The sequence below is a fragment of the Microbacterium sp. NPDC055683 genome, assembly GCF_053617895.1.
On the sequence record NZ_JBSHGQ010000003.1, the window covers coordinates 114,141 to 155,903 of the forward strand.

45 protein-coding genes (1 of these 45 cut by a window edge) are annotated in these 41,763 nt (G+C 73.1%); 38 read left to right on the forward strand and 7 right to left on the reverse strand.

The genetic code is table 11. From position 1 onward, the window contains the following. Window positions 1-552 carry the 3' portion of an FHA domain-containing protein gene (locus tag ACWGPF_RS02470; protein ID WP_452331310.1) on the forward strand. Its footprint begins 168 nt before the window's first position, so 552 of the gene's 720 nt are visible here — the last part of the coding sequence; its start codon lies off the left edge, out of view; it ends in the stop codon at window positions 550-552. A 400-nt stretch (window positions 553-952) separates the two neighbouring features. Here the strand turns inward: ACWGPF_RS02470 and ACWGPF_RS02475 are convergent, their stop codons facing one another. After that, a complete protein-coding gene (locus tag ACWGPF_RS02475; RefSeq protein ID WP_452331311.1) occupies window positions 953-1,930 on the reverse strand; it encodes a hypothetical protein in 978 nt (325 codons plus the stop codon). Window positions 1,931-2,464: 534 nt separating this feature from the next. On the opposite strand from ACWGPF_RS02475, the gene ACWGPF_RS02480 reads away from it, so the two are divergent. From ACWGPF_RS02480 to ACWGPF_RS02515, 8 genes are read left to right on the forward strand one after another with little or no spacing between them, the layout of a single operon-like run. Then, window positions 2,465-2,758 carry a WXG100 family type VII secretion target gene (locus ACWGPF_RS02480; RefSeq protein ID WP_271172613.1) on the forward strand — a complete coding sequence of 98 codons (294 nt, stop codon included), beginning with the start codon at window positions 2,465-2,467 and terminating at the stop codon, window positions 2,756-2,758. 54 nt (window positions 2,759-2,812) lie between these two features. Continuing rightward, window positions 2,813-3,784, forward strand: coding sequence for a WXG100 family type VII secretion target (locus ACWGPF_RS02485; protein WP_452331312.1), 972 nt, complete (start codon window positions 2,813-2,815; stop codon window positions 3,782-3,784). Further along, the gene (locus ACWGPF_RS02490; protein WP_452331313.1) at window positions 3,781-4,092 is read left to right on the forward strand and encodes a WXG100 family type VII secretion target; all 312 of its coding nucleotides are present in this window, start codon (window positions 3,781-3,783) and stop codon (window positions 4,090-4,092) included. The genes ACWGPF_RS02485 and ACWGPF_RS02490 overlap by 4 nt, the downstream gene beginning before the upstream one ends. Next, entirely contained in the window at window positions 4,089-8,765 is a 4,677-nt protein-coding gene (locus tag ACWGPF_RS02495; RefSeq protein WP_452331314.1) for a glycohydrolase toxin TNT-related protein, read from the forward strand. The genes ACWGPF_RS02490 and ACWGPF_RS02495 overlap by 4 nt, the downstream gene beginning before the upstream one ends. Window positions 8,766-8,814: 49 nt before the next feature. Next, complete coding sequence (locus ACWGPF_RS02500) at window positions 8,815-9,450, forward strand: hypothetical protein (protein WP_452331315.1); 636 nt, start codon at window positions 8,815-8,817, stop codon at window positions 9,448-9,450. Beyond that, a complete protein-coding gene (locus ACWGPF_RS02505) occupies window positions 9,447-10,103 on the forward strand; it encodes a hypothetical protein (protein ID WP_452331316.1) in 657 nt (218 codons plus the stop codon). The genes ACWGPF_RS02500 and ACWGPF_RS02505 overlap by 4 nt, the downstream gene beginning before the upstream one ends. Window positions 10,104-10,141: 38 nt before the next feature. Beyond that, entirely contained in the window at window positions 10,142-10,432 is a 291-nt protein-coding gene (locus ACWGPF_RS02510) for a hypothetical protein (RefSeq protein WP_452331317.1), read from the forward strand. After that, complete coding sequence (locus ACWGPF_RS02515) at window positions 10,429-11,001, forward strand: hypothetical protein (RefSeq protein ID WP_452331318.1); 573 nt, start codon at window positions 10,429-10,431, stop codon at window positions 10,999-11,001. Before ACWGPF_RS02510 ends, ACWGPF_RS02515 begins: the two co-directional genes overlap by 4 nt. Window positions 11,002-11,004: 3 nt before the next feature. On the opposite strand, the gene ACWGPF_RS02520 is transcribed toward ACWGPF_RS02515, so the two are convergent. Next, window positions 11,005-11,640, reverse strand: coding sequence for a TNT domain-containing protein (locus ACWGPF_RS02520; protein ID WP_452331319.1), 636 nt, complete (start codon window positions 11,638-11,640; stop codon window positions 11,005-11,007). A 217-nt stretch (window positions 11,641-11,857) separates the two neighbouring features. Between ACWGPF_RS02520 and ACWGPF_RS02525 the strand changes: the two genes are divergently transcribed. From ACWGPF_RS02525 to ACWGPF_RS02540, 4 genes are read left to right on the forward strand one after another with little or no spacing between them, the layout of a single operon-like run. After that, window positions 11,858-12,196, forward strand: coding sequence for a hypothetical protein (locus ACWGPF_RS02525; RefSeq protein ID WP_452331320.1), 339 nt, complete (start codon window positions 11,858-11,860; stop codon window positions 12,194-12,196). A gap of 2 nt (window positions 12,197-12,198) precedes the next feature. Next, window positions 12,199-12,831: a hypothetical protein gene (locus ACWGPF_RS02530; protein ID WP_452331321.1), complete on the forward strand. Its 633-nt coding sequence runs from the start codon at window positions 12,199-12,201 to the stop codon at window positions 12,829-12,831. A gap of 3 nt (window positions 12,832-12,834) precedes the next feature. Further along, window positions 12,835-13,938, forward strand: a complete 1,104-nt coding sequence (locus ACWGPF_RS02535; protein WP_452331322.1) for an RDD family protein — start codon at window positions 12,835-12,837, stop codon at window positions 13,936-13,938. After that, on the forward strand, window positions 13,931-14,704 hold the full coding sequence (locus tag ACWGPF_RS02540; RefSeq protein ID WP_345437523.1) for an FHA domain-containing protein: 774 nt from the start codon (window positions 13,931-13,933) through the stop codon (window positions 14,702-14,704). Before ACWGPF_RS02535 ends, ACWGPF_RS02540 begins: the two co-directional genes overlap by 8 nt. A 100-nt stretch (window positions 14,705-14,804) precedes the next feature. Here the strand turns inward: ACWGPF_RS02540 and ACWGPF_RS02545 are convergent, their stop codons facing one another. After that, window positions 14,805-15,692, reverse strand: a complete 888-nt coding sequence (locus tag ACWGPF_RS02545; RefSeq protein ID WP_452331323.1) for an NAD(P)/FAD-dependent oxidoreductase — start codon at window positions 15,690-15,692, stop codon at window positions 14,805-14,807. Between the two features lie 59 nt (window positions 15,693-15,751). On the opposite strand from ACWGPF_RS02545, the gene ACWGPF_RS02550 reads away from it, so the two are divergent. Further along, entirely contained in the window at window positions 15,752-16,207 is a 456-nt protein-coding gene (locus ACWGPF_RS02550; RefSeq protein WP_452331324.1) for a MerR family transcriptional regulator, read from the forward strand. 7 nt (window positions 16,208-16,214) lie between these two features. Here ACWGPF_RS02550 and purB read toward each other — a convergent pair whose 3' ends face one another. Continuing rightward, a complete protein-coding gene (gene purB, locus ACWGPF_RS02555; RefSeq protein ID WP_452331325.1) occupies window positions 16,215-17,597 on the reverse strand; it encodes an adenylosuccinate lyase in 1,383 nt (460 codons plus the stop codon). A gap of 198 nt (window positions 17,598-17,795) precedes the next feature. On the opposite strand from purB, the gene ACWGPF_RS02560 reads away from it, so the two are divergent. Continuing rightward, window positions 17,796-18,056, forward strand: a complete 261-nt coding sequence (locus tag ACWGPF_RS02560) for a hypothetical protein (RefSeq protein ID WP_452331326.1) — start codon at window positions 17,796-17,798, stop codon at window positions 18,054-18,056. Then, the gene (locus tag ACWGPF_RS02565) at window positions 18,056-19,372 is read left to right on the forward strand and encodes a hypothetical protein (protein WP_452331327.1); all 1,317 of its coding nucleotides are present in this window, start codon (window positions 18,056-18,058) and stop codon (window positions 19,370-19,372) included. Before ACWGPF_RS02560 ends, ACWGPF_RS02565 begins: the two co-directional genes overlap by 1 nt. Here the strand turns inward: ACWGPF_RS02565 and ACWGPF_RS02570 are convergent. Together ACWGPF_RS02570 and ACWGPF_RS02575 are read right to left on the reverse strand one after the other, a co-directional pair. Next, entirely contained in the window at window positions 19,338-19,736 is a 399-nt protein-coding gene (locus tag ACWGPF_RS02570) for a phage holin family protein (RefSeq protein ID WP_345437510.1), read from the reverse strand. The genes ACWGPF_RS02565 and ACWGPF_RS02570 overlap by 35 nt on opposite strands. A 76-nt stretch (window positions 19,737-19,812) precedes the next feature. Next, window positions 19,813-20,529, reverse strand: coding sequence for an AraC family transcriptional regulator (locus ACWGPF_RS02575; RefSeq protein ID WP_452331328.1), 717 nt, complete (start codon window positions 20,527-20,529; stop codon window positions 19,813-19,815). Window positions 20,530-20,720: 191 nt separating this feature from the next. Here ACWGPF_RS02575 and fepB point away from each other — a divergent pair, with 191 nt between their 5' ends. From fepB to ACWGPF_RS02630, 11 genes are all read left to right on the forward strand, one after another. Continuing rightward, window positions 20,721-21,713 carry a Fe2+-enterobactin ABC transporter substrate-binding protein gene (gene fepB, locus ACWGPF_RS02580; protein WP_452331329.1) on the forward strand — a complete coding sequence of 331 codons (993 nt, stop codon included), beginning with the start codon at window positions 20,721-20,723 and terminating at the stop codon, window positions 21,711-21,713. Window positions 21,714-21,802: 89 nt separating this feature from the next. Beyond that, window positions 21,803-22,750, forward strand: a complete 948-nt coding sequence (locus ACWGPF_RS02585; protein ID WP_452331330.1) for a FecCD family ABC transporter permease — start codon at window positions 21,803-21,805, stop codon at window positions 22,748-22,750. Continuing rightward, window positions 22,747-23,790, forward strand: coding sequence for a FecCD family ABC transporter permease (locus tag ACWGPF_RS02590; protein ID WP_452331331.1), 1,044 nt, complete (start codon window positions 22,747-22,749; stop codon window positions 23,788-23,790). The genes ACWGPF_RS02585 and ACWGPF_RS02590 overlap by 4 nt, the downstream gene beginning before the upstream one ends. Beyond that, complete coding sequence (locus ACWGPF_RS02595; protein ID WP_452331332.1) at window positions 23,787-24,602, forward strand: ABC transporter ATP-binding protein; 816 nt, start codon at window positions 23,787-23,789, stop codon at window positions 24,600-24,602. The genes ACWGPF_RS02590 and ACWGPF_RS02595 overlap by 4 nt, the downstream gene beginning before the upstream one ends. Next, window positions 24,599-25,801: an enterochelin esterase domain-containing protein gene (locus ACWGPF_RS02600; RefSeq protein WP_452331333.1), complete on the forward strand. Its 1,203-nt coding sequence runs from the start codon at window positions 24,599-24,601 to the stop codon at window positions 25,799-25,801. The genes ACWGPF_RS02595 and ACWGPF_RS02600 overlap by 4 nt, the downstream gene beginning before the upstream one ends. Further along, window positions 25,798-26,862: a histidinol-phosphate transaminase gene (locus ACWGPF_RS02605; RefSeq protein WP_452331334.1), complete on the forward strand. Its 1,065-nt coding sequence runs from the start codon at window positions 25,798-25,800 to the stop codon at window positions 26,860-26,862. Before ACWGPF_RS02600 ends, ACWGPF_RS02605 begins: the two co-directional genes overlap by 4 nt. Before the next feature lie 116 nt (window positions 26,863-26,978). Continuing rightward, entirely contained in the window at window positions 26,979-28,118 is a 1,140-nt protein-coding gene (locus ACWGPF_RS02610) for a thiamine pyrophosphate-dependent enzyme (RefSeq protein WP_452331335.1), read from the forward strand. After that, the gene (locus tag ACWGPF_RS02615; RefSeq protein WP_452331336.1) at window positions 28,115-29,095 is read left to right on the forward strand and encodes an alpha-ketoacid dehydrogenase subunit beta; all 981 of its coding nucleotides are present in this window, start codon (window positions 28,115-28,117) and stop codon (window positions 29,093-29,095) included. Before ACWGPF_RS02610 ends, ACWGPF_RS02615 begins: the two co-directional genes overlap by 4 nt. Window positions 29,096-29,107: 12 nt before the next feature. Further along, window positions 29,108-30,403: a dihydrolipoamide acetyltransferase family protein gene (locus tag ACWGPF_RS02620; protein ID WP_452331337.1), complete on the forward strand. Its 1,296-nt coding sequence runs from the start codon at window positions 29,108-29,110 to the stop codon at window positions 30,401-30,403. Between the two features lie 104 nt (window positions 30,404-30,507). Further along, the gene (locus tag ACWGPF_RS02625; RefSeq protein WP_452331338.1) at window positions 30,508-30,792 is read left to right on the forward strand and encodes a helix-turn-helix domain-containing protein; all 285 of its coding nucleotides are present in this window, start codon (window positions 30,508-30,510) and stop codon (window positions 30,790-30,792) included. Between the two features lie 62 nt (window positions 30,793-30,854). Beyond that, complete coding sequence (locus ACWGPF_RS02630; protein ID WP_452331339.1) at window positions 30,855-31,496, forward strand: GntR family transcriptional regulator; 642 nt, start codon at window positions 30,855-30,857, stop codon at window positions 31,494-31,496. A gap of 9 nt (window positions 31,497-31,505) precedes the next feature. On the opposite strand, the gene ACWGPF_RS02635 is transcribed toward ACWGPF_RS02630, so the two are convergent. Beyond that, window positions 31,506-32,525 carry a GTP-binding protein gene (locus tag ACWGPF_RS02635; RefSeq protein WP_452331340.1) on the reverse strand — a complete coding sequence of 340 codons (1,020 nt, stop codon included), beginning with the start codon at window positions 32,523-32,525 and terminating at the stop codon, window positions 31,506-31,508. A gap of 77 nt (window positions 32,526-32,602) precedes the next feature. Here ACWGPF_RS02635 and ykgO point away from each other — a divergent pair, with 77 nt between their 5' ends. From ykgO to ACWGPF_RS02690, 11 genes are all read left to right on the forward strand, one after another. Then, entirely contained in the window at window positions 32,603-32,725 is a 123-nt protein-coding gene (gene ykgO / locus ACWGPF_RS02640; protein WP_067949122.1) for a type B 50S ribosomal protein L36, read from the forward strand. Between the two features lie 53 nt (window positions 32,726-32,778). Next, window positions 32,779-33,747 (forward strand): metal ABC transporter solute-binding protein, Zn/Mn family, encoded by a 969-nt coding sequence (locus tag ACWGPF_RS02645; protein ID WP_452331341.1) that lies wholly within the window; start codon window positions 32,779-32,781, stop codon window positions 33,745-33,747. 67 nt (window positions 33,748-33,814) lie between these two features. Beyond that, entirely contained in the window at window positions 33,815-34,645 is an 831-nt protein-coding gene (locus ACWGPF_RS02650; protein WP_452331342.1) for a metal ABC transporter ATP-binding protein, read from the forward strand. Then, window positions 34,642-35,544, forward strand: a complete 903-nt coding sequence (locus tag ACWGPF_RS02655) for a metal ABC transporter permease (RefSeq protein ID WP_452331343.1) — start codon at window positions 34,642-34,644, stop codon at window positions 35,542-35,544. Before ACWGPF_RS02650 ends, ACWGPF_RS02655 begins: the two co-directional genes overlap by 4 nt. Window positions 35,545-35,567: 23 nt before the next feature. Further along, on the forward strand, window positions 35,568-35,972 hold the full coding sequence (locus tag ACWGPF_RS02660) for a Fur family transcriptional regulator (RefSeq protein WP_452331344.1): 405 nt from the start codon (window positions 35,568-35,570) through the stop codon (window positions 35,970-35,972). Then, window positions 35,969-36,988, forward strand: coding sequence for a permease (locus tag ACWGPF_RS02665; RefSeq protein WP_452331345.1), 1,020 nt, complete (start codon window positions 35,969-35,971; stop codon window positions 36,986-36,988). The genes ACWGPF_RS02660 and ACWGPF_RS02665 overlap by 4 nt, the downstream gene beginning before the upstream one ends. Window positions 36,989-36,995: 7 nt before the next feature. After that, the gene (locus ACWGPF_RS02670; protein WP_452331346.1) at window positions 36,996-37,787 is read left to right on the forward strand and encodes a TIGR03943 family putative permease subunit; all 792 of its coding nucleotides are present in this window, start codon (window positions 36,996-36,998) and stop codon (window positions 37,785-37,787) included. Then, on the forward strand, window positions 37,777-39,360 hold the full coding sequence (locus ACWGPF_RS02675) for a hypothetical protein (RefSeq protein WP_452331347.1): 1,584 nt from the start codon (window positions 37,777-37,779) through the stop codon (window positions 39,358-39,360). Before ACWGPF_RS02670 ends, ACWGPF_RS02675 begins: the two co-directional genes overlap by 11 nt. After that, the gene (locus ACWGPF_RS02680; protein ID WP_452331348.1) at window positions 39,357-40,016 is read left to right on the forward strand and encodes a DNA-3-methyladenine glycosylase; all 660 of its coding nucleotides are present in this window, start codon (window positions 39,357-39,359) and stop codon (window positions 40,014-40,016) included. The genes ACWGPF_RS02675 and ACWGPF_RS02680 overlap by 4 nt, the downstream gene beginning before the upstream one ends. 75 nt (window positions 40,017-40,091) lie before the next feature. Next, window positions 40,092-40,676, forward strand: a complete 585-nt coding sequence (locus tag ACWGPF_RS02685) for a TetR/AcrR family transcriptional regulator (RefSeq protein ID WP_452331349.1) — start codon at window positions 40,092-40,094, stop codon at window positions 40,674-40,676. Window positions 40,677-40,719: 43 nt separating this feature from the next. After that, a complete protein-coding gene (locus tag ACWGPF_RS02690; protein WP_452331350.1) occupies window positions 40,720-41,697 on the forward strand; it encodes a zinc-binding dehydrogenase in 978 nt (325 codons plus the stop codon). Window positions 41,698-41,763: the final 66 nt, after the last annotated feature.

A 41,763-nucleotide genomic window follows, 5' to 3' on the forward strand; every position in this document is an offset into this window, starting at 1 on the left:
GGTGGGGGTGTTGCGGGTGGTGCTGCGGGTGGTGCTGCGGCGGCGGGTGGTGCTGTTGCGGGTGGTGCGCCTGCGGGAGCGGCGTCTGCGGGGGCGGCGTCTGCGGGGGCGGCGTCTGCGGTGCCGGCGGACGCCGTGCCGGGGGATGCGGGATCCGTGGGCGCGGGGCCATCCGCCCCGCTGTCCCGGGCGGCGGCGCGTTCGCGGACGACGTGGGGCGAGCGCGTGCGGCTGCGTTTCTCGACGGGTGAGGACGTCGTCATCGCGGGCGACGCGGTGGTGGGGCGCAAGCCAGAGCAGACGGCGGCGACGCTCGGAGCCCAGGCGGTCGAGATCGCCGATGCGACGCGCTCGATGTCGCGCGTGCACCTCTATCTGCACCTCGACGAGCGCGGCGCGCTGCGGGCAGCGGATGCCGGATCGGGCAACGGCTCGTCGGTGCTGCGCGGCGAGCGGACGATCCCGCTGCCCGCCGATGGCGACCGGTTCGACCTGCAGCCCGGCGACGTCGTGCGCATCGGCGACGTGCTCGTGACGCCGTCCGCCGCCTGAGTCGGCCGGCCGGGGCGTCGGCACGGTTCTCTCCCCGCCCGCGTCTCTCTCCCCGCCCGCGTCGCAGTTCGCGTCCTCTGCGGCGGGTTTGGGGGCGGGAGATGCGACCTGGGTGGGGGCGCTTCTCCTCTGGGTTGCGGTTCGCGTCCTCCGCGGGCGGTTTGGGGGCGGGAGTTGCGACCTGGGTGGGGTGTCTTCCCCTCGGGGTTGCAGTTGGCGTCCTGTACGGGGGGTTTCGGGGCGGGAGGTGCGACCTGGGTGTGGTGTCTTCCCCTCGGGGTTGCAGTTGGCGTCCTGTACGGCGGGTTTCGGGGCGGGAGTTGCGACCTGGGTGGGGTGTCGTCTCCCCGGGGTTGCAGTTGGCGTCGTTTACGGCGGGTTTGGGGCGGGATGGCCGGTGTCAGACGCGGGCGCGGAGCGCGGCGCGGACGCGGCGGACGAGCTCGCGCGGCTCGGCGAACAGCGGCGCGGTGACCTCGATGACGATCCAGCCCGCCGCCCGGAGAGCCGCGATGCGCTCGACGTCGGCCGCCCATGCCGCACCGTGGACCATCCCGAGATACTCGACCGCGACGCGCTGAGCGCGGTAGGCCATGTCGACGCAACCGAGGAAGCGTCCGGTGTCGTCGAACACGTCGACATTGAGCTCGGGCTCAGGAAGACCTCGCGAGACGAGCTCGAAGCGGACGATCGACTCCCGCGGCGACCAGGCGTCCAGGCGGATCCACCCGATCGCCTCGCGCAGGCCGACGATCCCCCTCCAGCGCCCGGAATCCATGGCGCTTCGCAGCTGGGCGATCGTCGCGAGGGGCGCACGACCCGCGTCGGGACGCCCGACGCCCTCGCGCCACACGCGGCAGAAGTAGTCGCCGAGGGCGATGAGATCGGGCATCCGCAAGGTGCCGAGGCTCGCCCATGTCGTCGCGGGCGATGTGAGCAGGAGCCCGTCGTGCTCGCGCAGCTGCGTCATCTCGGCCTGCATCCGATGTCGGATGACGCCCGCCGCCCGCGGGAGCGCATCCGGTTCGATCGCTCCGACGTGCACGCCGAGGTCGCGCTCCTGCGCGACGCGGCCATCCGGCGTGAATCCGACGGGAAGCGGGCCGCCCCAGGCCGACGCCGCCGTCTCCCGGCAGAAGAAGTGGCCGGGTTTCAGCCGGGGGACGTAGGCGCGGGCCATCCGCACCCGCTCTATGCGCTGGCGCTCATACGGGTCTTCGACCGCGACGGGCTCGCTGGGCCTCCTGCGGACCCCGCGGAACGGCCGCTCGAGGTCGGCGGCGCGGAGACGCTTCTCGCCGACCCCCGCCGCCACCGCATCGCGCACCGCGAACGCGTCGCCGAGATGGATGGGGATGTCGCTCCGTCGTCGCGTCATGCCGACACCGTGGCACGTCCGCGCGACGCGCCTCGGAAATTGTCCACAGGCCGCTGTCGTCGCCCGCGACGCCCGCCTCCAGGTGTCGATTTCCGGCCTGAATCGGCCGACACGGGCCGCGAACTGCGACCTGGGTGAGAGTGGCTGTTCTCCAGGTGTCGATTTCCGGCCTGAACTGGCCGACACGGGCCGCGAACGGCGACCTGGGTGAGAGTGGCTGTTCTCCAGGTGTCGATTTCCGGCCTGAACTGGCCGACACGGGCCGCGAACGGCGACCTGGGCGAGAGTGGCCGATCTCCGGGTGGCGGTTTCGGGCCTGAACTGGCCGACACGGGCCGCGAACTGCGACCTGCGCGAGAAGGGATGAGGGCGGTAAGGGATGAAAGTGAGGGCGGGAAGGACGAGAGGAAGACGGATGGCGGCGGGCCGCCGGTTGGGCACTCCTCCCCACAGACGGATCGGACTCCCGTGGTTACCGTGAAGGAGGCCCGCGCACCGGGCCGGGGGATCATCGTCTTCACCGGGAGGAACGAAATGGCAGAGATCAAGGTCACATCCGAGTCGCTCGCCAGCGTCGCGGGGCAGCTCTCGAGCGGATCGCAGTCGATCGAGTCGCAGCTGTCGAACCTCAAGTCGCTCGTCGAGGGGCTCATCGCGGGCGACTGGAACGGCCAGGCGTCGCAGAGCTTCAACGAGCTGTACTCGCAGTGGGATCAGGCGGGCATCCAGTTGAAGGAGTCGCTGCAGGGCATCAGCGACCTCCTCAACCAGGCCGCCCTGTCGTACGAGGACAGCGAGTCGGCCATCGCGGCGACCTTCAACGGCTGACCCGTCGCGGTCGGCGGCTCTGCGCTGCCGACCGCGCCTGCGGAGGGGGACCACATGGTGCAGTTCAGGGTTCGGGCCGAGTCGCTCGCCGAAGTGGCGGGGCTGCTCGGCTCCGTCATCGCGACGTTCGACGGGCACGTGTCGGGCGCGGATGCCCAGGTGCAGAACGCTCTGCAGAACTGGAAGGGCGCCGACGCCGACTCGTTCCAGCAGAACTGGACGCGGTTCGTCGCACTCTCGGAGCAGGTGCGCCTCGCGCTCACCGGGCTGCAGGGCGGGCTCGTCGCGGCGGGCGCCGGCTACGACACCACCGAGGCGGGCCTGCGCAAGGCCATGACCCAGACCATCCCCACCATGCAGGGACTGCGCAAGCACGCCGTCCAGTTCGAGGAGGGCGTCGCCCGGGGCGAAGCCCGAGCCGAGGACATGGCCGAGTTCTTCGGACGCGACTACGCGGGCGACGACGAGGTCGAGCGGTTCGGCGGCGGAGCCGTCACGGGCTCCAAGGGCCGCTACAGCGGCGGGGGAGCGGGCGACACCGACGGCGACGGCGACGACGACGGGATCGGCACGACGCCGTTCCTGTCGGACGAGTCGGTCGGGGAGCTGACGGGCGACGACTCCTCCGGCGACGGCTTCACCGAGACAGACGACGGCGTCGTCCAGGCTCCGGACGACGCCACGGATGGCGCGGCACCGGACGGCGCGGCACCGGACGGCGCGGCGCCGGAGGTGCCCGCCGCGGTCGTCGACTCGCTTCCGGCGGAGGCGCCGCCCGCGCCCGACTCGTCGATCCACGAGGCGCGGATCGAGGCGACACCCGCCGCGTTCGAGCCGCAGCCGTCGGGCGAGACCGCGTATGCCGCGCACGACATGCGTGGAGACCATGCGGGCGGGATCGACTTCGGTCCGCAGCCGGCGACGGCCGAGGGCACGGTGCCCGCCGATCTCCGCGCAGGTGACGCGCCCGTGTTCGAGTTCAGCGTCGACGCGATGGACGCGTCAGACGGCGAGGGGGACCGATGACCGACCAGCAGGCCGATGTGGCGGAGCTGCAGGCGCTCGAGCAGGCGATGACCGCGCTCGTGGGCTACTGCGACGCGCTCCGCAGCGGTGCGTCCGGCTTCGCGTACATGCTCCCGAACGACTGGCAGGGCCCCGCCATGCAGGCGTTCCTCGGTGCGTTCAACGCGTGGGCGCTGGGCGCCGAGGCGATGCGGATGAGCGCCGAGGGGCTGCAGCAGCAGGTCCATTCTGCGAAGACGTCGTACGAGGGCGCCATCGCCTCGCTCGACCAGTACGCGACCTCGATCGAGCAGGCGATGTCGGCATGAGCGGCACCCAGGTCAAGATCACCGCGGCGACGATCGAAGCGGACGCGATCTCGTACCGCACGGCGGCGACGCAGCTCGAGGGGGCCATCGCAGCCGCCCGCAGCACCCTCTCCGCCAATCAGGGGATGGCCGGCGACGACAACGCCGCCGAGGACTTCGCCCAGGGCGACGACGGCTACGACGTCTGCGCGACCGCGACGCTGCAGTCGGCCCAGTCGATCGCCAACGCGTACTACATCCTCGCCGCGATGCTCGAGAACGTGTCGCGCACCTACGTGGCGGCGGAGGGCGCCGGTGCGGGCGAGACGCGCGCGATCGTGCAGTCGACCGCGCCGGAGGTCGTCGAGGGCGACGCCCCCGACGCGCCCACGGCGCTCGGCGCGGGATGGCCGGGGCCGCTCGGCGAGTTCCAGGAGATCATCGAGTGGGGGCTCCAGCAGGTCGGGGTCGTCATCCCGACCGGAGACGAAGACAAGCTCCGCGGCGGGGCGGAAGCGTGGGACGCGCTCGCCGACGCGGTGAGCACGGCGCACACGACGGCGTCGAGCGGCACCGATTGGATGGCCGGGATGTCGATCCCGCAGGTCGCGAGCATCCAGAACGCGCACTCGAGCATCCAGATCTCCGCGCTGCAGCTGCAGACGTCGGCCGGCGACATGGCCGGGTGGGTGCGCGACTACATCACCGAGCTCGGCAAGATGCGCGAGCGCCTGAAGGACTTCCTCCAGCAGCTCGCGATCGAGATCGCCGCCGACATCGCGCTCTCCGGCCTGCTGGGGGCCCTCTCGTTCGGTCTCGGCGCGCTCGCCGGGGCGGCGAAGGCCATGGCGACCGTCGTGAAGTGGTGCAACCGAATCAAAGACCTCATCGACAACCTGCGCGACATGCTCCGCGCGCTGCGCGCTGCGCGCGGGGGCCGGGCGATGTTCAAGCGCGCGCTCATCCAGGGTGCGCAGGGCGGCGTCGCGAGCGCGATCTCGACGGCCACGATGAACGTCATGCACGCGGAGCCCGACGGCGTATACCAGCAGCAGAATGTGCTGGACGCGTTCATCTCGGCGAGCGTCGGCGGCATGGTGGCGAGCCCGATCGCGAACCGCATCGGAGGGCCGGGTGGCCCGGGGTTCCGCGCGGGTGCGCGCGAGGTCGGCGGCGAGACGGTCGCTGGTGCCGCGGAAGGCATCGTCGACGCGACCTACCAGACGGCCGTCAACGGCCAGGAGTTCAACCCGCTCAGCGCGGCCGTCGGGGGCGCCCTGCTGGGGGCGGGCCTTTCCACGGGGATGCGCGGCGGGTCGTCGGCGCTCAACCTCGGCGGCAGGGCGCTCGGGATCGACACGCGCTCGGTGCTGCCGAACGCCGCGGGAGATCAGAGCGGCACGGCGTCGCCGACCCAGAACGCGGGATCGACGACGTCTCTGCCGGACGGTCCCGCCCCGGCTGCCGGAGGCGTCGGGGGGACGTCGTCGGGTGGCGGCGGCGCATCCGTGGGCGACTACGACGGTCCGACTCCGGGCGGCGTCGGCAGCGGTGGCTCGTCCTCGGGCGGCGGCGGTGCGGGCACCTCGGACTACGACGGTCCGACACCGGGCGGTGCCGACGCGGGCAGCGGCGGCGGTGCCGACGGCGGCTCGGTCGAGATCCCGACCGACGCGACGCCCGACACTCCGACCGAGCTGCCGTCGGATGGCACGCCGTCGGATGGCACGCCTGCGGATGGCACGCCTGCGGATGGCACGCCTGCGGATGCGGCGCCCGTGGACGCGACTCCGGCGGATGCGACTCCGGCGGATGGGACGCCGGCGGATGCGACTCCGGCGGATGGGACGCCGGCGGATGCGACTCCTGCGGATGGGACTCCGGCGGACCCGACGCCTGCGGACGCGACGCCGGCGGATGCGACTCCGGCGGACCAGACTCCTGCGGACCCGACTCCTGCGGACGCGACTCCGGCGGATGCGACTCCGGCGGACCCGACTCCGGCGGACCCGACTCCTGCGGACGCGACGCTTGCGGACGCGACTCCGGCGGACTCGACTCCTGCGGATGCGACTCCTGCGGACGCGATGCCCGCGGATGCGACTCCGGCGGACCCGACTCCGACGGACCCGACTCCGGCGGACGCGACCCCCGCGGATGCGACTCCTGCGGATGCGACTCCTGCGGATGCGGCGCCTGCGGATGCGGCGCCTGCGGATGCGGCGCCTGCGGATGCGACTCCTGCGGATGCGACTCCGGCGGACGCGACCCCCGGTGACGCCGCGCCAGCCGACACCGCGCCGGCGGGCGCGGCCGGCCACGCGGCACCTGCGCACCACCCCGACGAGTCCGCGTCCGTCGACGAGGGCCCGACGGGCACGGACACCGCGCCGGAGGAGACCACCCCCGAGCAGCCCGCGCCGGAGGAGAACGCCCCCGACGCACCCGCGGACGACGCGGAAGCCGACCCCGACGCGGAAGCCGATGCCGACGCGGAAGCCGATGCCGACGCCGAGGACGCGGCGGCCGCCGCAGCGGCGACCGCCGCGGGCGCGGGCGTCCTCGCCGCGCCGGGCCTCGCGCCCGCGACTCCCCGAGGAACCACGGCCGGGACGGGCACGCCCGCGTCGCCGACGGGGCCCTCCTCGCCGGCGCACACGGACCATCCGATGGACTCGGACGCGCAGTTCGGCGACGGCTGGGAGCGAGCGGAGAGCCCCGCCTCCGCGAACCCGATCGACCCCGCGTACGGCCTGCCGCGCGCACCGGGGACGAGCGGTCACCTCACCCCGCCGTACGGCCATCCGGGAACGGTGCGCCCGGAGATCGCCCACCTCATCAGCGACCCCTCCGCACCGTTCGGGCGCGACGAGAACGGTGTGCCGCTGCCCGATCAGGCGGCGTGGGAGGCCCGGTACACCGATGCGAACGGCTATCCCGTCTACCCCGGCAACGCGGGCGGCGAGCCGGGGTCGTTCCGTCGCATCACCGACATCGACGTCTTCCACACCCACTTCGGCGACCAGATCGACCGGATGGGTCCGCCGAAGGGCGACTACTTCTCCCTCCCCGGGACGTCGTTCGAAGGGCGCGCCCTGCCGCTCGGCAGCCTGAACGCCGACTACACGATCCGCGATCTCGTGAGCCTCCCGCCCGGCGGCAGCATCGAGATCTCGCGGATTGCGCCCGCATTCGGGCGGGACGGCGGCGGACTGCAGATCCGCATCCTCGACTCCGATGGCAACCCGCAGTCGCAGGCGCAGCTCGAGCACGACGGCCACCTCGCGGACCCCGCCCCGCCGGCAACCCCCGACGACGCGACGGCGCAGCCGGCGCCGCTCGAGTCGCCGGCCCCGCACCACACGCCGGAGCAGATCCAGGACGCGCTCGACCAGGCCCTGCAGCAGTCGAACACGGGCTACGACCCGTACGACCTCTCGAACGGCTACGCCGAGAACTGCGGCACGGTCGCGGCCAACATGCACGACTTCCTGAACGGGCATCCGCTGCAGGACGCCGGAACGGGAACGCTCGACATCGCGGGCATGGAGGCGCGCACGGGCCTGCCGCAGACGCCCGTCACACCCGCGCAGATCGAGGCGTCCCTGCGCGCGCAGGGACCGGGCGCTCACTGCGTCGTCGGCATCGACCGCGCAGGAGACGCCGACGGACACTGGTTCAACGCCGTCCACGACGGCGAGCAGGTGTGGGTGGTCGACGGCCAGGACGGAACGCGATCGCCGTGGCCGCCGGATGAGCCGGACGCCGTCACCTGGGACGCCTCGATCGACCCCGCCGACGTCGTCGATCCGCCAGCGGCCGACGGCACCCCCGCCGACCCTGCGCCGGCTGACGGCGTACCGATGGACAGTGCGCCCGTCGACGGCGATCCCGGTGCCCGCGGTGCGGGCCCGGCCCCGCGACCGACGGTCGCCCATCCCGGGACGTTCACGTCCGCCGCGGCCACGCCCACCGTCTCGGTGACGGAGTCGGGGCGGTCGTACACGCAGGCAGACGTGCAGGCGGCCCTCGACCGCGCACCGCAGGACGACGCCGGGCGGCCCGTCGACCACCGCGACGGCACGCCGCTCGCGCTCGAGAACGCCGACGGCGGACGCGGTTGGCACATGCGCTGGGACGAGGCAGGTCAGACCTGGGTCGCCGAGAACCCCGGGTCGGGCGACGGCGCCTCGGGGTCGAGCACGCGTCTCGACGACGGCCGTCGACCCGACGACCTCGACGACGCCGAGTGGCGCGACCAGCTGTCGCAGCTCGACGACCGCCGGCTGGCGGAGCTGCTGCGATCCCGGACACCCGACCAGGCCCTGCGCGACGCCGTGCAGGGACCGGTCGGGGACGACGGCCTCCAGCCCGACCCGCTGTACCCCGACGAGCAGGACCTGCGGCGCGAGCGGCTCGAGGCCGACCACATCATCCCGCTCCGTCGGATCGTCGAGATGGCGGGCTTCCGCGATCTCACGTGGGCGCAGATGGTCGAGATCGTGAACCTGCCCGCGAACTTCATGGGCCTCTCCGACCGCGTGAACGCGTCGAAGGGCGACCGGATGCCGAGCGAGTGGGACGGGCACACGGAGTTCGGTGAGCTCTCCGCCGAGCGCCGGCGCTGGCTGCTGAGCGAGCAGAGGCGCGCCTGGGATGCGCTCGTCGACAGGATCGACGAGCTCCTGCCGTGACGTCGGCGGCGACCCATACGATGGCAGGCGAGGGGAAGGATCTGACGCGATGAGCGATGTCCCGGTGACGACCATCACGTCGAGCGCGGGTGGCGCGACCATCCGCGCCACGGCGTCGGTCGAGCTCGAGGCGCTCGCGCAGGGAGTGATCAGCACGTTCGAGGAGCGCTCGGCAGACTGGCGCGACGGCTACAGCATCGGGTTCGGGTGGGGGCCCCTCTTCCTGCGGGAGGAGGATGGCGGCTACCGTGTCGTCGCCCCCGACTTCGCCGTCGACCCGCGCGGAGGAACGACCGACGATCTCACGCTCTCGATCTGGCTCATGGTCGCGCTGAACGCGCTGCCGACGGCGGCGGGCGTCGATGCGGCCGACATCGCCTATGACGACGACGTCATCTGCGTGAAGGGATGGCAGGAGCGGGGGATGCTGTCGCTCACCCGCATCGCGACGACGACCCCGCACGATTCGGGCTGGTTCGTGGAGCCGTTCCCGCCGGAGTCGGCGGAGCCGTGGCGCGCCGACCAGCTGGTCCGGCTCCCAGCCTGGCAGGTGCTGCGCGCGAGGCGAGCCGTCGCGCGCTGCCTCGCTCTGCCGGTCGGCGTCACGGCGATCGTCGAGGGCGATGTCGTGCGCACCCTCGTGCGCGACAGCGACCGCGAGGTGCTGGCGGGAGGACCGCTGTGATCGGACCCGCCGGCGCTCCTCCGGAGTGGAACGGCGAGGTCGTCGAGCGGATCGCCGAGCTGCCGGGGGAGGCTGTCGTGTTCCGCGCCCATGCATCGGCGCAGCGTGAACTGGACGCGCTCATCGACGACATCGCGCGTTCGGGCTCGGTTGCGGCGGATGGCGTCGAGATCGACCTCGGATGGGATCGCGTCCGGTTCGAAGACCGTGACGGCGTGCTCGTCGCGACGACGAAGGACGGCAGATCGACCCGGCCGCGGGTGCGGGTCGACGACGTGACGCAGCTGCTGTGGGTGCGCGCCGAATGGGAGCGCGTCGCGCACGCGGCCGGGATCGACGAGATCGTGCCCTCGCACTGGCGCGATTCCCTCCTCATGACGGTCGACGTGCTGAAGGGAGACGGCCCTCTCGAGTGCCGGCGGATCGATGTCGGCGCGGAGACGCAGTGGTTCATCGGCGCACGACCGTTCGACGACGCCCTCGTCGAACGGCTCCGGGGCGATATCGCCTACTGCGTCGAGCTCTTCGCCCGCCGACCGGAGGCGGTGGCGGCCCTGGGCCTGCCCGTGGGGTACTCCGCTGTCGTCGAGCACGGGCGGGGTGTCGTCGAGGTGCGCGATCCGCAGGGTGCGATCGTGCGGATCACGGCATGAGCGCCGTGCCGGGCGACGAGGCAGGGGAGGATACGAGCATGGACAGCACGTCAGACGGGGCGCGGACGCCGGCCCAGCAGCGGCTCATCGAGGTGGGCGTCGGCTACTGGCGCCGGATGGTCCCGGCCGACGCGCCGCTCGGCGTCCAGCTCCTCCCCGAGGACGACGCGGTCGTCGTGTCGCACGCGGTCCGCGGAGGCGGGCGCATCTACGTGGCCTCGGACGAGAGCGTGCTCTTCGCGGCGTCGTCGGCGCCCCCGCACGAGGCGCTCGAGGTGTTCCGCTCCGGCCGGCGGACGCCCCCCGAGCAGTTCCGCCCGCGCGCATGACGAGCTTCGCCGCGGCGCGGCAGCCCGGCGCCGACGCGCCCCTCGTCGACGAGTCGGCGCTCGCCGTGTGGGGCGACGGCGCCATCCGCCGGGCGGCCTGGGCGCGCGACGTGCTGCAGCGCGAGGCGCCGGGCGACGTGCCGTACCGCCGCGCCGACGTGCGCTACGCCGTCACGCGGGGCCCCGACGAGCTCGCCGCCGTCTGGGCGGCGACGACCGTGCTCGTCGCGCCCGACGAGTCCGTCCTGCGCGTGCCGACGGGATGGCCCGCTCCCGAGGCGTACGACGCGTTCCTCCGGGGAGAGCGCACGCCGTCCGCCCCGGATGCCGGCGTCGACGATCTCGCGGGCCGGATCGCGGAGGAGGTCCTCCGTGCGGGCGCGGACGTTCTGCGCCCGACCCCGGCCGAGCTCGTCGCGGTGGGCGACGGCGAGCTGCGCTGGACCGTCCGCCGGGAGGACGGCGATCTCGTCACCTACCGCATCGAGCGCGGCATGCACCGGGAGCTGGCGCGATCCGCCGACCCGGCGTCGGCCCTCACGGCGCTCGTCGCCGCGATCGGCGGATGACGGTCAGGCCTCGACGCGGATGCGCTCGAGCGCTCCCGCCGCGACGAGATCGCGCACGCCGACGAAGTCGTCGGCGAGGGTGAGACGCAGTCCCCCGCCCCGCTGCCCGAACCAGGGGGCGGCGACCTCCACGCGCACGAGGATGTCCGCGTGCGTGAGGAACGCGTGCCGTGCGGAGCCGGGTGCCAGCACGCCCACGGGGGGCAGCGAACGGGCCTCGTAGGCCGTCCCGTACGGGAACAGCATGGTGCCGTCGAGGGCGCCGATGCGGTCGAGCGGCACCTCCGCCGGAAGCGTGGCGAGGAGCGGCTCCCCGCTCGCACGGTCGTGCAGATCCGAGAGGTGCGATGTCACGGCGTCGACGGCCGCCTCGATCTCGTGCGCCTCGGGTGCACGCGGTTCCGGGAGCGGTCTGTCGAGGTAGGCGAGCAGCATGGCCGAGGCGCCGTCGGCGTCGTGCGCCGCGCCGAGCGGGAACGGACGGCCGTAGTCGACCGTCTCGAGCGACCATCCGCCGCGTGCGTCGTCGGCGCGCAGCCGCAGGGCGCCCTCCTGTGCGGGACCGGAGTCTCCCGGGAGGATGACCGCCGTCGCGGCGATCTGACGACGGGCGAGCTCGTGCCTCAGGGAGTCGAACATGGCTCGAGCCTATCCAGGGGCCGCCGCGCGGGTCCGCGCGCGCATGGGCCGAACTCCCCGTCGCGGCGTCGTGCCCGCCGGATGGGTTGAACTCCCCATGTCCCATCGGGGGAGCGAAACCGGTGTCCACCTAGCATGGGAGCTTCACGGTGTGCTCCCGCGTCGATCGCGTTCGCGCGCGGCCTCCGGAGCACGACTCGGCGAGCGGAGCAGGACGGTGCCCACGAAAGCGGAAGCCCTGGCGGAGCGCTGCGAGCGCCTGCGCGAGCCCGTGACACGACTGGCCGCCGTCAGCCTGGGCGCGGCCGTCAGCCCGACGGGCGCCGCCGACGCCTTGGCCGCCGCGCGCGAGGTCCGCGCGATCCTCGACGAGGACGCCTCCGGCATCGCCCCTGGCGCGTTCACCGACTGGCTGCCGACGCTGCGCGCGACCGTGGCGGAGATGATCGCCGCTCTCGAACGCCGCGACACCGCGGAGTCGTACCGCCTCTTCACCGACCAGGCCACCGGTTTCTACCGCCTCGCGCTGGGCTGCGCGGGCTTCCCGGGGTGGTGACCGTGGCGAAGCTGCAGGAGATCGAGAAGGGGTATCTGGCCGCGCGGCCGGAGCAGTTCGAGCGCCGCGCCTCGCGTCGCAAGCGCACCGCATACCTCGCCGGTGCGGGCGTCTTCGGCGCCGCGGCGCTCGTCTTCACGATCGTCGCGCCGGGCTGGATCGCGGGACTGCAGCAGCAGATCGCCGACGGCTACGAGCCGCTGCGCCCTTCGCGAGGACCTGCCGTCGCCATCGTCGGCGTGGTCGTGTGGACGGCGGCGCTCTGGGTCCTCGCCGTCATGGCGCTCGTCGGCGCCTCCCGTCGAGCGCACGAATGGGTGGATCGCTCGACGGGCGGCGTGCTGCGGACGGGGCGCATCGAGCGCTTCCGCGAGCTGTCCGACTTCGACGCGCTCGCCGCACGGCTGCAGTCGGGGGCGCTCACGGCGTTCCCGACGGGCGGAACGGGGCACACGGGCGGCAAGACGGTCGTGCAGACCGTCGAGGACGTCGCGGCGGGCCGCGTGCACGTCTGGATCGAGGACGAGTCAGGACGGTCGACGGCCGCCGTGATCTCCGGACCTGCTGCCGCGGCATGGGGACGGTCCGGGTTCGCTCCGGCGTCGAGCGCCGTGCGGCGCGTGGACGGCCGCTGACGCATGAGCGGATGGGCGATCATCGACGCGCGGGAGGCGGCGCCTGAGCCGACTCCCGTGAGCGCCGCGCGCGCCGCGCAGCTCGGTCTGCGGCCAGCGCCCACCGGCCGGCGGATGGCCGCGGCGCTCGTCGACGCCCTGCCGGCGCTCGTCTTCGCGGCGCCCGTCGCGATCGCGCCCCGCGCCATCCTCGACGGCGAGCTGCTGTGGATCCTCGTCGCCGCGATCGGCGCGCTCCTCCTCGTCGTGTACGGCCTCGTGCAGCTCGGCTCGCACGGCCGTCGTGGCCAGACCTTCGGCAAGCAGCTGCTGCGGATCCGCACGGTGCGCGCCGACACGCTGAGGGCGATCGGCTTCTGGCGGGCGGTGGAGAAGGCGGCGCTCGTCGCGGCGTCGGGTGTCGTGCCCGTCGTCGGCACCGTCGTGCTGCTCCTCTCCCCGCTGTGGGATCGCGAGAAGCGCGGGCGCGGATGGCACGACCGCGCCGCGCGGGCCTGGCTGATCGACCTGCGCGCCGTCGACCCGTTCGACGCCGTCGCCTTCGAGGCCGCGCGCGGCCGCGCTCGCGCCCGCGTGACGGCCTCGCCGAGCACGCCGGCGAGGCCGGCGGCGCCCGCCCCGGCGGCCCCGGCCGGCCGTGACCGGCAGGGTCTCATCGACTCGGTCCCCGGAGGCGCCGGGCCGTCATCCGCGCCGTCCGGTCCCGCGCCGTCCGCACCCGCTCACGCTGCGCCGTCCGCGCCCGTCCTCGCTCCCGAGGCGCCGGATCCCTTCCCTCCCGCGCGCATCCGCGTGCGCCTCGACACGGGCGAGGAGTACCTCCTCGCGGGGCGCTGCCTCATCGGGCGCCTGCCGGTCGCCGAGCCCGGCGAGACGGTCGCCTACGCCCTGCCCGTGCAGGATGGCGCCCGCTCGGTCTCCAAGACCCACTTCGTCCTCGACGTCCGAACCGCGGGGATGACGGTCACCGACCGCCGCTCCGGCAACGGCACGTCGATCATCCGATCCGGCGTCGAGCATCCCGCTGTCGCCGACATCCCCTTCCCCGTCTATCCCGGCGACCGCATTCGCTTCGGCGACCGCACGATGGAGGTCCTCCATGGCTGACAATCCCCTCTCGACAGGAGAGATCCCCACCGACACCGTGCCAGGCGCCGAGAGGCCGCTGCGCGTCGAGTTCGCGGGCGAGTGGTTCACCGTGAGCCCCCGCGGGCGGTTCACGATCGGCCGAGAGGGCGACCTCGAGGTCGACGACAACCAGTACCTCCACCGGCACTTCCTGGAGCTGTCGTTCCACGACGGACTGTGGTGGCTCGCCAACGTCGGCTCCCGGCTCGCCGCGACCGTGTCGAGCGCGGGCGGTGCCGTGCAGTCGTGGCTCTCGCCGGGTGCGCGCATGCCGGTCGTCTTCGCGCAGAGCGTCATCGTGTTCACGGCAGGGCCGACCACCTACGAGATCGCGCTGCACACCGAGGAGGCGCACTACGCCGTCTCGGGCCAGGTGCAGGCCTCGATGAGCGGCGAGGCCACCGTCATGCCGGTGAGCTTCACGCCCCTGCAGCGCGTGCTCATCGTGGCGCTCGCCGAGCCGATGCTGCGCCGCGAAGGCGTCAGCGTCAGCGAGCTGCCCTCGTCGAGCGCGGCCGCCGCGCGCCTGGGCTGGACCATGAGCAAGTTCAACCGCAAGCTCGACAACGTCTGCGACAAGCTCGACCGGATGGGCGTGCAGGGCCTTCGCGGCGGTCCGGGGAAGCTCGCGACGAACCGCCGCGCGCGCCTCGTCGAGTACGCCGTGTCGTCGCAGCTCGTCACGCGCGCCGACCTGCCGCTCCTCGACGACGAGGCCGTGCGCAACGCCGTCGAAGACGACTGACGTCGCTGTCGCCGCCGCCCGTCAGGCGCGTGTCGCGCTCGAGTCGGCGCATCTGCACCCCGCGCTCGCGACGCCCTGAGCCGGCTCAGCACCGACCCGCTCAGCTCGCGAGCGCCTCGGCGACGAGATCCTGCACGCAGGCCACGCCGGCGAGCTGCCCCGATGCGATCGCCGCGGCGACCGCGTGTATCGGCCCCGGCATCCCCGCCGGCTGCGCGATGTCGCCCGCGGCGTAGACGCCAGGGCGGCTCGTGCGGCCGAACGCGTCCACGTGGACGCCTCCGACCTCGCTGACCTCGAGCGCCAACTCCGCCGCGAACGGCGCGGCCTGGCGCCAGGCCGTCGCGGTGAACAGTCCGGCGAACCGCTCCCGAGTGCCGTCTGCGAACCGCACCTCGACGCCGTCGTCGGCCTCGGCCATCCGCTCGATGCGACCGGGGCGCACCGAGGTCGTCGCCTCGGACGCATCGCCGTCGCCGGGCAGGATGACCACCTCGGACGCGATGGGGGCGAGCATGGCGGCGAGGCGCGGGCCGTGATCGCCCGCCCCGACGATGCCGACGCGGCGTCCGGAGAACTCGTGGCCGTGGCAGAACGGGCAGTGCGCGACGAGATCGCCGAACAGCTCCGCGAGCCCGGGGACGGCCGGGAGCGCGTCGGCGACGCCCGTCGCGAGGACGAGGCGGCCCGCCTCGACGGCGCGTCCGTCGTCGAGGGCGAGCGAGAAGGCGCCGAGCTCGCCCGAGACGCGCGCGACCCGTGCACCGATCACCTGCACGGTCGCGTAGGCGTCGAGGTCGCGGCGAGCGGCTGCGCGCAGGTCGGCGGGCGCCTGCCCGTCGTGCGCGATGAGGTTGTGGAGGGCGCTCGTGGGGTCGTTGCGGTATGCGCCCGAGTCGATGAGGGCGACGGTCCGGTGCATGCGGCCGAGCGTGAGCGCGGCCTGGAGGCCGGCGGGCCCTCCTCCGATGATCGCGACGTCGTGCATGTGCGGGCTCCTTCCGGTCGGGGTTGCGGGAGGAGGCCAGTGTGTGACTTCATGTCGACATGAAGTCAAACGGCTGGACGATCGGCGAGCTCGCGGAGCGGTTCGGGCTCGCGACGCACGTGCTGCGGCACTGGGAGGACCGGGGGCTGCTCTCTCCCGAACGCGACGGCGCCGGGCGCCGCCGCTACGCGGAGGCGGACGCGTATCGGGTCGCGGTCGTCCTCGCGAGCAAGGCCGCGGGGATGGGCCTGGAGCAGATCCGCGCCCTCGTGGACGGCGGAGCCGCGGGGCGCCACGAGGTGCTCGAACGCCGCCTCGCCGAGATCGACGAGAGCATCGCGGCGCTCGAGCGCTCGCGGGCGATGGCGCGCCACGCGCTGGAGTGCCGATCGCACGACATCTCGACCTGCCCGGGCTTCCGGGCGAACGTCGCCGACATCGTCGCCGGCACGCGACGGGGGATGGCCTTCGGCGCCCACGGGCGAGGGCCCGCGGGCGCCGGGGCCGGCGCCTGACCTCGACTCAGAGGTACGTGCGCGTGAGCTGCTCCGCGAGACCCGTGTAGGTCGCGGGCGTGAGGGCCAGAAGGCGCTCCTTGGCCTCGTCGCCGATCTCGAGGCCGTTCACGAACTCGGCGAGCTCGGCCGCGCCGACGCGGCGACCGCGCGTGAGCTCCTTGAGCAGCGCGTACGGATCGGTGATCGTGGACCTGCCGGCGACGACCTCCGCGCGCACGGCGGTCTGGATGGCCTCGCCGAGCACCTCCCAGTTGACATCGAGGTCGGCGAGCAGAACGTCGCGCGAGAGCGAGATCTCGCCGAGCCCGCGGCGCAGGTTGTCGAGCGCGAGCAGCGAGTGCCCGAATGCGACGCCGATGTTGCGCTGCGTGGTCGAGTCGGTGAGGTCGCGCTGGAGTCGCGACGTCACGAGCGTCTGCGCGAGCGTCGCGAAGACGCCTCCCGCGAGCTCGAGGTTGGCCTCGGCGTTCTCGAAGCGGATCGGGTTGATCTTGTGGGGCATGGTCGACGAGCCCGTGGCGCCCGCGACGGGGATCTGCGCGAAGTATCCCAGCGAGATGTAGGTCCAGATGTCGCTCGCGAGGTTGTGGAGGATGCCGCCGGCGTGCTTCGCGCGGTCGTACAGCTCCACCTGCCAGTCGTGCGACTCGATCTGCGTCGTGACGGGGTTGAAGGTGAGGCCGAGCGACTCCACGAAGCCGCGCGCGATGTTCGGCCAGGCCACGTGCGGCGCCGCCGCGAGGTGGGCCGACCAGGTGCCCGTGGCGCCGGAGAACTTCCCGAGGTACTCCGTCGCCTCGAGCTGCGCGATGACGCGCTCGAGACGCCAGACGAACACGCCGAGCTCCTTGCCCATGGTCGTGGGCGTCGCGGGCTGGCCGTGCGTGCGCGACAGCATCGCGGCGTCGGCATGCTCGAGCGACAGCGCGCGCAGCGTCTCGACGACCGACTTCAGGGCGGGAAGCCACACATCGCCGACGGCGCGCTTGACGGTGAGGGCATAGGCGAGCGAGTTGATGTCCTCGCTCGTGCATCCGAAGTGGGTGAGCTCGGCGATGGCGTCGAGGCCGAGCTGGGAGAGGCGGTCGCGCACGAGGTACTCGACGGCCTTGACGTCGTGGCGCGTGACGGCCTCGCGCTCGGCGAGCCAGTCGATCTCCTCCTGCCCGAACGTCAGGTAGAGGGCGCGCAGCCGCGCCTTCTCGTCCTGCGTGAGAGGCGTCGCGCCGAACAGGGAGTTGTTCGCGAGGGTGATGATCCACTCGACCTCGACCTCGACGCGGGCGCGGTTGAGGCCGGCCTCCGAGAGGTACTCGCCCAGCGGCGACACGACGCCCTGGTATCGGCCGTCGAGGGGGCTCAGGGGCTGGATGGGGAAAGCGGTCACTTCGGCCTCCGGATCGAGACGGTCGCGCGCCCGTGCGGATGGCCGAGGCCGGATCCACCGGACGGGCAGCGGCGCGGCTGGCCCTCCGATCATACTGGGGGCGCGGTGCTCCGTGCCCAGCCCGACGACACGCGGCGACTCGTCCACAGATCCCCGCAGCCCCGCCCGCCGCCGCTTCCGCGGCGTCACGCTGGGAGCATGTTCACAGACGATGACGCGCAGGCGGCGATCGCCGCGGCGCAGGCGGGTGCCGCGACGGCCGCACAGGAGCTGCGCACGGCGGCCGCGGCGCTCGGCGCCGTCGCGGACGGTGCGGCGTGGGTCTCTGAGGCGGCCGCGCTGTTCCGCGAGACGGCCAGGGAACGGGCGCTCGCACTGTACTCGGTCGCCGACCGGATCGAGGGGGAGGGCTCGGCGCTCGACACCACTCCGCTCGCGCTCCTGCACCCGATCGGCTGATGGACGTCGGGTCGGGAGGGGCGGTGTCGGTCGATCCGGCCGACCTGCGGCGCGTCGCGACGGAGGTGTCCGTGCGAGGCCGCGCCGTCGCGGAGGCGGGGGAGCGGGTGCGCGCGGTGGCGGCCGCTCTCGAGCACCTCCCCGTCACCCTCGACGGGCTCTTCGCCCAGGTCGTCGCCGTCGACGCGGAGGCGGAGCAGATCGAGGGGGTCGCCGGGGCGCTCCGCTTCGCGGCCGACGCCTACGAGCTCGTCGAGCTGAAGGCTCGTGCGGAGAGCGAGCGCCTCGACCGCGAGGTGCGGTTGCGGATGGTCGAGCTCGAGGCGCGCAGCCCGGGCGCCGGCGACGAGGCGGAACGGCTGCTGCGCATGTGGCGGAGCGACGACGAGCTGTCGGTGAACGCGCAGTTCCTCCCGCTCAGCTGGATCCCGGCCGTCGGCGCTCCGCTGAGCTTCACGGCACGGACCCTCCTCGGAGCCCTGCTCCATCAGCCGACCGCGCACGGGGCGGGGCGCATCGACAGGGGAGCGCAGCTGCGGGGCGCGTCGGCGCATCCACGCCTGCGGGCCGGCATGCAGAGGGCGCCGGGAACGGCGCCGTCGACCGTCGGCGACGTGGCCGCGCGCATCCCCGACGGCGGGGCCGCGACCATCCGCGTCGAGCGCTACACATGGGACGACGGACGGCGTGAGTTCGCCGTGTACGTCGCCGGCACGCAGGGCGAGGGCGGCACGGTGCTCGACTGGGGCTCGAACCTGGAACTGTACGGGGGCGGGCGGTCGCAGGCGTTCCAGGCCGTGGAGGACGCCCTCGCTGCCGCCGGCGCGCGCGACGGCGACGTGCTGCACGCCGCGGGGCTGTCGCAGGGGGCGATGATCGCGAGCTGGCTCGCCGCCGAGGGGCGGTACGACGTGCAGACGCTCGTGACGCTCGGCGCGCCGGTCGAGGCGCACGGCGGCGGCGAGACGCTCATGGCGACCATCCGCCATGAGGAGGACCCCGTCGCCCTTCTCGCGGGCGGCTACCCCTACCGCACGGGGGCCGAGGGCAGCGTGGTCGTGTCGCATCCGCATGACCCGGTGCCGACGCTCGGAGACCTCGCCGTCTCGGTGCACCGTCTCGACGCCTATGTCGAGACGGCCCGTGCGTTCGACGCATCGGGCGATCCGCGCGCCGCCGAGCTCGCCGCGCGCATCGCCGAGCTCGGCGGCGCTCACACGGTCGAGGTCTTCGAGTTCCTGCCGGAGCGCGTGCGGGTGTCGCGGCGCGACGCGGAGGGCGTCAGCGGGAGCGCTTCTCCTGCGGGCGGAGGATGAGCCCGAACACCCAGTTGATGACGCTGAGGAGGATGCCCGCGAGCACGGCGGGCCAGAAGCCGCCGAGCGCGAGCCCCCAGCCCCACGGCCCCATGATCCAGGCGGTCACCCAGAGCAGCACGCCGTTCAGGAGGAGGGAGATGAGGCCCAGGGTCAGCACGAACAGCGGGAACGCCACGATCTTGATCGCGGTGCCGACGATCGTGTTGACGACGGCGAACAATGCGGCGATGGCGAGCAGCGTCAGCACGAGCTGCACGGTCTCGCCGGGCGCGAAGGGCGTCACCGTGACCGACAGGACGGGGATGCCGGCCAGGATCCAGAACGCGAACGCGTTGACGACGACGCGGATGACGAAGCGCATGCGGCGAGTCTCGCACCGCACCCTGTGTCCCGACCCTGTGTCCCGCCCCTGCGACCCGCCTGACGGATCGCGGATCTCAGCTGCGCGGCCCGCTCGCCCGCTCGCTGCGTCGCAGCCGGGCGGGGGTCGTGCCGTAGGCGCGGCGGAAGGCGTCGATGAACGCCGTGCAGCTCGCGTAGCCGACGTGCGCGGCGACCTCGGCCACCGTCTCATCGGAGTCGAGCAGACGGCGCGCCGTCTGCAGCCTCAGGAGGGTGCGCCACTCGGGGAAGCGCAGTCCGGTCTCGCACGCGAACGAGCGCTGCAGGGTCTTCGCGCTCACGTGGGCGACGCGTCCCCACTCCTCCAGCGTCTCGGGGCGCGCGGGGTCGGCGACGAGGGCGTCGGCGATCTCGCGCGCCCGGGGGTCGAGCGGCATCGGCAGCTGCGCGTCCTCCGCCGCGACGAGGTCGAGCACGCGTGCACGGCACGCCGCGAGGGCGGACGGGGTCGCGAGCCCGGGCTGGGCGAGCGTGCGGGCGAGGGCGTCGAGGTGCGCGCTGCGGCGGATGGTGCGCGGCGCATCATGCGGGCTCGTCCAGCGGTCGGCCGGGAAGAACAGCGGCAGGGCGAGCGCGTCGCGGCCCGGCCGCACCGTGTGCGCGACGCCCGCAGGGATCCAGAGCGCCCTCGCCGCGTCGACCGTCCAGGCGCGGCCGCCGATGTCGACCTGCAGCTCGCCCGCTGCGAGCCAGGTGAGCTCGTGCGCATCGTGCCGGTGCGTCACGGAGTCGACGAGAGCGGGAGCGCGCATGGATGTCCAGGAGGAGGGATCGGTTGTCCGGCAAGAGCAACGGAGTGCTACTTAGGCAAGCCTAAGCTATCGCTGCCGCCGTCGCCCTGAGCGCCCGATGATGCGCGCCGGCACCGGCCGTGGGCGCGGCTCAGATCCCTTCGCCCGACACGGGTCCCTGCGCCCGGAACGAGCGTTCCCGAGAGGAAGCCATGATCCGCACCATCCGCCGTTCCGCCGCCTTCGTGGTCGCGGGCGCCTTCGCCCTCGCCGCCGCCGGCTGCTCCGCCCCCGCCGACGACGCGGCGACCGCCGCCGACGAGGGGTCGTGGCCGCGCACGATCGAGCACGAGCTCGGCGAGACGACGATCGACGCGCAGCCCGAGAACATCGTCTCGACCTCCATCACGCTGACGGGCACGCTGCTCGCGATCGACGCGCCCCTCACCGCGAGTGCGGCGACGACCCCCGACGGCGAGCTCACCGACGACCAGGGCTTCTTCGCCCAGTGGGCGGACGTCGCCGACGAGCGCGGTGTGGGCGTGCTGTACCCCGGCCTCGAGCTCGACCTCGAGGCCGTCATCGCGGCGGCCCCCGACCTCATCGTCATCTCGACCACGGGCGCCGACGCGACCGCCGAGGCGTACGACCAGCTCTCCGAGATCGCCCCCGTCGTCGCGGTGAACTACAGCGACAAGTCGTGGCAGGACGTCGCCGGCATCCTGGGCGAGGCCACGGGGCTCGAGGACGAGGCGGACGCGACCGTCGCGTCCTACGACGCCGAGGTCGCCGAGGTCGCCGACACGATCGAGGTTCCGGAGGGCGAGGCGAACGCGATCGTTTACTACGGCACCGAGAACGACGTCGCCTTCGCCAAGGCCGGAGGCCCTCACGCCGATCTCCTCGAGGCCCTCGGCTTCACGGTCGCCGATGCTCCGGACGAGCTCGACACGGCGCCCACCGAGCGCCAGGACTTCGCGTTCGTCTCGATCGAGAACGCCGTGGCGACCCTCACGGGCGAGACGGTCTTCCTCGTCAACGGCGACGACGACACGAAGGCGGACCTGCTGGACGAGGCCCTCTTCGCCAACGCCCCCGCCGTCGAGTCGGGTGCCGTGCACCCGCTCGGCGCGACCTCGTTCCGCATCGACTACTACAGCGCGCTCGACGTGGTGCACACGATCGCCGCCGACTTCGGCGCCTGACCATCGACACGCTCGAACGCCCCCGCCTCGCCCGGCGCCCTGCGTGGCGCGGGGCGGGGCGGCTCGCGGCCGTCCTCGCGCTCATCGCGGTGCTCGCCGTGCTGAGCATCGTCGTCGGCTCGCGCGCGATCGACCCCGCCACGGTCTGGCAGGCGCTCATCGCGCCCGATCCGACCGACGACGCGCACCTCACGGTGCAGCTGCTGCGCCTGCCTCGCACCCTGCTCGTCGTCCTCGTCGGGGCCGCGCTCGGCGTCGCAGGGGCCGTGATGCAGGCGATGACCCGCAATCCGCTCGCGGAGCCCGGTCTGCTCGGCGTCAACGCGGGCGCGTCCGCCGCCGTCGTCACCGGCATGCTCGTCGTCGGCTCCGTCACGATCGAGGCGTACATCTGGTTCGCGTTCGCGGGCGCCGCTCTCGCCGCCGTCTCCGTCTACGCGCTCGGCGGCGCCCTGCAGCACGCGTCGAATCCCGTGCGCCTGGTGCTCGCCGGGGCGGCGATGAGCGTCGTGCTCGGCGCCTACACGTCGGCCGTCCTCGTGAACTTCCCGGGTGTCTTCGACCGATTCCGCTTCTGGGACACCGGGTCGTTCCAGGGCAGGGACGGCGCCGTGGTGCCCCCCGTCGCCATCGCGATCGTCGTGGGCCTCGGCATCGCCCTGGCGATCTCGCGTTCGCTCGACGCTCTCGCGATGGGCGCCGAGTTCGGTCGGGCGCTCGGGGTCTCGCCTCGCCGCACCTGGCTACTCGCCGGCGTCTCCGTCGTGCTGCTGGCCGGCGCCGCCACTGCCGCGGCCGGTCCCATCGGGTTCGTCGGCCTCACCGCCCCGCTCATCGGCCGTGCCCTCGTCGGCCCCGGATACGTGCGGCTCGTGCCGTTCTGCGCCCTCGTCGCCGCGGCGCTCCTGCTCGCCGCCGACGTCATCGGGCGCGTGCTCGTGCTCCCCAGCGAGCTGCAGGCGTCGATCGTGAGCGCCCTCATCGGCGCGCCGGTGTTCATCCAGCTCGTCCGGCGCAGGAAGGTGCCCACACTGTGACGGTCGTCATCCCCGGCGAGCGCGTCGTGCGCGCGGGCTCCCTCTCGATGCGCTGGCGTCCCCGCTCGGCCGCCGTCTCGCTCGTCCTCCTCGTCGCGTGCGCGGTGTTCGGCGTCCTCGGGATGCTCACCGGCACGACGCCGCTCGGCATCGACGATCTCGCGGCGGTCGCCGCGGGCGACGCGGAGGCGCGCGTGGCGGCGATCGTCGTGAACGTGCGCCTGCCGCGTCTCGTGGCGGGCATGGCCGTCGGCGCCTCCCTGTCCGTCTCGGGCGCGGTGTTCCAGTCCCTCTCCCGCAACGCCCTCGGCTCGCCCGACATCATCGGGTTCGTGACGGGCGCCGCGACGGGCGCCGTCGTCATGATCACGGTCGTCGGCGCCACCGGACTGCTCGTCGCGCTCGGCGCCGTCGCGGGCGGCGTCGTCACGGCGCTGGTCGTCGCCGCGCTCGCGGTCGGCCGCGGGGGCGACGCCGGCTATCGGCTCATCCTCGTCGGCATCGGCGCGGGCGCGCTCCTCGCCGCGCTCAACGGCGTGCTGCTCACGCGCTCATCCGCAGAGTCGGCCGTCGCCGCCCAGATCTGGCTCACGGGAACCCTCAACAGCCGCACGTGGGCGCAGGCGCTCACGGCGACGGTCGCGTTCGCGGTTCTCGTGCCCGTGCTCGTCGTCCTCGCGCGCCGGCTCGACGTCATGGAGCTCGGCGACGATCTCGCCGTCGGGGTCGGCGTGCGCACGGCCGTGGTGCGCCGCGTCGCCCTGCTCGTCGCGGTCGCCCTGGCCGCCGTCGCCACCGCGGTGTGCGGTCCCATCAGCTTCGTCGCGCTCGCCGCCCCGCACATCGCCCGCCGCCTCCTGCGGGCGCCCGGTGTGCCGATCGTCGGATCGGCGCTCATGGGCGCGGCGCTCCTCGTCGGCGCGGACCTCGCCGCGCAGTCGCTCCCGTTCGGCCTCCGCGTGCCCGTCGCCCTGATGACGGGCGTGCTGGGAGGCGTCTACCTCATCTGGCTTCTCACCCGCAGGACGACCCGCATATGACGACAGCAGACATCCCTCGCCTGGCCGGTTCGGGCCTCGACCTCGGCTACGACGGCCGACCGGTCGCGACGGGGCTCGACATCGACATCGCGCCGGGCGCCTTCACGGCAATCATCGGCCCCAACGCCTGCGGCAAGTCGACCCTGCTCCGCGCGCTCAGCCGTGTGCTCGCGCCGACGGCGGGTGTCGTGACCCTCGACGGCGTCCCGCTCGCCGAGATCGGCGCGCGCCAGGTCGCGCGCCGTCTCGCGCTGCTTCCCCAGACCGCGACGGCGCCAGACGGGATCACGGTGTCCGACCTCGTCTCGCGCGGACGCTACCCGCACCAGAGCTTCTTCCGGCAGTGGTCGCGCGACGACGAGCGCGCCGTCCGCGAGGCGATGGATGCCACGGGGGTGGCGGACCTCGCCGACCGCCATGTCGCCGAGCTCTCGGGAGGGCAGCGCCAGCGGGTCTGGATCGCGACCGTGCTCGCGCAGGAGACGCCGCTGCTGCTGCTCGACGAACCCACGACGTACCTCGACATCGCGCACCAGATCGACGTGCTCGAGCTGTGCCGACGGCTCAACCGCGAGCACGGGGTCACGATCGTCGCCGTGCTGCACGAGCTCAACCACGCCGCGCGCTACGCCGACCGGCTCGTCGTCATGCGCGAGGGGGCCGTCCTCGCGGAGGGCGCGCCCTCCGAGGTGCTGACCGAGGAGGGCGTGGAGGAGGCGTTCGGCCTGGCATGCCGCGTCGTCCCGGATCCGGTCTCCGGAACTCCTCTCGTCATCCCCCTGGGGTCGTTCGCCGAGGAGGGCGCACGATGACCCGGTGGCCTCGCGTGCCCCGTACGCCCTTCCGCGCCGACGGCTCGCCCATCCGGGTGGAGCCGGAGGCGCTCCTGGCCGCCGCGCGCACGCCGGGGTTCTGGGATCGGCACACGACGGCTCCCGTGCTCGGCGGGCTCGTCGGCGGCTTCCGTGAGACGTCGTTCCTGTGGCGTCCCACGCGGCGCGGCACCGAGGCCATGGTGCACATCAACTCCGTGACCGACCGGCATCGCGAGGACATCACGGCCGCCCGGTTCGCCCGCATCGCGGGCACCGACGTGCACCACGTGAGCGTGCTTCTCCCCGACGAGCTCGTCGCGAGCTATCGCATCGTCGAAGCCGCGCACCTGCCCGTCGATGCGGGCCGCGACCGCCCCGGATGGCTCCGCATCCACGAGGCGGGCGTTCCCGATCCGCTCGGCTCGGAGACGCTGCCCAACCCGCTCGGGCGCCGCTCGAGCGTGCTGCGGATGCCCGCGTCGCGGCAGCACCCGGCATGGCGCGCGGCGCGCGGCGACGCGGGCGGCGCTCGACATCCGGTCCGGCTCGACACGCGCCATCCGATCTGGGCGATCGACCCCGACGATGAGCCGGCACAGCTCCTCATCCTGTTCGACGGCGAGACGTGGCGCGGCCTGCCGCTCGCGGCCGCGCTCGCGCGACGGGATGGCCCGCCGCTCGCCGTCCTGCTCGTGGAATCGGGGCCGCAGCGCGCCGACCTGCTCCCGCATCCCGAGCGGGTCGCGTCGCTCGTCGAGGAGGTCGTCGTGCCCGCGGCACGACGACGCTGGCCGCGCGTGCGCGAGACGATCGTCGCCGGCCAGAGCTACGGCGGCCTCGCCGCGGCCTCCCTCGCCGTGCTGCGGCCTGATCTCGTCTCCGCCGCGGTCGCGCAGTCGGGCTCGTTCCAGTTCCGCGCCGGCGAGGAGCGTCGACGCGACGCGACCGAGCCCGGGGACCTCATCCGACGTCTGGGCGCGCTCCGCGTGACGGCGCGCGTGCACGTGCAGGCGGGTGCGGAGGAGCACGATCTCTCCGCGCAGGCCGAGATGTTCGCGGATGCGGCGGAGCGCGCGGGCGCCGTCGTCACGGGGGAGCAGCGAGCGGGAGGGCACGACTACGCATGGTGGACGGACGCGCTCTTCGACGGGCTCGACGTCGTGCTCGGCCGGCCGCTCCCTAGAATCGAGCCGTGAGCACCCCCGAGCCCGTCCTCCCGCGCATCCGACCCGAGATCGCCGCCCTCCCGCCGTACCGGCAGGGCAAGGCGGCAGGCGCGGGCGGGTTCAAGCTCTCCAGCAACGAGAACCCTTTCGACCCGCTTCCCGGCGTCGTCGACGCCGTCCACGCGGCCGACGCGCTCAACCGGTACCCCGACGCGACGGCGGCGCGGCTGCGTGCCCGCCTCGGCGAGCGGTACGGCGTCGAGGCCGACGGCGTCGTCATCGGCGCCGGCAGCGTGTCGCTGCTCGCCGCGTTCATCCAGGCCGCGGCGGGAGCGGGCGACGAGGTCGTCTACTCGTGGCGGTCGTTCGAGGCGTACCCGAGCCTCGTGCTCGTCGCGGGCGCCACGGCCGTCCCCGTGCCGAACCTCGCCGATGGCCGGCACGATCTCGACGCGCTCGCCGCAGCCGTGACCGACCGCACGCGCGTCGTGCTCGTGTGCACCCCCAACAACCCCACGGGGCCCGTCGTCACGAGCGACGAGTTCACCGCGTTCCTCGCGCGCATCCCCTCCGACGTCCTCGTGCTGCTCGACGAGGCGTACGCCGAGTTCGTCACGGCGGATGGCGCCGTCGACGGTCTCGCCGAGCGCATCTTCGAGGCGCACCCCAACGTCGTCGTGCTCCGCACGTTCTCGAAGGCGTACGGGCTCGCGGCCCTGCGCGTCGGCTACGCGATCGGCCACCCGCGCGTGCTCGACGCGGCGCGCAGCACCGCCATCCCGCTGTCGGTCACGGCGCACGCGGAGGCGGCCGCGCTCGCGAGCCTCGAGGTCCACGACGAGCTCGCCGAGCGCGTACGCCAGATCGTCGTCCGTCGCGACGCGCTCGCGGCGGGTCTGCGCGAGCTCGGATGGCGCGTGCCCGACGCGCAGGGGAACTTCGTGTGGCTCGACGGCGCGTCCGCCGACGTCGCACGTGCGTTCGAGGATGCGGGGGTCATCGTGCGCCCCTTCCCGGAGGGCGTGCGCATCTCCGTCGGCGAGGAGGAGGCGGTCGCGCGCATCCTCCAGGTCGCCGAGTCCGCCCGCTGACACACTCCGCATCCGCCGTCGCGCATACGACTGTGGACACCTCCCGACGAATCCTGTGACCTGTTGTTCACACCGTCCGAACGCGTCGCTCCCCGGGGAGCACTAGCGTGGAGGGCGTGACTTCGCCCGACTACCTCACCGACCCGGCGACGGTGCGCATCCTCGGCGCGGACGGGCGGATCGCCCCGTCGCCCGCCGCCGAGCGCTACCTCCCGATCATCGAGGCGCTGCCCGACGCCGAGCTGGAGCGGTTCTACCGCGACATGTCGACCATCCGGGCCTTCGACCAGCAGGCGACCCTGCTGCAGCGCCAGGGGCAGCTCGCCCTGTGGCCCCCGTCGTTCGGCCAGGAGGCGGCCCAGGTCGGGTCGGCGCGGGCGTCGCGGCCGCAGGACCACGTCTTCCCGTCCTACCGCGAGCACGTCGTCACCCGCATCCGCGGCGTCGACAGCCTCGACATCATCAAGCTCATGCGCGGGCTCACGCACGGCGGCTGGGACCCGACCGATCCCCGCAACGGCAACACGCACATCTACACGCTCGTGCTCGGGTCGCAGACGCTGCATGCGACGGGCTTCGGGATGGGGCTGAACTTCGACGGCAAGACGGGCACGGGCGACGTCGATCGCGACGAGGCGGTCATCGTCTACTACGGCGACGGCGCGTCGAGCGAGGGCGACGTGCACGAGGCGATGGTGTTCGCCGCGTCGTACAAGAGCCCGACCGTGTTCTTCCTGCAGAACAACCAGTGGGCGATCTCGGTGCCTGTCACGACGCAGGCGAGCGCGCCGTTCTCGGAGCGCGCCGCGGGCTACGGCATCCCGGCGGTGCGCATCGACGGCAACGACGTGCTGGCGAGCTACGCGACCACGCGCGTCGCGCTCGACGAGGCCCGTTCGACCCCGGCGCCGCGGGCCATCGAGGCGGTCACGTACCGCAGAGGTGCGCACACGACGAGCGACGACCCCACGAAGTACCGCACGTCGAGCGAGGAGGAGGCCTGGGCCGAGCGCGACCCGATCGCCCGCATGCGCGCGTACCTCCTCACCCGCGGTGCCGCCGAGGCGTTCTTCGACGACGTCGACGCCGAGGGGGCCGATGTCGCCGCCGATCTGCGCGCGCGCATCGTCGAACTGCCCGAGCCGACGGCCGCGAGCATGTTCGCGCACGTCTACTCCGATCCGCATCCGCTCATGGACGAGCAGAGCCGCTGGCTCGCCGACTACGAGGCGTCCTTCGAGGAGGGAACGGCATGAGCCTGGAGACCCTGACCTTCGCCAAGGCGCTCAACTCGGGGCTGCGCCAGGCGATGGCCGACGATCCGCGCGTGCTCCTCATGGGCGAGGACATCGGCCGGCTGGGCGGTGTCTTCCGCATCACGGAGGGGCTGCTCGCCGAGTTCGGCGAGCACCGCGTGCTCGACACGCCGCTCGCCGAGTCGGGCATCGTCGGCACGGCGATCGGTCTCGCGATGACCGGATTCCGTCCCGTGATCGAGATCCAGTTCGACGGCTTCGTCTTCCCGGCGTTCGACCAGATCACGACGCAGCTCGCGAAGCTGACGAACCGGCACGAGGGTGCGCTGTCGTTGCCGATCGTCATCCGCATCCCCTACGGCGGGCACATCGGCGCGGTCGAGCACCACCAGGAGAGCCCGGAGGCGTACTTCACGCACACGCCGGGACTGCGTGTGGTGAGCCCGTCGACACCCGACGACGCGTACTGGATGATCCAGGACGCCATCCGCTCGAACGATCCCGTGATCTTCATGGAGCCGAAGAGCCGGTACTGGCCGAAGGGCGAGGTCGACCGCGACGAGCGGCCGGCGCCGCTGCACGCGAGCCGTGTCGTGCGACGGGGCGCCGACATCACCCTCGTCGGCCACGGGGCCATGGTGACGACGCTGCTCGAGGCGGCGGCGCTCGCCGAGGCCGACGGCACGAGCTGCGAGGTCATCGACGTCCGCTCGCTGTCGCCCGTGGACTACGACCCCATCGTCGAATCGGTGAGGGCCACGGGCCGCATGGTCTACGCCCAGGAGGCGCCGGGGTTCACGAGCCTCGGCAGCGAGATCGCGGCCACCGTCACGGAACGCGCGTTCTACTCCCTCGAGGCGCCCGTGCTGCGGGTGTCGGGCTTCGACGTGCCGTTCCCGCCCGCCAAGCTCGAGGGCGTCTACCTGCCCGACGCGGAACGGGTTCTCGAGGCCGTCGACCGCGCGCTCGCGTACTGAGAGGATCGACCGATGCAGACCTTCCACCTCCCCGACGTCGGAGAGGGCCTCACGGAGGCCGAGATCGTCGCGTGGCGCGTCAAGCCCGGCGACGAGCTGGGCGTCAACGACGTCGTCGCCGACATCGAGACCGCGAAGTCGGTCGTCGAGCTGCCGTCGCCCTACGCAGGCGTCGTGGGCGAACTCCTCGTGGGCGAGGGCGAGACGGTCGACGTCGGCACGGCCATCATCACGATCGTCGACGACGGGGCGGAGACCGCTCCCGCGCAGGGAGCCCCGGCGCCGGCGGCAGAGGAGGGCGGCGGCTCCGTGCTCGTCGGCTACGGGTCGGGATCCGCGGCGGGCGCGCGGCGTCGTCGGCGGAAGCCCGAGGATCCCGCGGTCGCGACCGTGGGCGTGCTCGCGAAGCCGCCCGTGCGCAAGCTCGCGCGCGATCTCGGCGTCGAGCTCTCCGACATCCGCCCGACGGGGCAGGCAGGGGAGGTGACGCGCGACGACGTCGTCAAGCACGCCGAGCAGGCATCCGTCTTCCGCAACATCTCGACACCGGAGTGGCCGGAGGTCCGCGAGGAGACCATCCCCGTCGCGGCGGCGCCGGTCGCACTCGGGCGGTTCGAGTCCATCCCCGTGAAGGGCGTGCGGAAGGCGACGGCGACGGCCATGGTCGGCTCCGCCTACACGGCACCGCACGTGTCGGTGTGGACCGACGTCGATGCGACGCGGACGATGGAGTACGTCAAGCGGCTGAAGGCGTCGCCCGACTTCGCCGACGTCAAGGTGTCGCCGCTGCTCATCGTGGCGCGTGCCGTCATGTGGGCCATCCGTCGCACGCCGATGATCAACGCGACGTGGGTCGAGGAGCCGGACGGCGCGAAGATCCACGTGCGCCACTACGTGAACCTCGGCATCGCCGCGGCGACGCCGCGCGGGCTGCTCGTTCCCAACATCAAGGACGCGCAGGATCTGTCCATGCACGATCTCGCGAAGGCGCTCGAGCGTCTCACGGTGACGGCGCGCGAGGGGAAGACGACCCCCGAGGACCAGCGCGACGGGACGATCACGATCACGAACATCGGCGTCTTCGGGATGGACGCGGGGACGCCGATCATCAACCCGGGAGAGGCCGGCATCATCGCCATGGGCGCCATCCGGCAGAAGCCGTGGGTCGTCGACGGCGAGGTGCGCCCCCGCTGGGTGACGACGGTGTCGGGGTCGTTCGACCACCGCATCATCGACGGCGACAAGATCAGCCGGTTCATCGCGGACATCGCCTCGGTGCTGGAGGAGCCCGCGCTGCTGCTCGACTGAGCGTCGCTGCCGGGCCGCGGTCCCGTCCTCGTCCGCGAGCGTCGACGACCGTTGTCAAGCCTGGTCCGCGGAATCGACGGGCGATTAGCGTTGTCGAGGTGAGTATGTCGTCGGCAACCGAGATCGTGGGCGCCCGGATCGCGGAGCTCCGATCGGCGAGATCCCTGAGCGTCCGCAGTCTTGCGGCATGCGCCGACCTCGACATCAGCCATCTGCAGCGGATCGAGCGAGGCCGCGGCAATCCGACGCTGATGACCCTGCTCCAGATCGCCATCGCGCTCGATGTCGAGGTGGGCGCCCTCGTGCGCGGCGCGGATCAGGGTGCGCTTCCCGCGGGACGTCATCCGTATGCCAGCACGTTCCAGCCGCACAGGAGGCGCCTGCGTTGACAGTCGCGCCGGAAATGTGCATGCTTCCTGTGTGCGGCATATAAACGGTAGCGTGACAGCCTGTGAGTGAGGGCGAGCCCGGTTACGGCGAACTGGTCTTCTCGCCGACGAGGATCAGCGACATCGCGCACGATCTCGTCGCCGATGAGATCGTGCGCGGGCGGCTGCCGGATGGCTACCGGATCCGGTACGCGGAGATCGCGGATCGGCTGGGCGTGTCCCGGATGCCCGTGCGCGAGGCGATCATGCGGCTGGAGTACGAGGGGCTCATCGAGTCGTCCGTCAGCCGCTACACGCGCGTCACGCGGGTCGACGCGGAGTCGGCGGAAGCCATCTGGGCGTGGCTCGGACGAGAGCTGGCGTTCGGTCTCGCGCTCGCCAGCACGCGTGCGACCCGTGGGGAGAAGAGCGCGATCGCGACGGCGCTCCGCCGGGTGTCTGCCGCGCTGGGCGCCCGCGACGCGGGCGACGTCGCCTCGCGTGCCGTCATCCTCATGGACGTCGTCGTGGAGTGCGCGTCGAACGTGCAGCTCAGCAAGGTGTGGCGGGACGAGCGGAACGCCTGTCGCCGTGCGCTGCAGCGGGCCGGCTTCGCAGAGATGTCGCCTCTGGCGCGCAAGCGCGAATCGGAGAGCCTCATTGCGGCGCTGGACGCCGGGGACACCGCTCGGGTCGAGGCTCACGCACGCCGGCTTCTTCGCTGACGTGCGGCATCAATCGGTGCCGGCCCCCTCCCATACCGGGAACGGGTCATCGAGGAGCGCCCATGCGGCGCGACCGGCTGCGACCTCGTCGTCCGTGAGGCAGGCGGCGTCGAGCGCCTCGGCGAGGGCAGCGAGGTCGAGGTCGAGGCCGAAGAAGGCGAGGTCCTGCCCGGCTGCGAGCAGCTCCTCGTCCGCCCCGAGCTCGGCGTCGGTCGCGAGAGGCTGGAGCGACAGCATGCGGCCCACGTGCTCCCAGTGCGCGACGGTGCCGGGCCGGGTGGCGAGCCGGCAGAAGCCGGCGGAGCGGAGGACGGTGCCGAAGTCGCCGGACTCGATCCGCCCGTCGAGGAGCGCGGCGAGCCTGGCGGGGTGGAACGGGCGCAGCGCCTCGTAGCGGAGCGCGGATACCCGGGGGTCGGTCATGTGCGGTGCGTGGTCGTCGTTGAGCACGGCGATCCATCCCGGCCGCTCCTGGCCGGCGGTGTACTCGGCGGGCTGCTCGGGTGCGGGGAAGGGCGAGGGGTGCAGGCGCAGACGTGCGCGAGGGCTGAGACTGCTCAGGATGGCGAGGGTGCGCGACAGGTCGGGTGTCGTCAGGGCGTCCCACCCGACGAGGACGATCGTGGAGGCGTACTCGATGTGCGTGACGGCGGCGAGGGCGCATGCCCGGTAGGTGCGGGCACCGCCCGGTGCGCGGTGGGCGAAGTAGTCGTCGCGGCCGAGATCGTCGAGAAGGTGAGGAGCGTCGACGACGCAGGTGATGCCGATGAGCCGCGCGGGGGATGAGGGATGGGCGAACTCGCCGATGACCTCGGTGACGGGCGTGCCGGTGGGGAACTCGACCACGGCGCCGGACGCGGTCTCCGCCCAGGGGGCGAGGGCGAGGGCCTCGTCGACGGGGTCGAGCGCCATCGCGAGCCTCGCTGCGGGGAAGAACGTGCGCGCCGTGTCGGCGGCGAGGTCCGCGGCGTAGCGGTGGCGTTCGGGCGGACAGGTCCCCACCACGGCGAGCACATCGGTCTGAGGCATGGGGTCTCCTCCTTCGTGGACGGCGGCTGCAGGACACGCTACCTTAGTGAGAATCATTCTCACTAACGGAGGTCGTCATGAAGGTCCGCGCATCGCTCAAGTCGCTCAAGAACCAGCCCGGAGCGCAGGTCGTCCGTCGGCGGGGCCGCGTCTACGTCATCAACAAGCTGAACCCGCGCTTCAAGGGGCGTCAGGGCTGACGGGCGTTCGCCCCGATTTGAGAACGATTCTCATTCCGAGTATGATCGCCCTCATGCCCGAACGCCGTCTGCTCGCTCCTGCCCTCCTCGCCGTCTCCGCCGTCGCCCTCGCGGGATGCGCGACGACCTCCGACGAGGCCGCCGGCGACGAGGCCTTCCAGATCGTGGCCTCGACGAGCGTGTACGCCTCGCTCGCCGAGCAGCTCGTCGGCGATGCCGCCGAGGTCACGGCCGTCATCGACTCCCCGACGCAGGACCCGCACTCCTATGAGGCGACCGCACGCGACCAGCTCGCCGTCGACGGCGCCGACATCGCCATCCTCAATGGCGGCGGATACGACTCCTTCATGGAGGAGCTCGTCGAGGCGGCCGGCACCGAGCACGTGCTCGAGGTCGTCGAGTACTCGCACGCCTACCCGGCCGACGGCGAGGCAGAGGAGGAGCACGACCACTCCGAGGAGGAGGAAGACGCGCACGAGGGGCATGACCACATCGAGGGCTTCAACGAGCACGTCTGGTACGACCCCGATGCCGTCGAGCACTTCGTCGAGGCGCTCGCGACCGAGCTCGAGGAGCTCCTGCCCGACGCCGCCGACGACATCTCGGCGAACGCCGAGGCGCTCGTCGCGGACATCGAGGGACTGAACGACCGTCTCGCCGAGGTCGCCTCGGCGCACGAGGGCGAGACCGTCTTCTTCACGGAGCCCGTCGGCGGCTACCTCGCCGAAGCGGCCGGCCTCGACGACGTGACGACCGAGGGCTTCGCCGAGGCGGTCGAAGAGGGGCAGGACGTCGCGCCCGCGACCCTCCTCGCCGCGATCGAGTCGATCGAGGGCGGCGAGGTCGACGTGCTCGTGACCAACACGCAGACGGCGGGCGCCGAGTCGACCCGCGTCATCGAGACCGCGGATGCGGCGGGCGTGCCCGTCGTCGAGTACGGCGAGACGCTGCCGGACGGCGACACCTACGTCTCGTGGATGGCGGCCAACATCGACGCGCTGGAGACCGCTCTCGCGGACTGACGTCCTCGGGCGCGGGCGGGCCCCGCTCGCAGAGAATGATTATCGATCCGGGGATAGGGTGAGCGATGTGACCGATCCCGTGCTCGACATCCGCGGCGCCGCCCTGCACCTGCGTGGACGCGAGCTGTGGTCGGGGCTCGACCTCTCCGTCCAGCCGGGCGAGTTCGTGGCGGTGCTGGGCCCCAGCGGCTCCGGCAAGACGACGCTGCTCCGCGCCATCCTGGGCCTGCGCGAGCTGAGCGCGGGCGAGATCCGCGTGGAGGGTCGCCCCGTCCGCCGAGGCAGCCGCCGCATCGGGTACATCCCCCAGCAGCGGCCGTTCGTGCCGGGGACGAGCCTGCGTGCGCGCGACCTCGTCGCGCTCGGCGTCAACGGCGCGCGTTTCGGCCTTCCGATCCCCCGCCGCGGAGACCGCGCGCGCATCGACGCCCTGCTCGAGGCCGTCGGTGCCACCCGCTACGCCGACGACCCCGTCGGCTCGCTCTCCGGCGGCGAGCAGCAGCGTCTGCGGGTCGGGCAGGCGCTCGTCGACGCGCCCAGCCTGCTGCTGTGCGACGAGCCGCTCTCCAGCCTCGACCTCGCCAACCAGCAGGCCGTGAGCGCCATCATCGACCGTGAGCGGCGCGAACGGGCGGCCGCCGTGCTGTTCGTCACCCATGACGTCAACCCGGTGCTCGACTCCGTCGACCGCATCCTCTACATCGCGGGCGGGCGCTTCACGCTCGGAGCGCCGGACGAGGTCCTCCGCACCGACGTGCTCAGCGACCTCTACGGCGCCCCCGTGCAGGTGCTGCGGGCGGGCGGACGCCTCGTCGTCGTCGGCATCCCCGACGCCGAGCCGCACCATCCGCACGAGCATCACGACCACGCCCACCACGACGCGGAGGCCCACGCATGACGATCCTCCCCGCCGTCGAGTGGAGCGACGTGTTCTCGTTCGACGACTACGGAGCGCTGCTGCAGCTCGTCTCGAACTCGATCGTCGCGGCCGCCGCGCTCGGCATCGTGGGCGGGCTCATCGGCGTGTTCATCATGCAGCGCGACATGGCGTTCGCCGTGCACGGCGTGAGCGAGCTCTCCTTCGCCGGTGCGGCGGCAGCGCTGCTCTTCGGCGGAAGCGTCGTCGTGGGCTCGCTCGCGGGGGCCGTCGTCGCGGCGCTCCTCATCGGCGCCCTCGGCGCCAGGGCCCGCGACCGCAACTCGGTCGTCGGCGTGCTCATGCCGTTCGGCCTCGGCCTCGGCATCCTCTTCCTCTCGCTGTACGAGGGCAGGTCGGCGAACCGCTTCAGCCTCCTGACGGGGCAGATCGTGTCGGTCTCGAACCCCGACCTCGGTTGGCTCATCGCCATCAGCGTCGTCGTGTTCGCGGGACTCCTGCTCGTCTGGAACCCGCTCCGGTTCGACTCGCTCGACCCGCAGTCGGCGGAGGCGCGCGGCGTGCCGACGCGGCGGCTCAGCATCCTCTTCATGCTCCTGCTCGGCCTCATCGTCGCCGTCGCCGTGCACATCATCGGCGCCCTCCTCGTGATGGCGCTCCTCGTGACCCCCGCCGCCGCAGCCATGCGCGTGAGCCACGGCCCGCTCGCCGTCCCGCTGCTGTCTGCGCTGTTCGGGTTCGTGTCGGCCGTGGGCGGCATCCTCCTCGCCATCGCGGGGACGCTTCCCGTGAGCCCCTACATCACGACGATCTCCTTCGCGATCTGGGGGGTCTGCCGTCTCGTCGCGTGGCGTCGCGACCGCGCCGTCCGCGTCGCCGACGCACAGCCCGCGTCCAGCCCCGCCCCGGCCGTGGGATAGCCGCGCGGCCTAGAATCGCTCGTATGGCCCAGCGGAACACGTGGCAGCGCGAGCGCGTGCGCGACGCCCTCACCGGCGCCGACGGATTCGTCAGCGCCCAGGCGCTGCACGCTCTGCTGCGCGATGAGAACACCGGCATCGGGCTCGCGACCGTCTACCGCGCCCTCGCCGGCCTGACGGCGACGGGCGAGGCCGACACGCTGCAGAGCCCCGACGGAGAGGCGCTCTACCGCGCGTGCTCGCAGGGCCACCACCATCACCTCATCTGCCGCCGCTGCGGCAAGGCCGTCGAGATCGAGGCGCCGCCCGTGGAATCGTGGGCGCAGGAGACCGCCGCGCGTCACGGCTTCCGCGAGGCCGAGCACATGGTCGACATCTTCGGCCTCTGCGCGGAGTGCGCGGCCGAGAAGGACGCCGCCACCGCGTGACAGCCACGACCCGCGAGCGCGCCGACACGTCGCGCCCGGCCCGCGTCGCGGTCGGGCTGGGGGTCGGCGCCGCCCTCGTCGCTGCCCTCTTCCTCATCGACGCCCTGCTGCCCTCGCTGTTCTCCGACGCCCTCCCCACGCGCGCGCAGGACGGTCTCACGCTGGCGCTCAGCGTGCTCATCGAGTCGCTGCCCTTCGTCGTGCTCGGGGTGCTCCTCTCGATCGCCATCCAGGTCTGGGTGCCGCCGCACCTCATCGAGCGAGTGCTTCCGCGACGCGCATGGGCGCGACGGGCCGTGCTGTCGCTGCTCGGCATGCTCATCCCGGTGTGCGAATGCGGCAACGTGCCGTTCGCGCGCGGCCTGCTCATGCGCGGCCTCGGCCCGGCAGACGCACTGACGTTCCTCGTCGCCGCGCCCATCGTGAACCCCATCGTCATCCTCACGACCCACCAGGCGTTCGGATGGGATGGCGGCATCCTCGTCGCGCGCCTGCTCGGCGGGTACGCGATCGCGAACCTCGTCGGATGGCTGTACAGCCGCCATCCCGACCCCGAGCGCATGCTCACGGAGCGCTTCCGCGACACGTGCGACGCCGTCGCGCACGAGACGGGAGGGCGCGCGCGGCGCAGCGTGTCGCAGTTCGTCGTCGAGCTGCGCGCCGTCATGCCCGCCCTCGTCATCGGATCGGCGATCGCGGGTGCGGTGCAGGTGCTCATCCCGCGCAGCGTGCTCGTGGCGGTCGGATCCAACCCCGTGCTGTCGATCGTCGCGATGATGCTGCTCGCGATCACGGTCGCCATCTGCTCCAACGTCGACTCGTTCTTCGCGCTCTCCTTCGCCTCGACGTTCTCGTCGGGGTCGCTCGTGGCGTTCCTCCTCGTCGGCCCGATCGTCGACGTCAAGATGATCGCGCTCATGCGCACGACGTTCACGGGCCGCGTGCTCGCCGGCATCGTCGCGGTCGTGCTGCTCGCCGCCTTCGTCATCGGGATCGGGGTGAACCTCGTTGCGTGATCACCGGATGACCGCCCTCGGCACGCGCTGGCTCGGCGTGGGCCTCACCTCGCTCCTCGCGGTCGTGACGATCGGCCTCGCCCTCACCGGCCGGCTGCAGCTGTACATCAACCCCGCGCAGGCGTGGTTCGCGGTCGGGATGGCCGTGCTCGTGCTCGCGGGCTCGGTGTGGTCGTTCTCGCTCCCGCTCGGAGCGGAGTCGGAGCACGGCCACGACCACGGCGCAGAGTCCGCGCATGACGTCGACGACCACGGCGCGGCTCCTCGATGCCGGCGGATGGCGCGGGGTGCGTCGGCGGCGATGGCCGCCGTGGCGGGCCTCGCCGCGTCTGCCGTCGCCATGGCGGCGCTCGTGCTGCCGCCCGCGTCGCTGTCCGTCGAGCTCGCCATGGATCGCGACACGGGCACACCGCCCCTCTTCGCCGGGGCGGACGAGGTCGTCCTCGGCGCCGCCGACACGAGCGCGTTCGGCGTCGGAGAGTGGTCGTCGGTGTTCGCGACCGCGACGAACCCGGATGCCTACGCCGGCCAGCAGATCACGCTGACGGGGTACGTCGCGCCCGCCGACGGCTCGGACGGCGGACTGCGCCTCGGCCGGCTCGTCATCACGCACTGCGTGATCGACGCGCAGCCGGCGTCGATCCCGGTGTCGGTCGCGGCCGACGCCGCCGGCGAGTACCCCGTCGGCGAATGGATCGAGGTGCAGGGGGTCGTGACGGCCGACGCCTCCGGAGCCCTCGCCATCCAGCCCGAGACGATCACGGTCGTCGACGAGCCGGAGGACCCCTATGAGTACTGAGGATCGCCCCCTCAGTCGCCGCGAGCTTCGCGAGCGCGCCGCCGCGGCGAACGCTTCGGAGCCGCCGGACACGTCGGCCGTCCTTCCGCCGGACACGTCGGCCGTCCCTCCGCCGGTCGTCGAGCGGGGTGGCCGGGGGAGGGAGCCCTCCTCGCGAGGCTCCGACGACGCGCGGCGCCCGGCCGGCCGCTTCCTCGCGGCCGTCCTCGCCGTCGTCGGCGTGCTCGGCGTGCTCGCGGCGGGAGGCGCGGCGCTCAGCCTCGCACAAGGACCGCGCGTCAGCTCCGTGCAGGTCGATCCCGCCGCGGCCGTCGAGGTCTCCGGCAGCCGGATCGTGCTGACGGCGAACCAGGCACTCGCGGCCATCGACCCCGCGCAGGTCTCCGTGACGCCCGAGACGCCCTTCACGGTCGACGCGTCCGGGCGGATGGTCGGGGTGCGGTTCACGGTGCCGCTCGACGACGCGACCGAGTACACGATCGCGATCGACGGCGCGGAGAGCATCGGCGGTGGGCCGGCCGCGACCCTCGAGACCTCGTTCACGACACCCGCGGCCGAGATCCTGCTGCTGCAGCGCGGCGCCGACGGCGAGGACACGATCTTCCGCAGCGACCTCTCCGGCGAGAGCGCCGTGCCCGTCTACTCCGCCGAGACCATCGACGACTTCCGGGCGACGTCCGACCGCATCGTCGTCTCGGTTCGGGAGGACGACGTCTCGCACCTCCTCGTCCTCGACCGCGACGGCGGCGACGCCCGCGAGATCCCGCTCCCGGGCGAGGGCGACGTGACGGGACTCCAGGTCTCCGCCCAGGGGCGCCTCGCGGGGTTCACGTACACGGACCACGGGCTCAGCGAGACGGAGGGGCGCGCGAGCGTGCTCTTCACGGTCGCGCTCGACGACACGGGGTCCGAGCCCGTGCCGCTCGTCGTGGCCGACGACGAGCCGAGCATCGCGAGCTGGCGGTTCGTGCCCGACTCGACGGCGCTCCTCTACGTCGACTTCGCGGGCGATCTCGTCATCTACGATCCGCAGGCCGACGAGCCCTCGCCCACCGTGCTCGGCCAGGCCATGTCGATCGACGCCGTCACGCGCGGCACGTACACGGCGTTCGTCGAGCGGCTCGACGCGGCGGGCGGCGTGCAGCTCGACCTCACGACGGGAGACGAGACCGCGCTCGTCGCCCCGGCCGACGACCTCGGCCAGGCGGGGCGGGTGCTGCCCGTGCCGGGGGGCGGCACGGTGCGCGAGTTCGTGACCTTCGGGGCGGACGGGGTGCCGACGTCCCAGACGGTGGCCTTCGTCGACGACGACGGTGCCGCGACGCCGCTCTTCGAGGCGACGGGCGCCGATGGGCTGCTGCAGACATGCGTGTCGCCGAGCGGACGCTACATCGCGGCGCTCGTCGCCCCCGACCTCACGACGAACCCGTACGGGTACGACGCGCTGCAGCCGCTGCCGGCGACCGTCCGCACGCACATCGTCGAGATCTCGACGGGCGAGACGGTGTCGACGCTCGACGGCTTCGACATCAACTGGTGCGACGTCGGCCCGTGGGACGGCGTCTCGGCATGATGCTCCACCGTGCTGCGCGCGCGGAGCTGCTCGGCCTGCCGGCGGACGTCGCGCCGCGGCTGCTCGGCGGCGTGCTCACGACGCTCGTGGACGGCGAGGAGGTCGCCGTGCGGCTCACCGAGGTCGAGGCGTACCACGGTCTCGGCACGGGAGACGTGCACGACGCCGGATCGCACGCGCGCATGGGCCGCACGGCGCGCAACGCCACGATGTGGGGCGAGCCGGGGCACCTCTACGTGTACCTCAGCCACGGCATCCACAGCTGCGTCAACGTCGTGTGCGGGCCCGAGGGCGAGGCCGGCGGCATCCTGCTCCGCGGGGGTGAGATCGTGCGCGGCGAGCAGATCGCGACGAGACGGCGGATGGCCAGGGGCGTCGTCCGCGCACCGCGCGATCTCGCGCGCGGGCCGGGACGGCTCGGCGACGCCGTGGGCCTGCGCCATCCGCTGCACGACGGGATCGACGCGGTGGACGAGATCGAGCGGGCGGGAGCCGTGGCGCGGCTCGAGCTCCCCGACCGGCCGGTCGAGGCCGTCGCCGGCCCCCGCGTCGGTGTGGCGGGCATCGCGGGGACGAGCGCCTTCCCCTGGCGGTTCTGGATCCCCGGCGATCCCACCGTGTCGGCGTTCCGAGCGGGCAGGGGCGCCGCCGTCTGAGGGTGCCGCCGAGTGCGCGCTGAGCATGTGCCGAAAACAAGACGACCGGTCTATTCTGGCACGTAGCATGGGAGCATGACCCGCACCGCCAAGGCCGAGCTCACGCGCGACGCGATCCTCGCGACGGGCGAGGAGCTCATCCGCGCGAAGGGCTTCACGGGCGTCGGCCTGCAGGAGATCCTCGCGACGTGCGGCGTCCCGAAGGGGTCGTTCTACCACTACTTCCCGTCGAAGGAGGCGTTCGGGGTCGCCGTCCTCGACCGGTACGTCGAGCGCTACCTCGCCGCCGTCGAGGCGCTGCTCGCGGAGGGCGGCACGGCGCGCGAGCGCATCCGCCGCCTCGCTGAGGCCTGGGCGGGGCAGGCGGGGGAGGCATCCGCCGAGCGGTGCCTCGTCGTGAAGCTCTCCGCGGAGGTGTCCGGCTACTCGGAGCCGCTGCGCGAGACGCTCGACGACGGCGTGCGGCGCCTCGTCGCGCTGCTCGCGGCGGCGATCGCCGTCGGCCACGCCGACGGGACCATCCCCCAGCGTCGCCCGGCAGACGACCTCGCCGCCTCCCTGTACCAGCTGTGGCTCGGCGCCGCGCTCGTCGACCGGCTCCGCCGCGACGGCGAGGCGTTCCGCTCCGCGCTCCTCACGACCGACATCCTCCTGGCGTGAGAACGGGCCATCCGCCCGACCGACACGAACGAAAGGCATCACCATGCGCGCACTCGTCCATCCCGTCTTCGGCGAGGCCGTCGACGTCCTCGACGTCGCCGAGGTCGCCGCACCCGAACCGGGCCCCGGCCAGGTGCGGGTCCGCACCGTGCTCTCACCCATCCATAACCACGACCTGTGGACCATCCGCGGCACGTACGGCTACAAGCCCGAGCTGCCTGCGCGCGCCGGGACCGAGGCGGTCGGTGTCGTCGACGCACTCGGCGAGGGCGTCGACGCGCTCGCGGTCGGCCAGCGCGTCGTCACGGGCGGTACGTTCGGCGTGTGGGCTGAGCAGTTCGTCGCCGACGCGGCCGGCCTCATCCCCGTGCCCGACGCCATCCCCGACGAGACGGCGGCGCAGCTCGTCGCCATGCCGTTCAGCGCGCTGAGCCTGCTCGACTTCCTCGAGGTGGGCGAGGGCGACTGGATCGTGCAGAACACGGCGAACGGCGCCGTCGGCCGGCTCGTCGCGCAGTTCGCGCGGGCGAGGGGCGTCCGGGTGCTCGGACTCGTGCGGCGCGACGCCGGCGTCGACGAGCTCGCCGCCGTCGGCATCGGCGACGTCGTCTCGACGGAGACGGAGGGATGGCGCGATCGCGCCGCCGCGATCCTCGCGGGCGCCGAGCCCCGCGCCGCGGTCGACTCGGTGGGAGGCTCGGCGGCGGGCGACCTGCTGTCGCTGCTCGGCGAGGGCGGCACGCTGGTGTCGTTCGGCGCCATGGCCGACGGCCGGCTCGAGGTGTCGTCGGGCGACCTCATCTTCAAGCAGGCCACGCTCAAGGGCTTCTGGGGCAGCCGCGTCAGCGCGACCATGGCGCCCGAGAAGCGCCGGGCGCTCATCGGCGAGCTCTTCCAGCGCGTGGGCTCCGGCGAGGTCGCGCTGCCCGTCGAGGCGGTCTTCCCGTTCGAGGAGGCGCGCGCCGCTGCCGCCGCGAGCGCGGCGCCCGGTCGCGCCGGCAAGGTGCTGCTGCGCTTCTGACGCGGTCGGGGGGGCCCCCCGCGGGGGGGGGCCCCGGCGGCCCGCTGGCGCGCCGCCGGGCCCGGA

What these genes read in the sequence shown, in the direction of transcription:
- ACWGPF_RS02475 (WP_452331311.1), bottom strand. Translation starts at nt 1,930, where the DNA reads ATGACGCGACGACGGAGCGACATCCCCATCCATCTCGGCGACGCGTTC.
- ACWGPF_RS02480 (WP_271172613.1), top strand. Translation starts at nt 2,465, where the DNA reads ATGGCAGAGATCAAGGTCACATCCGAGTCGCTCGCCAGCGTCGCGGGG.
- ACWGPF_RS02485 (WP_452331312.1), top strand. Translation starts at nt 2,813, where the DNA reads ATGGTGCAGTTCAGGGTTCGGGCCGAGTCGCTCGCCGAAGTGGCGGGG.
- ACWGPF_RS02490 (WP_452331313.1), top strand. Translation starts at nt 3,781, where the DNA reads ATGACCGACCAGCAGGCCGATGTGGCGGAGCTGCAGGCGCTCGAGCAG.
- ACWGPF_RS02495 (WP_452331314.1), top strand. Translation starts at nt 4,089, where the DNA reads ATGAGCGGCACCCAGGTCAAGATCACCGCGGCGACGATCGAAGCGGAC.
- ACWGPF_RS02500 (WP_452331315.1), top strand. Translation starts at nt 8,815, where the DNA reads ATGAGCGATGTCCCGGTGACGACCATCACGTCGAGCGCGGGTGGCGCG.
- ACWGPF_RS02510 (WP_452331317.1), top strand. Translation starts at nt 10,142, where the DNA reads ATGGACAGCACGTCAGACGGGGCGCGGACGCCGGCCCAGCAGCGGCTC.
- ACWGPF_RS02515 (WP_452331318.1), top strand. Translation starts at nt 10,429, where the DNA reads ATGACGAGCTTCGCCGCGGCGCGGCAGCCCGGCGCCGACGCGCCCCTC.
- ACWGPF_RS02520 (WP_452331319.1), bottom strand. Translation starts at nt 11,640, where the DNA reads ATGTTCGACTCCCTGAGGCACGAGCTCGCCCGTCGTCAGATCGCCGCG.
- ACWGPF_RS02535 (WP_452331322.1), top strand. Translation starts at nt 12,835, where the DNA reads ATGAGCGGATGGGCGATCATCGACGCGCGGGAGGCGGCGCCTGAGCCG.
- ACWGPF_RS02540 (WP_345437523.1), top strand. Translation starts at nt 13,931, where the DNA reads ATGGCTGACAATCCCCTCTCGACAGGAGAGATCCCCACCGACACCGTG.
- ACWGPF_RS02545 (WP_452331323.1), bottom strand. Translation starts at nt 15,692, where the DNA reads ATGCACGACGTCGCGATCATCGGAGGAGGGCCCGCCGGCCTCCAGGCC.
- ACWGPF_RS02550 (WP_452331324.1), top strand. Translation starts at nt 15,752, where the DNA reads ATGAAGTCAAACGGCTGGACGATCGGCGAGCTCGCGGAGCGGTTCGGG.
- ACWGPF_RS02560 (WP_452331326.1), top strand. Translation starts at nt 17,796, where the DNA reads ATGTTCACAGACGATGACGCGCAGGCGGCGATCGCCGCGGCGCAGGCG.
- ACWGPF_RS02565 (WP_452331327.1), top strand. Translation starts at nt 18,056, where the DNA reads ATGGACGTCGGGTCGGGAGGGGCGGTGTCGGTCGATCCGGCCGACCTG.
- ACWGPF_RS02570 (WP_345437510.1), bottom strand. Translation starts at nt 19,736, where the DNA reads ATGCGCTTCGTCATCCGCGTCGTCGTCAACGCGTTCGCGTTCTGGATC.
- ACWGPF_RS02575 (WP_452331328.1), bottom strand. Translation starts at nt 20,529, where the DNA reads ATGCGCGCTCCCGCTCTCGTCGACTCCGTGACGCACCGGCACGATGCG.
- fepB (WP_452331329.1), top strand. Translation starts at nt 20,721, where the DNA reads ATGATCCGCACCATCCGCCGTTCCGCCGCCTTCGTGGTCGCGGGCGCC.
- ACWGPF_RS02595 (WP_452331332.1), top strand. Translation starts at nt 23,787, where the DNA reads ATGACGACAGCAGACATCCCTCGCCTGGCCGGTTCGGGCCTCGACCTC.
- ACWGPF_RS02600 (WP_452331333.1), top strand. Translation starts at nt 24,599, where the DNA reads ATGACCCGGTGGCCTCGCGTGCCCCGTACGCCCTTCCGCGCCGACGGC.
- ACWGPF_RS02615 (WP_452331336.1), top strand. Translation starts at nt 28,115, where the DNA reads ATGAGCCTGGAGACCCTGACCTTCGCCAAGGCGCTCAACTCGGGGCTG.
- ACWGPF_RS02620 (WP_452331337.1), top strand. Translation starts at nt 29,108, where the DNA reads ATGCAGACCTTCCACCTCCCCGACGTCGGAGAGGGCCTCACGGAGGCC.
- ACWGPF_RS02625 (WP_452331338.1), top strand. Translation starts at nt 30,508, where the DNA reads ATGTCGTCGGCAACCGAGATCGTGGGCGCCCGGATCGCGGAGCTCCGA.
- ACWGPF_RS02635 (WP_452331340.1), bottom strand. Translation starts at nt 32,525, where the DNA reads ATGCCTCAGACCGATGTGCTCGCCGTGGTGGGGACCTGTCCGCCCGAA.
- ykgO (WP_067949122.1), top strand. Translation starts at nt 32,603, where the DNA reads ATGAAGGTCCGCGCATCGCTCAAGTCGCTCAAGAACCAGCCCGGAGCG.
- ACWGPF_RS02645 (WP_452331341.1), top strand. Translation starts at nt 32,779, where the DNA reads ATGCCCGAACGCCGTCTGCTCGCTCCTGCCCTCCTCGCCGTCTCCGCC.
- ACWGPF_RS02655 (WP_452331343.1), top strand. Translation starts at nt 34,642, where the DNA reads ATGACGATCCTCCCCGCCGTCGAGTGGAGCGACGTGTTCTCGTTCGAC.
- ACWGPF_RS02660 (WP_452331344.1), top strand. Translation starts at nt 35,568, where the DNA reads ATGGCCCAGCGGAACACGTGGCAGCGCGAGCGCGTGCGCGACGCCCTC.
- ACWGPF_RS02670 (WP_452331346.1), top strand. Translation starts at nt 36,996, where the DNA reads ATGACCGCCCTCGGCACGCGCTGGCTCGGCGTGGGCCTCACCTCGCTC.
- ACWGPF_RS02675 (WP_452331347.1), top strand. Translation starts at nt 37,777, where the DNA reads ATGAGTACTGAGGATCGCCCCCTCAGTCGCCGCGAGCTTCGCGAGCGC.
- ACWGPF_RS02680 (WP_452331348.1), top strand. Translation starts at nt 39,357, where the DNA reads ATGATGCTCCACCGTGCTGCGCGCGCGGAGCTGCTCGGCCTGCCGGCG.
- ACWGPF_RS02685 (WP_452331349.1), top strand. Translation starts at nt 40,092, where the DNA reads ATGACCCGCACCGCCAAGGCCGAGCTCACGCGCGACGCGATCCTCGCG.
- ACWGPF_RS02690 (WP_452331350.1), top strand. Translation starts at nt 40,720, where the DNA reads ATGCGCGCACTCGTCCATCCCGTCTTCGGCGAGGCCGTCGACGTCCTC.